This is a genomic window from Caldanaerobacter subterraneus, assembly GCF_004345675.1.
Taxonomy (GTDB): domain Bacteria; phylum Bacillota; class Thermoanaerobacteria; order Thermoanaerobacterales; family Thermoanaerobacteraceae; genus Thermoanaerobacter; species Thermoanaerobacter subterraneus.
This window is the reverse complement of record NZ_SLWU01000016.1, coordinates 1-57,671: the sequence shown is the minus strand read 5'-3', so window position 1 is coordinate 57,671 and position 57,671 is coordinate 1. Positions and strand designations below refer to the sequence as shown.

Sequence of the window (57,671 nt, the reverse complement as noted above, 5' to 3'; positions counted from 1 at the left end):
TATGGATGCCGATTGGATATCACATATCATGGAATTATTTTCAAGGTTACATATTCGGGTTTAATGTAAGTGGCAATGCTATAAGAGGTATTTACAATGCTTTTCCGAAAAACAATTTTCTCTCTGGTGGGGACTTTGGACTAGAAGGTGGAATAATTGCTACTCTTGTTATTTTAATTACTTTTTTAATACTGTACTATTATTTTGAAAGATACAGGAAAGTGCAAGAAGTAGAATTGGGATAAAAAGAAGGGATAGCAGTGAATATTGACGAAAGAGTTTTAGGTATAGACGGTGCTTGTGGCGGATGGGCTGTAGCTACTTGTAAAAATGGGAAGGCTTTTGTGCAATTTTTTAAAAAAATTGAGGATGTATGGTATTTTTACAGGGATAAATTAGAACTTGTTCTTATTGATATTCCCATTGGTCTTCCTCATTCGGAGAAAAGGTATAGAAGCTGTGATGAAGAAGCAAGGAAATTTCTTGGGCATCCTCGCTCTTCCAGTATATTTTCTCCTCCCTGTAGAGAAGTTTTTGAGGCCAGAGATTATAAAGAGGCACTAGCTATAAATAAAAAGATTTTGGGGAAAGGGTTGTCAAAACAGGCCTGGAATATTATTCCTAAAATAAAGGAAGTGGATGAATTTATAATTAAAAATCCAGAAGCAGTTAAATTTCTAAAAGAATCTCATCCAGAGGTGGCTTTTAAAGGATTAAAAGGTGAGGTAGCAAAATTTAGTAAAAGAGATGAGGAAGGGTATAAAGAGAGAATGGAGTTTTTAAGAATACTTTTTAGAAAGTTTGACTGTGAGATAGTTGAAGATAAAATTAAAGGCTTAAGAAGAGACGATATAGTGGATGCTTTGATTTTACTTGCAACAGGGCTTTTGGCTATTAAGAAAGAGGGAGATATATGCTCTTTCCCTACAAATTTTAAAGAAAAAGACCTTTTAGGGCTGCCAATGGAAATTTTCTTTGTAAAATTTAGCAGGTTAAATGAAATTTTTATAGAATAAATATTATGTAAAAGAAGTTTAAAGAGGGGGAGCAAGATGGCAGAGAATTTTGACGGTTTTTCTATAAAAGGGGAGGATGGGGCAGATATATATGTTCATTTGTGGGAGCCGGAAGAAATTTACAGAGGTATTATTCAGATATTTCATGGAATGGCTGAACACGGGGGAAGATACCAAAATTTTGCCCGTTATATGAATGAAAAAGGATTTGTAGTATGTGCCGATGACCATAGAGGTCACGGGAAAACAGCAGGGAGCCTGGATAATGTAGGTTACATAGGAAAAGATGGCTTTAATAAGATAGTAGAAGATGAATATCTGATAATGAAGTTTTTGAAAGAAAAATACGGAAATCTTCCCATTGTCATATTTGGACATAGTTTTGGATCTTTTGTGGCTCAAGAGTTTATGATAAGGTATGGCAAAGAAGTTAATGGCGTTATATTGAGCGGTTCCTCTGCAGTTAAGGAATTGCCTCTTAGATTTGGTTATGCTTTGGCTTTTATTGAGAAAACACTTTTTGGTGAGAAAAAGAGGAGTAAAGTTTTAGATAGACTTACATTTGGAAGCTATAATAAAAGGATAAAGGGCGATAGCTTGAGCAAATTTGAGTGGCTCTCAACAGATAAAGAAGAAGTTAAAAAATATGAAGAAGACCCTTACTGTGGGGGCGTCTTTACAGCGGGATTTTTTTATTATTTCTTTAAAGGGCTATTAAATATATATAAGCCTCAGAGGTTAGTTAAAATACCGAAGGATTTACCTTTATTTATTATTTCAGGAGAAGAAGACCCTGTCGGTGAATATGGTAAATTGGTAAAAAGGCTATATGACCTATATAAAGGTATAGGTTTAAAACAGGTTGATATGAAGCTTTATCCGGGGAAAAGGCATGAACTCCTCAATGAAGTTGGGAAAGAGGAGGTTTATAAAGATATTCTCACATGGATTGAAAAGAAAGTATTAAATTATTCTTAATAACACCATGTAAAAGGGCATTATGATAACGCTTAATATTGTTGTATATGTAATCATACTTGTGGCAAATTCATAATCTGCCCCGTAAACTCTCGCTATAATTGCTGAATTTACAAGTACAGGCATTGCTGACATTATGACAAATACATCCCTCATAAGCTTTGGCACAGGGATGAATATGTTTAGAAGCAATACAAATGCAGGAGTTATTAAAAACCGCCCAATGAAAACTAGAATGGCATCTTTGTCAAGTTTAAATTTATCAGAACCCATTTCATGAATGACTATGCCAATGTAGAATATTGATAAAGGAGTAGTGAGATTTCCAATCATTCTAAAGCTTTCAAAGAGAAATTTTGGAAGAGAAATATTTGCAAGCACAAAAATTACTCCTATTATAAAACCTAAAAGAGGAGGATTGAATATTCTCTTTGCAGTATCCCAATTTACTACATTTTTTTCTTTTTCATTCACATCTCGTATAACGCTATAAACTCCTAAAGTCCACAGTATTGTTGTATTTGCCATGTAGTATAAAAGGGTGTAAGGTGTTGCTATATCTCCAAAAAGAGCTTGAGCCATAGGAAGACCAACAAATATAGTATTTGAAAGGGAAAATATCACTACAAACACGCCTTTTCTTCCCTTTTTTATTTTAAAAATGCTAGCAAATATGTAGGCGACAGCATAGGATAGAAGGATAGATAAAAATGGAATCAAAAGCCCTCTTACTGAGTGTTCTAGTTGTTCTTTAGAAAAAGTTGTAGAAATGTTTACAATCATATTAAGAGGTAAAGATACATTAATTACAAGCTTTGCAAAAAGTTCTGATGTTGATTTGTCAAACCACCCTATTTTAGATAGATAATAACCAAGCACCAGTATGAATACGATTATAAGAACTCCCTGGACTGCAGAGAAGAAAGTTTCCATCAAAAGAGCCTCCTTGTAGGAGAATGAGAAGAACAGTCGGGCTTATTTATTAAGGATAACACAAAGTAGTGAAAATTTCAAATAACTTCAAATCTACCTGTGTAAAATGGGGAAACATATTTTAATATAAAGAAAAAATGAAAGCAATGTATGGGAATTAGTAAAAATTTAATAATTTGTAACCAATTTGTAGTATCTGATAAGCGAAATAAATGGTATAATGTTAGTAGGATTTATTATCTGGAGGTGTGAAGTTAATGAGAAAAACAAAAATATTTTTATTAATCACTCTTGCCATTGTTTTGTCACTTGGTGTGGCGGGATTTGCGTTGTCAGTTTCAAATGCAAACGACGATTCAAATAACTTGCAGTTTGATAAAGTTATTGAAAAGATAGGCAGCTTTTTAAAAGAGAATAAGAGCGTTTTAAAAATAAATGAGGGTGATGTAATTGCAAAAGTTAATGGAATACCAATATACAAAAATGAATTTGAACTGCGCAAAGGATTGACGTTAGCATCAGGGGAACAGATAAGCGATATAAATAATTTTGTCTTAAATAAATTGGTAAGAGAAAAAGTAGAAGAATATCTTGCTATGAAGTACAATTTAAAGGTATCCGAAGACGAAATAAATTCGTATATTGAAAAAGAAAAGCAGAAATTCAAAGAATATCCGGAAGCAGAGAGGAAGCTAAAGGAATTGATTTCTAAAAGCGGCATGACGCAAGAGGAATACTGGAATGTTTATGAGAAATACAATGCGGAAAGGATATTGCTTTTTGGTAAACTATATAATCTAATAGTAGACCAGGGAATTAAAAAAGGTGAGTTGAAAAAAGCAGATAAAATGACTGTAGAGGTGCAGAATGAATACAAAAAATATTTTGACAGTGTAATACACCAATATGTAAAAAATGCTGAAATATCATTTAGTGAAAAATATAGAGATGTGTTTAAAAACTTTAAGATAGATTGATTTTAATATTTTTGTGATGTCCACTAAATTGAATCTTAGTACAATATTTGGTACAAATGGGGTATTGAATGCTCGGCTGGAACATGAAAGATCTTTAAAAGTAGTAATTGGAGGTAAAATAAGGTGAAAATAAGATATTTTTTGTTTTTATACTTGGATTAATAATTGGTATACTGATATCCCGAGGATTTACAAAATATGAATCTAAGAAAGTAGTGTCTCAAAATACACAAAACATTGATTTGGCAAATCCAATTTCTCAAGTTGAAATTTTGAAACAATTAAAGAAAAGTCCATCTTTTGATATGTCACAAATACCAGTGTATGGTTCTGATATTTATGGAGGAATATGGAGAGATTATTGCGTTGATTCTGTTTTATTTGATGATTGGAAATTACCTAAAGTGTGGCAAAAATATATTTATTCTCAAGATGATAAAACAGACCCTACATCTATTAACAATGATTCCAAGGATAAGTTTTTATACATCACACTTCAAGGAGTTGTCTTTTTATATTTTCCACCTGACGGTAGATATTGGCCGCCTGTACCTATGTTTGGTGATATACCACCTAGTTCTGTAATAGTTGCGCAACATGTTCCTATAAAACCTGCTGTTGAGTCGGGTATAATACCTGTATATCATGGGCAAGCATTTATTGAGAGTTTTAATTTGCCTGAGGAAGGGAGAAAGGTATTAAAATAGGCTAAAAATATATTGAAAAAATTTAATGAAGATAACTATATTTAAGTCTTAAAAGGCAGGAGAGGAGAATGAAAAAATTTTTTATAATACTATTGCTCTCTGTGGCATTTTTGCTGGTATATGTTTTTATCCTCGGAATGGAACTTTTAACAATCTAATTCTTTCCCACTATTCTGGCATATCCTTTAGTGATGCTACTATAATAAAATATCAAGATAACGATTTTGAAATGAGAGTAATAAAAAATCCGAATAAAATAAAAGAAATACTAAGGTATTTTAAAAATTTTGATTTAAAAGAAGACAATGGGAAAAACTATGATTACTGGAAAAGTGGCTATTCAATTAGCTTTGAAGGGGAGAAAGATTACAAAATTTATACTCTCACTATAAGCATCGCAAAGGATACTCCTCGCATTTTAGATATTTCTCCTGACGTAATTGAGAGACGTTTATTTTTATATGTCAGCCATAATACGTATGAGATATTAAATGGGGAGGTAAATTTCGAGTATATAGAAGAACTGTGGAAATTGGGAGAATAAGAAAACCTCAAAAGGTTAAATTACCAAAAAAAGCGGTTTGCTTTATGGGAAAGTTTCCAAAGCAAACCACTAATATTTTTTATGCATTTAAAAATCAGACAAAAGGAACCGTCCCCTTTTGTTTGCTTTGTTTGTTAGGGGGACAGGTTTTTGTTCTATTACTGTCCCCTTAGGTTTTTAGGTAGCCTACGATTATTTGATTTAGACGAGGATATTCGCCTATATCTTCTTCGGTTTGTACTAAAACTTCGTTATTCATCACTGCAATTACTTTTGCCCCTTTTATGTTTTCGTTTAGACTAACTATTCTGTGCTTTTGTTTTGCCTCATCTATTGAGTCTGTATAGAGTATTTTCCCATCTTTTATTATAGCAAAACTTGTTGCGTATTCTTCTAATTCAAATATTTCATGGGATGAAAGAAGTATTGTGCCTTTTTTCTCATTGACATACTGCTTTATAATTTCAATTAGTTCAAATCTTGTAGCTGGGTCAAGGTGCTGTGTAGGTTCATCAAGTATTATGAGTTTTGCATTTGTTGAGAAAGCCAGAATTGCAAGTATTAGAGTTTTTTGACCTCTTGAAAATTTTTGCATTTCATCATTTAGATTGAATCCATATTTGGAAAGAAAATTTTTAAAAAAAGTATCGTCCCACAAAGGGTATAATGTTTTGTACATTTTGTAGTAATCTGCTAACTGTAAATTGCTAAAGACCTTTCTGTGTTCTGTGACGAAGGCTATATCCTTTTTTATGGAGGGGTGAAAAGGCTTTTCAAATATGAATATTTCACCAGAGTCTTTTTTCATAGCATTCATTATGCATTTTAATGTTGTAGTTTTTCCTGCGCCATTTGGACCCACAAGTGCCATTATTTCTCCTTCCTGTACTTTAAAGCTGACACTTGAGAGTATTTGTTTCCCATCTATTTGTTTGCTTAAATTTTTTACTTCTACTACATACATTAATTTTCACCACCTTTTATTACATATGACCAATAACCCAAAAAGGAGATTAGAGAAGAGTATATAAATGACAAAACCAAGTTTCCCTGTCTAGTAAAGCTTATTAAGCTGTAGGGATTAAATAGAGTGCTGTTTATATTCGGGCTGCCAATATATCCAAAAATCATGTCTAAAAGCACTATCAGTACGCTCCAGACAAGGCCGTCCATTTCAAATCCTGAAAAGGTCATTTGAAGCCCAAATATTGCAAAGAGAAGGATTAAACTTTGTAAAATTATTTTTAATTTGTCTATTAAAGTAATACCTACAAAGATAGCAGAAATACTGGATGTTGCAATTACAATTAGGCTCAAGAAAATGAGATTATAGAAAAACAATTCCTTTCTGGAAAAAGGCAGAAAATATAGAAGTTCTGCGTTCTGGTGCCTTATATCGTATACTATAAAGCTGGCAGAGAAAAATAGCAAAACTATCGTTTTTATGAATATCCCCGGTATAAGAAGAAGAAAAGTAAGGAGAAATATTCGTACAGCTTTTTCTTTTACTTCTTTTTGTATATACACGTCCATTTTACTTATCATTTCATTCATTTTTCCAGACCTCCTCAAAAATTAACATTGCTGTATAGTAGTCTATCCGGCCATTTTTGAGCTTTGACACACATTCTCTTATTATCTCTATCACTTCTTTGTTTACATCAATGTCTTTTTTTACAAAATAGCCGACTCCCTGCTCTGATTCTATATACCCTTCGTTTTTGAGTTTTTCCAGTGCTTTTAATACAGTGTTTATATTGACATCGAAAATTACCTGCAAATCTCTTACGGAAGGTAATTGAGCGCCTTTTTGGAGATTTCCCAATAAAATTTCGGATTTTATCATGTTTACTATTTGTAAATATGCAGGTACTCCACTGTGTTTATCAACTTTTCTTAACATCTTTTACCCTCACTCTTTTACAAGTTTTATAAAACCGTGAGTTTTTATTTCTACAGGAGCGTTATTTTTGTTAATAACTCTTGCTAAACCGCCATCGCTGTCAATTAATAAGTTTCCCCTCTCATTTGAGGAATTCAAAATTTCGATAATTCCATTGAAACCTGAAGAACTTATTTTAAAGTCCTTAAATTTTGCAGAGGTGTGAATATTTATTCCCGAAGAATTGATAGAAATTTTATCAAAATATAATTCTCCAGACATGTTAATGCCGTCTGCATCGATATTTAAATTTTCTCCGCGCAGTTTTCCGGTCAGGTTCAAGCCGCTACAGTGGATTGAAGTTTCTTTTTCTGAGGTTATGTCAGCATTCATTTTAGCGCCATTGCAATTCAGTGAGAAATCTTTTAAGTCAGCTTTTCCAGTGATTTTAATTCCTGAACAATTTATCTTAAGGTTTTTTGGGGAGAGGGTTCCCACTTTTATTACATAAGTTACGTTTTTTTGGCTTAGTTCTGATAAAATTAAGTTTTCTCCCTCTTTTTTCACGACAAAATCAGAAGGAATTTCAATAGTGTTAGTTTTTGTAAATTCTAATTCCATGCCTGAATATGTCGAAATTTGGATATTTTGTACGTCTTCTAGAGGTATTTCTGTATCAGGAAGTACTTTTTTATCTAAGCGATTAATAACGACGTCTCCTGAGGAGTTAGAAATATCTATTGGAGGTATGTTTATATTTATCTGCGGCAGGGTACCTGTGGCGATTTTTAAGATGTTAGAATAGGTCCAAAAACCTACAGGTATTGCTAAAAGTCCCAGAGCGATTATTATAAGAAAAAATATGAGAATAACTGTCCCAAGAGGAGAGAGAGTTTTTTTGAGAGGAAAAATGCTCAGAAGTAGCACAAAAGCCAAAGCGAGAAAAAGTACTTTCAGTGAAATCCAGGGTAAAAACCAGGCGATTAAGGCAAAAGCTCCTGATGCTGCTATTTTTGCGATAGAGCTCTCTTTTAGGGTTTTTAGCAAAGGTATATTTGAAGCCTTGTCTGAAAATAAAAATGCTAAGCCTCCTACTACAAGTGTAAAAGATGCTAAAAACGCGATTGTTTCAATTAGATTTTGATGCATATGAAATGACCTCCCAAGTTTTATACTGTTATATTATAATATAACAGTATAAAACTATTTTGTCAAGGGGGTAGAGTTGATTTTTTTAAAATATCTTTAGAAGACGAAAAATTGGAGAAGGATTTTAGAGATTTATGTAGAAATAATAAACTCAGGAAGGGCAAAAGCAGAATTTTACCACTTTGTTTAATAAAATTAGATGGGAAGGGGTAGAAAATGGATTATAAGGAGCTGTTAAAAAAGCTTAGTGAAAGTCACGGGGTCTCCGGACATGAAAGAGGAATTTATCAGCTTTTGAAAAAAGAATTTGAAGAGATTTCCGATGAAGTTCTAGAGGACAATTTTGGAAATTTAATTTTTAAAAAGAAGGGTTTAAAGGGCAAGTATAAGGTGATGCTGGCAGCCCATTTGGATGAAATAGGGCTTATGGTGAAAGATATTGATGAGAAAGGATTTATAAAATTTACACCGGTTGGAGGAGTGGACCAAAGAACCCTTCCTTCTCAAGAAGTCATAGTGCACGGTAAAAAAGAATTATTGGGAGTTATAGGGAGTAAACCGCCTCATCTCTTATCCTCCGAAGATATGGAGAAGGCAATAAAAATAGACGATATGTACGTAGACGTAGGGCTTCCGAAAGAGGAAGTAGAGAAGCTGGTAAGCATTGGAGATATTATAACTGTGAAAAGGGAGTTTAGAGAACTTTTGAATGATAATGTTTCAGGAAAGGCTTTAGACGATAGGGCAGGGGTTGTGGTGATGGCAGTATGCCTTGATGAACTAAGGAAGATGTACCATTATCACGACGTGTATGCTGTAGCTACTCTTCAGGAAGAGGTGGGGGTAAGAGGAGCTATAACTTCTTCTTACAATATTGAACCTGACATAGCTATAGCGATTGATGTGACTCATGCGAAAGCGAGGGGAGTTAGCCGCGACATAGAGATAGGGAAAGGGCCTGCGATTGGGAAGGGGCCTAATATTCATCCTGCTGTATATAAAGGGCTTGTAGATATAGCGAAAAAATACAATATAAATTATCAGATAGAGCCGCTTCCTGGGCATTCAGGCACTGATGCATGGGCAATCCAGGTGTCAAAAAAAGGAGTTCCTACAGGGCTTGTGTCAATACCTTTGAAGTACATGCATACTTCTGTGGAAACTGCTAATATGAAAGACATAATAGAAAGCGGCAGACTGCTGGCACACTATATTGCCAATCTGCCTGAGGAATTGGAGGGACATTTATGTTATTAAAGGAGTTAACTGAGCTTTTAGGTGCTTCTGGAGATGAAAAAGAGGTAAGAGAGAAGATAAAAGAGATAGTTAAACCTTATGTGGATGAGCTTTATGTGGATAGAATTGGGAATTTGATAGCCTGCAAAAAAGGGAAAAAGGAAAAGCCAAAGGTGATGCTGGCTGCTCACATGGATGAAGTTGCTTTAATGGTGAAGTCTGTAAATGAAGACGGGACATTAAGTTTTTCTCCTGTGGGCGGAGTTGACAACCGTATTCTGGTAGCCAAAGCAGTAAAGGTAGGGGAGAAGAAGATAAACGGGGTAATAGGTGCAAAACCTATACATCTTCAGAAAAAAGGAGAGCAGGAAAAACCTCTTGACTTTGATGAACTCTATATAGACATTGGAGCAGCATCTAAAGAAGAAGCTTTAAAGCACATTTCACCCGGTGACTATGTTTACTTTGAATCAAATTTCGAGATTTTAGGGGATGGCTATGTTAAGGCAAAGGCTTTGGACGATAGAATAGGCTGTAATGTATTAATAGAAATTTTGAAAAATACATATGAATATCCTGTTTGCGCGGCTTTTTCAGTGCAAGAAGAGGTTGGTTTAAGAGGAGCGGGTGTTGCGGCTTATAATGTAGAGCCTGATTTTGCGATAGTTGTGGAAGGGACTGTAGCTGCGGATGTTGTGGATTCAGAGCCTCATCTGGTTTCCACAGAGCTGGGGAAAGGACCTGCAATTTCACTTATGGATAGAACTACTTTGTATGACAGAAAGATTATTGATAAGGTTGTCAGGATAGCAGAAGAGAATAATGTACCTTATCAGTTTAGGAGAATAGCGAGCGGTGGAAATGATGCAGGTAAAATACACCTTACAAAAGGAGGAATAAAGACAGTAGCTATTTCTGTGCCTTGTAGATACATCCATTCTTTCAACTCTGTAGCTAAGCTGAGTGACTTTGAAAATACAGTTAAGCTTGTGGACTTAGTGATTAAAAATATTGAGGAGGTATTGAAATGAGTGTGAATGTGGAACTTATAAAAAAGCTAACACAGGCTTTTGGACCTTCGGGAAGTGAGGAGAAGGTTTTTGAGATTATAAGAGAGGAAGTCAAAGGTTTTTGCGATGAGGTTACTCATGATGCGATGGGAAACATGATATGTGTGAAAAAGGGAAAAGGGAAAAAGATAATGGTGGCTGCTCATGCTGATGAAATAGGCATTATGGTTACGCATATTGAAGAGGAAGGCTTCTTGAGGTTCACAACGATAGGTGGCGTTTATGTAGAGCACCTTGTAGGAAGAAGAGTTAAGTTTAAAAATGGTACAGTAGGAGTAATTGGAGTAGAGCATTTGGAGGATAAAAAGGATTTTAAACTGGAGAAGCTTTACATAGATATAGGTGCAAAAGATAAAAAAGAGGCAGAAGAGCTTGTCAAAATAGGGGAGAGTGGAAGCTTCGTAGGAGAGTTTGTAGAAGCTGGAGATAGGTTAATTTCCAAGGCTTTTGACGACAGGATAGGTTGTTATGTGGCGATTGAAGCGCTAAAAAACGTGAAGACAGAAAATGAGCTGTATTTTGTTTTCACAGTGCAAGAAGAGGTAGGCTTAAGAGGTGCTACTACAGCCGCTTACAGTATTAATCCTGATTTTGCTATTGCTGTGGATGTAACTGCAACGGGAGATACTCCTAAAGCGAAGAAAATGGCGGTAGCTCTCGGTAAAGGTGCAGCAATAAAGGTAATGGACAGATCGATAATTGTGAGCCCTTCTGTGAGAGATATGATGATTGAAGTGGCGAAAGAGAACAATATTCCGTATCAATTAGAAATACTGGAATTTGGCGGTACTGATGCAGGAGCGATTCACCTTTCAAGAGGGGGAGTACCCTCTGGAGTGATTTCTATTCCCACAAGGTATGTTCACAGCGTTTCAGAGATGGTGGATAAGAAGGACGTAGAGGCAAGTATTAACCTCCTGATAAAAATACTGGAAAAATAAAGCAAAAGACCCTGCTTTTTAAGCGGGGTCTTTTTATTTATAGGCTTATGCACTTTCACTGGAGGTGCTATTTTTTGAATTTATAAGCCAGTTGACTATAAAAAATACAGCCACTATGAGGAGGACAAGCCCTGCTATGGCCCAAATGAGATTTTTTATGTTGAATTTAAACATTTTCTCCCTCCTCGGGAAGAGGTTAAAATTTATTGTTCTTATCTTCATTGTACAAGATATTTATGATAATATCAACTTTTTTTAAAATCAGACAAAGGGGACGGTTCCTTTTGTCTGAATTCTAAGTTGTTCAGATGAAAGGAACCGTCCCCTTTGTCTGGAGTTTAGGCGGTTATTCCAAATACCTTTTGTACCAGTGTTCCAAAGAGGTAAGATAATGCTGCTGCTCCAAGGCCTGTGATGACCATTTCTGTTATCTTTCCTTTGATAGATAGGCTTTCTGATGCTACAGATACCACAGTTCCCACTATGGAAAGGGCTATAGCCGCAAATATCACAGAAAATGCTAAAGCCAATAGAGAAGAGGAAGAGATAAAGAAATAAGGGATTACAGGGAATACAAGCCCTACAAGATATGCGATGCCTGTGTACAATGCAGATTTTACCTCGTTTTCAGTTATTTCTTCTGTCAAGAGATTTGTCATGGCCTCCTCATTATTGTTTAATTTTTCGGCTATTTCTTCGCCAACTTCCATTGGTATTCCTGAATCCTGCAACTTATTTAGAAATTCTTCTTTTGCTCTTTCTTTTGAAACTTTGAATAGTAGCTCCATTTTCTTTTTTATCCCTTCATTTACCTGTCTTTGAGACCTTACAGAAGTATATGCTCCTATTGCCATAGAAAGTGCTCCCGCTACTCCTACCACAAGGCCTGCAGTGCCTACAGTAATAGGATTTTTCGGATAAACAGCAGAAAGACCTGTTACAGTTCCTAGGATTTCTACAAGGCCATCGTTCATACCCATTATGAAGTCTCTTATGTTTTCTATGCTGATTTTATCTTTTTGCTGGCTAAATAATTTTTCATGTTCGAGCTCTTCTTCGATTATTCTCGAAAGAATCGCTTTTTCTTTATCCGACAAAGCGGCTTCTTTTAAGAATTTGAAGTAATATTCTGTAGTTGAGGTCTCATTCATTTCTAAAACTGTAACAAAAAGTTTACTTCCAAGCACTCTGCGGAGTATTTTGTAAGAAAATAATTTAATAGGATGAGTTCTTTGTTTAGGTATGTAGGCTTTTCGATCTTTTAAAAATTTTTCCCAAAAAGCTGCGTGTTCCTTCTCCATTTTTGAAAGTTTTTCAAATTCTTTTTTGATTTGCAGATTTTTTTCTATTTTAGAAAGGTATGAATAAAGCATATGTGCCTCGATTTCTTCGCTATAGAATTTGATGGCTTGGTCTAGAAAATCCATTTTTTAAGTCACCTCTCTTTGATTGTACACATTAGATTATATCACAGAATAAAAGAGGAGGGGGAGTGACCCCCTCCAATTTTACTCTTCTTTTGCCATTCTTTCGTAGATTTTGTACCTCTCCATTGCGGCTTTTTCTGCTTCTTCGAAGAGTTCTTTTGCTCTTTCCGGGAAGGTTCTTTCCAAAGCTGTAAATCTTACTTCTCTCCTCAAGAATTCCTGGAAGGAGAGTTTTGGAGGCTTGGAATCCAGTATGAACGGATTCTTTCCTTCTTTCTTGAGGAGCGGGTTGTACCTGTAGAGTATCCAGTAGCCGGATTCTACTGCTCTCTTTTGCTCTATCTGGCTTTCGCTCATGTCAATTCCGTGAGCAATGCATGGAGCATAAGCTATGATAAGAGATGGACCTGGGTATTTTTCTGCTTCAACCAGTGCTTTTACCAGCTGTGTTTGGCTTGCTCCCATTGCGACCTGAGCTACATACACATATCCGTATGTCATTGCCATTCTACCTAAGTCTTTCTTTATAAGTGGTTTACCTGCTGCGGCAAATTGTGCAACTGCGCCTAATGGTGTTGCCTTTGAGGACTGTCCGCCTGTGTTGGAGTAAACTTCTGTATCAAGCACCAGTATGTTTACATCTTCTCCTGATGCTAGTACGTGGTCTAAACCGCCGTATCCGATGTCATATGCCCAACCGTCTCCACCTATTATCCACTGAGATTTTTTAACCAGATAGTCTTTTCTTTCAAGTATCTCATTTATTAATGTCTTTACTTTTTCATTTTCAGCTTTATAGTTTTCAAGTATTGGCAGCAACTTCTTGCTAGCTTCTTTGGATTTTTCGCCATCCATCATGTTGTCAAGCCAGAATTGCAGTGCTTCTTTTAACTCTGCTGTGATGTTTTGCTCTAGCAGTTCTTTTACTATATCAGCTAACTTCATTCTCTGCTGTTTTACAGCGAGTACCATGCCTAATCCAAATTCTGCATTGTCTTCAAATAGAGAGTTTGCCCAAGCAGGTCCTTTTCCTTCATGGTTTACTGTGTAAGGTGTAGATGGTGCACTTGCTCCCCATATTGAAGAACAACCTGTTGCGTTTGCTATCATCATTCTATCGCCGAATAGCTGTGTTATTAACTTCACATAAGGTGTTTCACCACAACCAGCACATGCTCCTGAGAATTCAAGCAACGGCTGTTCGAACTGGCTTCCTTTTACTGTCTCTTTGCTCATTGGATTGGGTTTTGGAGACAAGGTCATTGCATATTCCCAGTTCTTTGCTTCGTGCAATTGTGTCTCTAATGGTTTCATAACAAGTGCCTTTTCTTTTGCAGGACATTCATTTACGCACACTCCGCATCCTGTGCAGTCAAGGACGCTGACTTGTATTCTGTAATATAAGCCTTCAAAGCCTTTTCCAATGGCTTTCTTGACTTTAAATCCCTCTGGAGCATTTTTGACTTCTTCTTCAGTGAGCAGGAATGGCCTTATTGCAGCGTGTGGACATACAAAAGCGCACTGGTTACATTGGATACAATTATCTATTTGCCATTCAGGGACATCAACGGCAATTCCGCGCTTTTCATAAGCTGCAGTTCCTGGCGGGAAGGTTCCGTCTTCTCTTCCTAAAAAGGCACTTACAGGGAGATTGTCTCCTTCGAGCCTATTCATTACATCTGCGACATTTTTAATAAATTCAGGTACATTTCTTTCTTCTTCAGGTTCATCCTGTGCATCTGCCCAGTGAGGTGGTACTTCCACTTTTACGAGAGAATTGATGCCTCTTTCTACTGCTTCAAAGTTCATCTGGACTATCTTTTCGCCTTTGTGTCCGTATTCTTCTACTATTGCTTCTTTTAGGTGTTTTACTGCATCCTCAATTGGTATTATATTTGTGAGCTTGAAGAAAGCGGACTGCATTATCATGTTAATTCTTCCGCCCAAGCCTATTTCTTTTGCTATGTCAACTGCGTTTATAATGTAGAAGTTTATGTTGTGTCTTGCGAGGTATCTCTTTATTGATGCTGGAAGTTTTTCTTCCAGTTCTTCTGGTTTCCAGTTGCAGTTTAAGAGGAATGTGCCGCCATCTTTTAGTCCTTTCAAGATGTCATAACGGTACACATAGGACTGCTTATGGCATGCTATGAAATCAGCGGTATTTACCAGGTAGGTAGACCTTATTGGTTTTTTGCCAAACCTCAAGTGAGATACTGTTACGCCGCCAGATTTTTTACTGTCATACTGGAAGTAAGCCTGAACATAAAGGTCAGTGTTGTCGCCTATTATCTTTATAGCGCTCTTATTTGCGCCGACTGTACCGTCAGAACCAAATCCCCAGAATTTGCAGCTGGTGGTTCCTTCTGGTGCTGTATCTATTTCCTCTCCAACAGGCAGCGAAGTATTAGTTACGTCATCTACTATTCCTATTGTGAAGTGGTTCTTTGGCTCTTCTAATTTTAGGTTTTCGAATACTGCGATAATCTGCGCAGGAGTCGTGTCTTTTGAACCGAGTCCATAGCGGCCTCCGACAATTACAGGTTTCAGTTCGCTCTCATAAAAGGCAGTCTTTACATCTTCGTAGAGCGGTTCTCCAATAGAGCCAGGCTCTTTTGTTCTATCAAGCACAGCAATTTTCTTTACTGTCTTTGGTACTACTTCGAGGAAGTGCTTTACTGAGAATGGCCTGTAAAGGTGAACTTTTACTAATCCTACTTTTTCACCTTTTTTCATCAAATAGTCTATTGTTTCTTCAATCGTCTCAGTCACAGAACCCATTGCTACTATTATTCTTTCTGCGTCTGGTGCTCCATAGTAGTTAAAGAGCTTATAATTTCTGCCTGTGAGTTTATTTATTTCGTTCATGTAGTATTCTACAACTTCAGGGAGGGCGTTGTAGAACTTGTTAGCAGCTTCTCTTCCCTGGAAGAAGATGTCTGGATTTTGAGCTGTACCGCGTGTAACAGGTTTTTCTGGCCTTAAAGCTCTGTCTCTGAAAGCTTTTAATGCTTCATAGTCTACAAGTTTTGCAAGGTCGTCGTAATCTAGTACCTCAATCTTTTGAACTTCGTGTGAAGTTCTGAATCCATCAAAAAAGTGTAAAAATGGTACTCTTCCCTTTATTGCGGATAAGTGTGCTACTGCACCTAAGTCCATTACTTCCTGTACGCTGCCTGATGCAAGCAATGCAAAACCTGTCTGACGGCAAGCCATGACGTCAGAATGATCTCCAAAGATTGACAAAGCGTGAGTTGCTACTGCACGGGCACTTACATGGAAAACGCCAGGCAAAAGTTCACCTGCAATCTTGTACATGTTTGGTATCATTAAAAGAAGACCCTGTGATGCAGTAAAAGTAGTTGTGAGGGCACCTGCTGCCAGTGACCCATGAACAGATCCTGCTGCCCCTGCCTCTGATTGCATTTCAATGACTTTTACAGTTTGTCCAAATATGTTTTTCCTTCCATGGGCACTCCAGGCGTCTACCAGCTCTGCCATGGGTGATGAAGGGGTTATTGGGTAAATCGCTGCTACTTCTGTAAAGGCGTATGCGACGTGGGCAGCAGCCGTATTACCATCCATGGTTTTCATCACTTTAGCCATCTTATTACTCCTCTCCTTAATGTAATTTTTTTTATTGAGCATACCATTTTAAGAAAATTGTACCTGCTATAGTACAGTATACAGTGTAACAGCTATATTATATAACAGATGTTTATACACTGTATAACAGTACTGCTTTTTTGAGATTTTTAAAGCTTTCAAATTACTATAACAGGTACACCTTTATTATACCATATACGCGTAAAAATTAAAACTTTCTAGGTGAAATTAAAATAAACTGAGAGAGGAAAAACCCTCTCTCTTACTTGTGTTCAGGTTTTATTTTTGTAGAAACTTTAACTGGCGATTTTTCTTTTACGTGCTCATAACGATTGTACATGAGTAGAGCTACTAATGAGAAGAATACTGGACCTACAATCATCCAAATGGTAGAACTCAAATCTCCCTCAATTGCAGGCTGAATTATTGTAAAGAAGTTTGCAAATGCGACTGTTGCAGTTACTATAACTGTTGCTATGACTGCTGTTCCTCCTACAGATGTCACTTTTGAAATACTTTTTAGTCCATGAGATGCTATATACGTTACAGTGATTACCCATATTACGCCAAGAAGACCAAGAGTCTGTGTAGCCTTTAAGCCAAAAAGGCTCCATGTGGAGGTTGTATCTTTACCAAATATGGCATTTGAAAGAGGAATCCATATAGAGGAGCTTACATTTACCATCCATATGATGTAGGAAGCATACCACATAAAAGTTCCTATAAAAGCATACTTTGGATTTACTGATTTTTCCATCCACGAGTAAATTCCGCCTTTTTCCTCTTTAAAAGCCGAGCCGTACTCTGCCATCATAAAAGCGTAAGGTATAAAGAAAGTTATTCCTGAAAGCAGATACCATGGAATAGCTCCATATCCCATTAAGTAGAAGGAACGGGGGATGTTAGTAAAGCCAAATACAGAGGTAAAGATCATCAGAATAAGTGGAATTAGTGCCAGTTTTTTGCATCGTTTACACCCTTCTGCATAAACTTCCTCCTTTACATAAAAATTTTTATTACAAAAAAATTTTAATACATACAAAAATATTGCAAACGTATTATATAACTTTTTTAGGAATTTTGTCAAGGTCGCTAATTTACAGTATTTCCAGCGTGTAAAATTTAATACTTGAAAAAATTTAAAAAATTGACTTTCTAGAGGGGAATATGGTATAATTTTTCTTGTCAAATTATGTCGAAAAGAAGGGAAATAAGAGTTGCGAAGCTTACTTATTTGGTTTCTAAAAAATTAGGGCTTCCTAAGGAGGAGCAAATTTATAACTGCAAGGTGGGGATTACTTCACGTTGGGCTGGGGCTTATTCCTTTGAGCGCTCATATAATAGGAATTTGCGATTCTTTCGATGCCATGACTACAAAAAGGCCTTACAATCAAAAAAGGTTGAAGAACATGCATGAAGCTATGCTTGAGTTGAAGACAATGCCTTACAAATATAATTACAAGATTGTAGAGGCATTGGAGGAAGTGGTGAGGGAGATAAAGGGGGATCGGAGGTATTTCATATCAATATAGGGAGGGTAATTGAATGAGGAGTATCAGGACAAAACTTCTGGTTTTAATGGTACTTTTTATACTCATACCTCTTGTGATAGCAGGTTACTTTTCTACAAATATCGCAGAATCTGTTCTTAAATCTAAGATAAACGATTCCAATCAGACAGCTTTGTCTGTACTGAACAAATATGTAAATTCATTTAAGCGGGATACTGAAACAATAGTGCAAATGTTGTCAGAGTCTAATGAGATTTTAAATTACGATGGAAGTCAGGCCTCAGATGAAGCGGTGTTAAAGAAGCTAGAAGAGACAAAAAAGGCTATGCCTGATGCTATGAACGTGTATTTTGCAACTCCTTCAAAGAAAATGATTTTATATCCAATTCAAAAACTTGAAAATTACGACCCTACGGAAAGGCCCTGGTACAAAGAGGCGGTAAATGCAAATGGAAAGATTACCTGGACAGAACCCTATCAAGACTTTAACACAAAGGTTCCGGAAATTACTGTGACAAAAGCTGTTTTAGATTCTAGTGGAAAATTGATAGGTGTTTTAGGAATTGACATAAGTTTAGAGCAGCTTTCAAAAAATATTTCTGATGTAAAACTTGGCAAAACAGGGTACATATACGTCGTTACAAAGGACGGTATTACAATTTCTCATCCAGATTCTACTAAACTTTTTACTTCAATTAAGAAGTACGATTTTGGTGAGAGGTTGCTTGCTACAAAAAATTCTACGATTCAGTACGTATCAAATAATATATTAAAATTTGCTAGTGTGAGAGACCTTGACAGTTTCGGTTGGAAAGCTGTTGTTACGATGGATAACAGCGAATTGACAGGAGATGTAACAAAGATAAGGAATTTTATAATCACAGTAAGCATAGTAATACTTCTAATAGGTATTGTGATTGCATACTTCTTCTCCAACTCCATATCCTCAGGCATAAAGAAAGTAGTAACTGCTATGGAAGAAGCTTCACAAGGGAATATCACGGTAAGAGCCGATGTAAAGACAAAGGACGAAGTAGGAGTACTTGCAAATAGCTTTAACACAATGTTAGAAGGCATAAAGAAGCTAATATTTGACATAAAGAGCGTATCAGAATCTGTAAACCACTCTGCAGAAAACCTGGCAGTCGCTTCAGAGCAGGCAGCTCAGGCTACACAGGATGTAGCAAAGGCGATTGAAGAAATAGCTCAAGGGGCATCAAGTCAGGCGAAAGAGGCAGAAGAAAGCGCCAATGCAACTGTGGTCTTAGGGCAGCTTATAGATAGCTCTCTCAAAAACGCTGAGGAAATAAACCATGAAGTAGAAAATGTGAACATGGTTTCAAATGAAGGTCTTGTCACGATAAAAGAGCTAATAGAAAAGACAAAGCACACAATTGAGGCCAACAACAACGTAAAAGAGGCGACAAATTATCTGTTAGAGAAGTCGGCAGAGATAGAAAAGATAGTGGAGACAATAACAAATATAGCAGACCAGACGAACTTATTGTCTTTAAATGCAGCGATAGAGGCAGCGAGGGCAGGGGAAGCAGGAAGAGGCTTTGCAGTTGTAGCGGATGAAGTTAGGAAATTAGCGGAGCAGTCCTCCCAGGCAGCGAGGAACATAGCGAATTTGATAGCAGAGATACAGTCTACGATAAACAACACCCACAGGACAGTGGAGGATTCGACGAAGTCAATAGAGGAGCAGAGCGAAGTAGTAAATACGACAAAGGACGTATTTGAAGGGATACTAAATGCAGTGAAGTTCATAGTGGAGAAGATAGAGAATTTGACGAAATCTTTGAGGGAGATAGAGGAGCACAAGAACAGGATAGTAGATTCAATACAGAACATAGCGGCAGTATCAGAGGAAGCAGCAGCCTCTGCAGAGGAGGTCTCAGCGACATCAGAGGAACAGTCTGCGATAGTTGAAGAGATGGCATCGACAGCAAATGAACTGAAGAGCTATGCAAATACGTTAATTGAGGCGATTAAACAGTTTAAGGTAGAGTAAGCGGGGTTTTCCCCCGCTTTTTTAATGTTTTTTAAAATGTATAAATATTAGCAGGATTTTTGAGAGTCTAAATAGAATAATACTATAAAGCTTTATAGAAACAAGAACATGGGGGGATTTTAATGTCAAGAGTTGTAAGAGCACCTCGAGGGACAGAGCTTCACTGCAAAAACTGGCAGATAGAAGCTCCTTACAGAATGATTATGAACAACCTAGACCCTGAAGTGGCTGAAGATCCTGCAAACTTGATAGTGTACGGTGGGGCAGGAAAAGCCGCAAGAAATTGGGAAGCTTTTGACAAAATACTAGAAAGCCTTGAAAACCTGGAAGAGGATGAGACTTTGCTAGTTCAATCGGGAAAACCTGTAGGAATTTTCAAAACCCACGAGATGGCACCAAGAGTTTTGATTTCAAATGCCATGCTGGTTCCAAAATGGGCCAACTGGGAGACTTTTTGGGACCTTGAAGCAAAAGGGCTTACCATGTACGGCCAGATGACGGCAGGAAGCTGGATATATATAGGCTCACAGGGAATTGTAGAAGGGACTTTTGAAACTTTTGCTGCTTTAGCCAAAAAGCACTTTGACGGAAGCTTAAAGGGCAAGTTTGTCCTTTCAGCAGGGCTGGGAGGAATGGGCGGTGCTCAACCGCTGGCAATTACCATGTTAGATGGAGCCTGCCTTATAGTCGAAGTTGATAGAAACAGGATAAAAAGAAGACTGGAGACTAAATACTTAGATGTAATGGCGGAAGACCTGGATGAAGCCTTGGGAATGGTTATGAAGGCAAAAGAAGAAGGAAGGGCTTTATCTGTAGGATTGGTGGGCAATGCAGCAGATGTTCATCCAGAACTTGTGAGAAGAGGCATAATCCCAGATGTTGTAACAGACCAAACCTCAGCCCATGACCCCTTAAATGGATATGTGCCAAATGGAGTGACTTTAGATGAAGCTATAGCACTTAGAAAATCCAATCCTGAAGAATACATAAAGAGAGCTAAAAAGGCGATGGCAGAGCATGTTTTAGCTATGCTTGAAATGCAGAAAAGAGGGGCTATAGTTTTTGACTACGGTAACAACATAAGGAGAATGGCCTATGACGAAGGAGTAAAAGACGCCTTCAATATCCCAAGCTATGTTCCCGAGTATATAAGGGACCTGTTCTGCGAGGGCAAAGGGCCTTTCCGCTGGGTGGCGTTGTCTGGTGACCCTGAAGACATTTACAAGACAGACCAGAAAGTATTAGAACTTTTCCCTGATGACCCCATACTCAATAGGTGGATTAGGTTGGCTAGAGAAAAAGTGAAATTCCAGGGGCTTCCTGCGAGGATTTGCTGGCTGGGCTATGGTCAGAGAGCAGAATTTGGCCTTGCTATAAACGAGATGGTAAGAAAAGGAGAGCTTAAAGCGCCAATTGTAATAGGAAGAGACCACCATGACACAGGGTCTGTTGCATCACCTTATAGAGAGACAGAGGCTATGAAGGATGGAAGTGACGCTATAGCAGACTGGCCGATACTAAATGCGCTTTTAAACACTGCATCAGGAGCTACATGGGTTTCTGTACACCATGGAGGAGGAGTAGGAATAGGTTATTCCATCCACGCAGGAGTAGTTGTGTGTGCTGATGGGACAAAGGAGACAGATTTGAGAATTGAAAGGGTTCTGACAGGGGATCCAGGTCTTGGGATAGTAAGGCACGCCGATGCTGGATATGAAATAGCAATTAACACTGCAAAAGAAAAAGGAATAAAAATGCCTATGTTAAATGAATTTGAAAGGGTGCAAGAAAAATGAAGCAGATAATTGAATGTGTGCCCAATGTGAGCGAAGGAAGGGATCAGGAAAAGATTTCTGAGCTCATAAAAGAAGTGGTTTCAACAGAAGGAGTAAAACTTTTGGACTATTCTTCAGATAAAGACCACAATAGGACAGTTATAACCTTTGTTGGAGATAAAGAGGGGGTAAAAGAAGCGGCTTTTAAGCTCATAAAAAAAGCTTCAGAGATAATTGACATGAGGTATCACAAAGGAGAACACCCTAGAATTGGAGCTGTGGATGTGGTTCCTTTTGTTCCTGTGAAAAATGCTACAATGGAAGAATGTGTACAGATTGCAAGGGAACTAGGAGAAAGAGTAGGGAAAGAGCTTAACATACCTGTTTATTTGTATGAAGAAGCTGCTACAACTCCTGAAAGAAAAAATTTAGAGAATATAAGGCGAGGGGAATATGAAGGCTTTTTTGAAAAGATAAAACAGCCAGAGTGGAAGCCCGATTTTGGACCTTCCGAGATGAATCCAAAAAGTGGAGCAACAGTAATTGGAGCTAGAAATTTTTTGATTGCCTTCAATGTAAACCTTGGCACAAATGATATTGAAATAGCTAATAAGATTGCTAAAGCTGTCAGATTTTCAAGTGGTGGCTATAGATATGTAAAGGCAATGGGAGTTGAATTAAAAGAAAGAGGTATAGTGCAAGTTTCAATGAACCTTACGGATTTTAACAAAACGCCAATTTACAGAGTCTTTGAGACAATTAAAGCAGAAGCTTCAAGGTATGGTGTGAACGTAGTAGGAAGCGAAATAATAGGCCTTGTGCCTTCAAAAGCATTGCTAGATGTTGCCGATTATTACTTGAGATTGGAAAATTTCTCCATGGATATGGTTTTGGAAAATAGAATTTACGAATGAGGTGTTCATATGAGAGCAGATTTATTAATATACAATATAGGTAAAATTTATACGCCGATTGGGACGAAACCTCTTTGTGGAGAAAATATGGAAAAGATAGAAGAGATAGAGAATGCTTACATAGCAATAAAAGATGGGAAAATTTTGGCGGCAGGGAAATCTCCTGCCGCAATTTCTGCAGAGAGGGAAATTGACGCGAAAGGTATGATTGCGACCCCTGGATTTGTTGACCCTCACACCCATGTGATGCATTATGGATCCAGAGAAAATGAAATGGCTCTAAAGCTTAAAGGTTATTCCTATATTGACATTTTAAAACAAGGCGGAGGTATCCATTCTACAGTAAGAGCAACAAGAGAGGCCTCTGATGAGGTATTGCTTCAAAAGGCTTTAAAAAGCCTTGAAATCATGCTTTCTCATGGAGTGACTACTGTAGAGGTAAAAAGTGGGTATGGCCTTAATACAGAGCAAGAGATACGGCTTTTAAGACTTATGAACCAATTAAAAAGCCTTTCTGTTGTGGATATTGTGCCTACTTTTCTAGGAGCCCATGCTATTCCACAGGAGTTTGAAGAGAACCCTTGGGGGTATGTGGAGAAAGTAATAAATGAGATGCTTCCTAAGGTAAAAGAGGAAGACCTAGCAGAGTTTTGCGATGTATTCTGTGAAGAAGGGGCTTTTGATTATGAACAATCGAAGAAAATATTAGAGGAAGCTAAAAAACTGGGGTTTAGACTAAAAATTCATGCGGATGAACTTACCCACAGTAAGGGTGGAGAATTGGCTGGGATATTAGGGGCTATAAGTGCTGACCATTTAGAAGAAGTCTCTGACGAAGGAATAGAGCTCATGAAAAAAGCAGGCACAGTGGCAGTCCTTTTGCCAGGGGTTTCTTTCTTTTTGAATAGACCTTATGCTGATGCGAGGCGATTAATTGAGAGGGGATTGCCTGTTGCATTAGGTACAGATTACAATCCCGGTACAAGCCCTACAGAGAATTTACAGCTTATAATGTCATTTGCCTATATTAACATGAAAATGAGGGCAGAGGAAATCCTAACAGCTGTTACATTAAATGCTGCCTGTGCTATTGATAGAGGTGATGAAATAGGGACTATAGAGGAAGGGAAAAGAGCCGATATTGTCTTAATTGATGCTCCAAATCTGGACTATATGATGTATCACTTTGGAATTAACCATGTAAATACAGTGATAAAGGCAAAAGGAAATGATGTGGTTGTTATTGGAATAAAATAGTTTTTATGTTACAATGAAAATGGGTGAAGAAGAATGTTTGTTGTATCCCAGAAGTTATCAGAAATATGCGAAAAATATAAAATAGGTTTGGTGTACCTGTTTGGTTCACAAAAAGAAAATGCATTGAAATTACTCCAGGGGGAGAAAGTAGTCATAGATGACCCTTTGGCAGACATTGATGTGGGCGTGGTTTTTTTGGAGGATATAGAAAAAATAGAAAAGCGTTATTTGCTTTATGCGGATATTTACAATGAGCTAGAAGACCTCTTTAAACCTTATAAATTGGACTTGGTATTTCTTCAAGAAAATCATTCCATATTCCAGCTAGAAGCCTTGAAAGGGATATGCGTATATTCCTACTCTGAAGAGTTTAAAGATAGTTATGAAATGCAGATTTTAAGAAGAGCAGCAGACTTCAAATATATGTACGATAAATATATTGAAGAGGTGCTGGAAAAATATTAAAAGTTGTGGTGGGGAATATGATAAATCGCCAGTTAATTTTGGAAAGACTTATTCTTATTAGCGAGTATTTGGAGGAACTAAAAGTTTTGTCTTCAATGGATAAAGCAACTTTTTTAAGTGATAAAAGAAATTCTGCGGCTGCAGAAAGTTTTTTAAGGAGAACTTTGGAGGCAATTTTTGATATAGGAAGGCATATATTAGCAAAGGCAGGTAATATCGAATTATCAAAAGAATATAAATCAATTGCGAGAGGGTTAGGAGAATACGGATATATAGATGAGGAGTTGAGTAAAAAATTAGTGAAAATGGCAGGATATAGAAATAGAATGGTGCATCTTTACAATTTAGTGACAGATGAAGAATTATATGAGATTATTACATCTAACCTTAACGATATTGAAGAATTTGTAAAAGAGATAAAGAATAAAGTACTATCGGAATAGCGTAAAAAAGAAGGTGCCATTTGTATACAAAGATTTTACAAATGGCACCTCATTAGTTAAATTTAGCCTTACTATTTTTTTAAATAATGCTTTCTCATTTCTTTATTTTCTGGCAATGAGAGAATTTCTTCTATAACCTTTTCTACCTGTTCCTCACTTTGAGTTCTAGGGTCTCTGTACAGAAGTTCTTTTATTATGTCTATGTCCCCTGTTGACAACGCCAATATTAAAAAATGAAACAAAGTTAAGAATTGACAATTTTGTTACAAAGGTTCGCGTTTATTGGTATAATAAGTGGTGTGAAAACATTTGAGAAGGGAGATGGTGTTGTGCTAATCAATGATTCTTTAAAAGGGTATATTGAGAAGGTCGCCTCAGCTTCACCTACGCCGGGAGGTGGAAGTGTTTCGGCAGCAGCTGCAAGCCTTGGAATTGCTCTATCAAAAATGGTTTACGATTTGACTATTGGGAAGAAATTTTATGAAGAGTATTCAGAGGACATAAAAGAAGAGATTCAAGAAGGACTTAATATTTGCAATAGGCTTTTAGAGGAATACATGAAGCTTATAGATGAGGATACAGCTGCTTATGATGAAGTTATGAAAGCTTTAAAAATGCCAAAAAATACGGAGGAAGAAAAGAAGATAAGAAGTGAGGCTTTGCAGAAGGCATACATAAATGCAATGAATGTTCCTTTAAAACTTGCAAGACTTTGCGGCGAAGGATTTACTCCCACTGCTTTAATTGCTGAGTATGGCAATCCCAATGCTGTATCAGATGCAGCTGTTGGTGCAATACTATTATATGCAGCTATGGAAGGAGCAGTTTTGAATGTAAAGGTCAATCTACCTTATATCAAGGATAAAGAGTTTGCCGAAGAGGCTAAAAAAGAGTGCGATGAATTACTCAATAAATATAGAAGTGTGAGGGATGAGATTGTAAGTAAGGTAATTTCCAAAATTTCAAATGAAAGTTAAAATAACGAAAAATATTTATAAAAGATAAACAAAGAAAATAAACGTTTTAATAAGAAAAAATAAGATTTTACAGTGAAAATCTATACATTTAAAGATTGTTTCTAAAAATAAAATCTCATATACTATAGTTAGATGTCAGACGATTTTAATTTTTTTACAGAAGTATTATTGACAAAATTAAAAAAATTTTGTGGGAGGTTTAGAATTTATGAAACTGAAAAAATTAATTGCTTTGATAGTGGCAGTTAGTATGCTTTTGTTTGTGTTTGCAGGATGTGCGAAAAAGGAAATGCCACCTTCAGAAGGGACGACTCAGCAACAAGCAGAAAAACCCAAAAAAGTCAAAGTAGGTTTGGTATTTGATGTAGGTGGAAGAGGAGATTTGTCTTTTAATGATAGTGCGTATGCGGGTTTAGAAAGAGCTGAAAAAGAATTTGGTGATAGGATTGAAGTTAAATATCTAGAACCTTCTGCTGGTGGAGAAAATAGGGAACAATTGCTAAGGCTTTTGGCAGAAGATGGGTATGATTTGATATTTGGAGTAGGATTTATGTTCACTGACCACATTAGAAAAGTAGCCCAAGAATTTCCAGATACTAAATTTGGATTAATAGATGGCTATATTGAGGATCTAAACGAAAATTCTAATGTGGTATGTCTCCAGTTCAAAGAGGAAGAAGGTTCATTTTTAGTAGGTTCAGCCGCTGCTTTAAAGTCTAAAACAGGGAAAATAGGTTTTGTTGGTGGTATGAAAATTCCGTTAATAGAGAAATTTGAAGCTGGATACATGGCGGGGGCGAAATACATCAATCCTGATATAGAAATAATCTCAGATTACATTGGTACTACAGGTGATGCTTTCAAAGACCCGGTAAAAGGGAAAGAACTTGCTCTAAAACAGTTTAAGTCAGGTGCTGACATAGTATATCATGCTTCTGGTGCCTCGGGTATAGGTGTTATTGAAGCGGCCGCGGCTCAAAAGAAATTTGCGATAGGGGTAGATTCAGATCAGTCTCTGACTGCCAAAGAAGACCAGAGACCTTACATCCTTACAAGTATGTTAAAGAGGGTAGATGTAGCAGTTTACAGCACCATTAAAGATTTTATTGAGGGGAACTATAAAGGTGGATATAAGGTATTCGGTTTAGCAGAAGATGGAGTGGGCTATGCGGTTAATCAGTATAACAAAGATCTAATTTCTGATATCATTCCTAAACTAGATGAAATTAAGGAAAAGATTGTAAAAGGAGAAATAAAAGTTCCAGCTGATAAGAGCGAGTATGAGGAATTTTTAAAAGGATTAAAGAAATAGAGAAAGGGATAATTTCAGGGGGGGTGACTGTAAGATGTCGCCTCCCATTTACAACTCTGATAAAGTAAATAAATTTTGTAGGGATGTGCAAAATTAATAAAAATAATCATGGCAAAAAACCATAATATGTATGACATACAATATATAGTAATCAAAACTTGCAATAAAACATAAAGGAAATGGTAAAGGAAAAGAAAAGACAAAAAGAGGAGCTAAAAAAGGGCATAAATATCCTGTAGAAGTCAAATGTTAAAAAGTGGCATGAACTAGATTCAGTAAAAGTTAAGCCGATTGCATCAGAGCAACAAGAGACTTAAACTCATCAAATTTACCCAGTTTAATAGCTACAATAGCGACAGTAAGCAAAGTAATATGGCCAAAAGTATTAAGGTTGCTGACAGAATTAATATTTCTGACATAAGCCTTTTCAAAATCTAGGGCCTTAAAGCTAAATTTATCTTTCTGATTCAATTCTCAATCTATAGACGGCCTTAAAATATAGGGAGTTTCTATTAATAGAGGACCTATAATCAGAAGATATAATAGCATACTTAGTACAGCCTCTATGCTTTTTGCCATTAAAATATTTAGGATGCTGAATAGGGCAAGCAGAGTTATCTTTAGAATTACAGAACTTGCAAACAAATTTTTGCTTAATAAAACCATCAAAATATTGCTTGCCGTCTTTGAGCATTTTAATACCTGCTTCACAAACGATATAACCATCATCAGTCAGTGGGGGATTTTTAGAATTACGCTTGTTAAGAGGAATAAAACAATGACCATGGAGAGTATCTCTAACATAATTATAAAGTTTCTTAACATCATAACCCTTAATCGCCAATAAAATTAGTACCAGTCAGTTTAAACCAATTATTAGTATCAGCAAGTAAAGACAAACCGACATCAAAATCAGGAACATCAGCGGGAGTAGTAGTTTCAGCGATAGGTAAACCAGAGATAGCATCAACAATAATATGATTTTTATAGCCCCAATAAAACTTATATCGTTTATTAGAAGAATCATTAGAAGCAGAATAAACACCTAATTTACAATCCTTATCAGACTTAGGCTGATTATCTTTAGAGAATTTATTTTTAGAAAAAGACTTAGGGTTATTTAACTTAGTGTTAGCTTTAATAGGGGTAGAGTCCATGGAAATAAACTCACCGGAGATGATGCCCATATTTTTGAGGATATTGACCTGATTTTGAAAGATAGAGGTCAAATAATCATGAGAGAACTCATTAATAAAACGGCGGAAAGTCCAATAAGAAGGAAGAGGTTTAAAAATGTTGAAGCCACAAAGATGAGCAATGATAAGATTATTGCGGAGATAATCTAGGAGGTCAGAAATTGTACCGAATCTTTCAGCTTTCATAACAATAAAAGTTCTAAACATTGCATGATGAGAATAACCCTTACGGCTAGGACTAGAGGAAGGGAATTCAGGTATTGAAGACAAGCCTAGATTTTTAAACATAGAAGAATAGAAATCAATTTTAGACTGAGAAGTAAAGATTTCAGGTATAGTTAAAAGTAATTGAAGCTGGTACATGTAGGATTTCCTCCTCCTTAAAAAATATTTTCATGCTGTATATATAATAATTCGACAAATGGGAGGGGAAATCCTACATAAAAGATAAAAAATTCAAGAGTGATAGGAAAAAAGTATGACTGCAGAATCGCTTAAATGAAGGCTTTTGAATTTTGCACAAGTCTAAAATAAATTTTGTAGAAATGGGGTGGCTTTATTGGAAAAAGCAATAGTTCTCAAAAATATTACAAAGCGATTTCCTGGTATAGTTGCGAATGATAACATAAATCTGGAAATTAATAAAGGAGAAATTCATGCTATTGTGGGCGAGAATGGAGCTGGGAAAAGCACACTTATGAAAATTTTAGCAGGATTGTATCAGCCTGATGAGGGAGAAATTTATGTTTTCGGAAAAAAGGAAAAAATAAATAGTCCCAACAGAGCAATAGAGTTGGGGATTGGGATGGTTCATCAGCATTTTATGCTGGTAGGAAGATTTTCTGTCTTAGAAAACATTATTCTGGGGTCAGAAAAGAAAAAAGGAATTACTATAGACTGGGAAAATGCACGACAGGTCATAAAAGAATTATGCGATTTATACAATTTTTCTGTAGATATAGACGCGAAGGTAGAAGACATTTCGGTAGGAATGGCTCAGCGAGTGGAAATACTAAAAGTTTTATATAGAGGTGCAGACATACTGGTTTTTGATGAACCAACAGCTACTTTGGCACCACAAGAAGTTAAAGAACTGTTTGTTAATCTCAGAAAATTAAAAGAAGAGGGTAAAACCATCATTTTTATAAGTCACAAACTTGATGAAGTTTTAGAAATTGCAGATAGGGTTACAGTACTAAGGAGAGGGAAAGTGATAGGTACTGTATTTGCAAATGAAACCACTAAGGAAGAACTTGCTAGAATGATGGTGGGAAAACCTGTTCTGTTAAAATTGGATAAAGAGGAAGTAAAAAAAGGAGATATCATTCTCACAGTAGAAAATTTGTATTTGAGGAGTGAAAGCGGGCAAATTCTTTTGGAAGGCATAAATTTTAATATCCGTAGCGGAGAAATATATGGGATTGCTGGAGTAGAAGGGAACGGGCAGAGAGAATTAGCTGAAGCAATAATGGGATTAAGAGCGATATCAGAAGGAGAAATAAAGCTGGTGGGAGAGAGCATAAAAAACCTTTCTATTAGGGAAAGGCGGTCAAAAGGAATTGCTTTTATTCCAGAAGATAGACACAAGCAGGGCTTAGTGCTCCCAATGAAAGTCTGGGAAAATGTTATTCTTGGGCTCCACAGAAAAAGGGAATTTATTAGGTATCCGTTTTTGAATGTAGAAAAAATTCAAAAATTTGCAAGGGGTATAGTGGACAAATATAATGTAATGCTAAGTTCAATTAACCAACCAGTAGAAGGACTTTCTGGAGGAAATCAACAAAAAGTAATACTTGGTCGCGAGCTTTCTCAAGATCCAATCCTTGTAATTGCTGCTCAACCTACTAGGGGACTGGATATAGGAGCTTCTGAATTTGTATACACTCGATTACTAAGTCTTAGAGAGCAAGGGAAGGCAATTTTGCTTATTTCTGCGGATTTAGATGAGGTCCTTTCTCTTTCTGATAGGATAGGAGTAATGTATAAAGGGAAAATAGTAGCAGAATTCAAACCAGAAGAAACTACATTAGAGCAAATCGGATTATATATGTTGGGAGTTTACACTGATAAGGATGGTGAAACTGCGTGAAGAAAAATTATAAAATACTGACACTCAAAATCCTAGCTCCTTTTATTGCGATTTTTTTGGCTGCGTTTTTTAGTTCTTTTGTAATTCTAACTATTAACAAAAGTCCATTAGAAGTTTTTTACACAATGTTTAAATTTTCTTTCCGACGACTGGATAGTATAGCTATTATCCTCTATAATTCTACCCCTTTAATATTTTCTGGATTGGCTGTGGCTATAGCCTTTAGGATGGGGCTTTTTAATATAGGAGTGGAAGGACAGTATTTAATCGGTACTTTTCTTGCCGCGTTTGTAGGTTTTTCATTGGAAGGTTTACCACCCTTTATCCACATTCCATTATTGATTTTATCCGGAATGTTAGGAGGAATGATATGGGCGTATTTGCCTATTTATCTAAAAATAAGAAAAGGAGTACACGAAGTTATAAGTACTATTATGTTAAATTATATAGCTTATTCTCTCATACACTACTTGATTTCAGAGATATTTATTGACAGAAGTCAGAAATTACTAATAAGAACTCCGAAATTAGCCCCTAGTGCATTGATGCCTAAGCTCCACGGAGTTTTAGCTTTATTTGGTATAGAGCTTCCTAAACATGTGTATTTGAATTGGTTTTTCGTTATAGCTGTTTTGCTTGCAATAGCAATATACTATATCGTTTATTATACTCCATTTGGTTTTGAATTAAGAGCTGTGGGACAAAATCCAGAAGCTTCTCGAACCGCAGGTATAGATAAAGAAAAGGTGTTTTACAAAGGTTTCCTGCTAAGTGGAGCAATTGCAGGGCTCGTTGGATTATCGGATCTGATGAGCTACTTTGGCTATATGGATCTGGATTTTCCAAGGGGATATGGGTTTGATGGGATTGCAGTGGCTTTGATAGGGCAGAATGATCCTTTTGGAATAATTTTAGCTTCAATCCTTTTTGGTTTTCTTAGGAGAGGTGCAGAAGGTATTCAGACATTGCTTAATGTGCCTATGGATACAATTGTAATCCTACAGGCTTTGATGATAATCACCATAGTAATCATAAACAAAATAGTTGGCGACTATATCAAGCGTTTGGAAAAGAAGGGAGCGAGGTAAAATGGATTTTATAGTAGAATTAATAGCTTCATCACTGCGAATGACTGTTCCCATTCTTCTTACGGGTATTGGTGCAGTTTATACAGAAAGAGCGGGAGTGGTAAATATTGGACTCGAAGGCATGATGATTGTGGGGTCTTTTTGGGGTGCATTGGGTTCATTCTACTTTGGGCCCTACGTAGGTTTTTTAATGGGAATGTCAGCAGGAATGGCACTTGCTTTAATTCACGCTGTAGCGAGTGTTACATTTAGAGTGAATCAAATTGTAAGTGGTGTTGCGTTAAATATTTTAGCCTTTGGGAGTTCTCGCTTTTTGAGTCAAGTATTTTTTAAAATGGCTACGACTTCTCCCCATGTAAAAGGACTGAGGCCTGTTAAAATTCCTGTATTAGGCGATACTTCACCAATTATAGTTTTAGCATTTATACTGGTACCCTTTACAGCGTTTATTCTTGAGAAGACGGTTTTTGGCCTTAGGCTCAAATCTGTAGGGGAAAATCCTTTAGCTGCTGATACTTTAGGGGTAAACGTGTTTAAGTTTAAATATGCTGGTGTTTTATTGAGTGGGTTATTAGCAGGGCTTGCGGGGACATATCTATCGTTAGAACATACAGGCATGTACGTTGAGGGTATGACCCAGGGGAAAGGATTTATTGCCCTTGCGGCTATGATTTTTGGTAACTGGACTCCCTATGGAACAATGTGGGCTTCTTTGCTTTTCGGTTTTGCTGAAAGTTTGAGTTTTAGGGTAGTCGAGAGCAATGTCATTCCTTATCAATTTATAAAAATGATTCCTTACTTACTTACTTTAGCAGTATTGGCAGGAGTTGTAAGAAAATCCACTCCTCCAGCTGCAGATGGGATACCCTACGAGAGGGAAATGCATTAGAAAAAGTGTATTAATAATAAAGGGGGAAAATTGAGATGTGTAGGTTAAATGTTATTCAGATGATGTCTCCTCTTCACGGTGAAGAGAAAGTGAGAATGAGTCTTTCTAGTACTTATGAATTTTTTAACAACCATTTCAAAGTGAATTACCTTACTTATGAAGATATTACTCCTGAGTGGAAACCTGTAGAAGGAGAATTAACAGTTGTTTGGGTTATGACAGGCGGAGTGGAAGGAAAATTTAAAAGAATTTACAACTGGCTTCCAAAGCCTATAGTTTTGCTTGCCGAGGATATAAACAACTCCTTAGCGGCTTCGTTGGAAATCATATCTTTTGTGAATGAGGCTAAAAAGGATAAAGTTTATCTCCTTTATGGAGAGAAAAACTCTGTACTCAAAAAAATAACTATACTTTGTAAAATTGTAAATCTTTTAAATGGACTCAAAGAATCAAGAATTGGGAGCATTGGGGGGCCTTCAGAGTGGCTTATTGCGAGTACAATTGACTACTTTGAAGTAAAGAGTTTTTGGGGTGTTGATATTGTTGATATTAAATTGGAGGAACTTTACGATTTACTAACAAATAACAAGTTAGAAGGATATGATGGATATTTCGAAAGAGCAATAAAAAAAATAGAACCAACGGAAGAAGATATAAGTAAAGCCCATGGCATATACGCAGCCCTCAAGATTTTGGTAGAAAGATATAAATTAAATGCTTTAAGTTTAAAATGTTTTGATTTACTAATGAAGTTCAATACAACCGGCTGCTTAGCACTTTCTAGATTGACAGATGAAGGTATTATTGCAGGATGTGAAGGCGATCTTCCTTCTACTTTTAGTATGTTGTTAAGTTATTTGCTAACTGGGAAGATACCTTTTATGGCTAATCCTTCCTCGATAAACGAAGAGAAAAATAGTATAATTTTTGCTCATTGTACTGTACCAACAAAAGCTGTTAGGAACTATATTTTAAGATCTCATTTTGAATCTGGAATAGGGGTAGGGGTTCAAGGCGAATTTGAAAAAGGACCTATTACTATAATTAAAGTTGGAGGAAAGAATCTTTCAAAAATTTTCTTTGCAGCAGGCGAAGTAATAGATAATCCACGGAGCGAAGAGCGGTGCAGAACTCAGATAGAAGTGGTATTGAAAGATAAAATAGAATATTTTACATCTAATCCTTTGGGCAATCACCAGATAATTATTCCAGGAGACCACACAGAAATTTTAAAAGAGTTAGTGTCTTTTAAAGGTTTATCTAAAGTATGACCACAGTATTAAAAATAAAAGGGGCGTTTGTCATGTTATTGCCTGAGAAAAAGCCGCTGTATGAGCTTGCTTTAAAAAAGATGGAGGAACTTATAAAGACGGGACAATGGAAGGAAGGCACCAAACTTCCTTCTGAGTCTCAGCTTGCGAAGCAGTTTGGCATAAGCAGAGCCACTTTAAGGGAAGCTATGAGGATTCTGGAAGAGGAAGGATTAATTGTAAAGCAGCAAGGGGTCGGTACTTTTGTGAGAAGAAAACCGCTCATAAAAAGCGGTTTGGAGGAGTTGTTCAGCGTTACTGCTTTAATTGAAAGGCAGGGAATGGTGCCTGGTACCAAAGATTTTACTGTGTATAAATTGCCTGCAACTGAGAATGAAGCAAAGCATTTGAGGATAAAGCCGGGGGATATAATATACAAAGTAGAGAGAATTAGGACGGCTGACAATGTTCCTGTTGTTTACTGCATAGATAGATTGCCAGAGAACATCGTAGGAGAGTCTTTTACCGGATTTGAACAGTCAATTTTTGCTTATCTTGAGGCAGAGCATTCTATAAGAATTACTTATGCTATTTCCCACATCAGAGTTATAAAGCACGACCCTGTAGTTGAGAAAAAGCTCATGATGGACAAAAACGATTCAATATTGCTTCTAGAACAAGTTCATTATGATGAAAATAACACGCCAATTTTGTTTTCGTCAAATTATTTTAATGCCTCTAAATTTGACTTTTACATTGTCAGAAAAAGAACATTGTGAAAGTAGGTGTGTAAATGGAGTACAGGGACTATGAAAAACTAATAGAAATTGCAAAAGAAGCGAGGGAAAATGCTTACGCTCCTTACTCTAATTTTAAAGTAGGGGCTTGTGTGCTTACGGAAGATGGAAATATATACAAAGGATGTAACATTGAAAATGCATCTTTTGGTCTTACTGTGTGCGCAGAAAGGGTTGCCATGTTTAACGCCTATAGCGGAGGGAAAAGGAAGCTTAAAGCTATTGCCGTTGTAGCCGATACTGATGAACCTGTTTCGCCTTGTGGTGCTTGCAGGCAAGTTATGATGGAACTGGGCGGAGAAGATATGGTCGTTATATTGAGCAATATGAAGGGTGACCATGCGATAATGAGTGTAAGAGATTTATTGCCAGGAGCTTTCACATCTAAAGATATGGAAAAGTAGTAATTCTATACTAACAAAAGAGGTGGTAAAATGCTGCAAAGAGTTATACTTATAGTCCTGGATAGCGTCGGAGTAGGGGAACTTCCAGACGCGTACAAGTTTGGCGATGAAGGGACTAATACTTTGGGGCACGTGGTAGAAAAGACTGGGATTAAGCTTCCTACAATGGAGAAGCTGGGGTTAGGGAATATCATACCTTTGAAGACAGTGGCTCCAAATCCAAATGCCATTGGTGCTTATGGCAAGATGGCAGAGAAATCCGCTGGTAAAGACACTACGACAGGGCACTGGGAAATAGCAGGGCTCATTGTAGAAAAACCTTTTCCTACTTATCCCGAGGGCTTTCCAAAGGAGATTATTGAAGAATTTGAAAAAAGAATTGGAAGAAAGGTCCTAGGCAATAAACCTGCCTCAGGTACTGAGATAATAAAAGAGCTGGGAGAAGAGCATATAAAAACAGGCTATCCCATTGTATACACTTCTGCTGACAGCGTGTTTCAAATTGCAGCCCATGAAGAAGTCATCCCTTTGGAAGAGCTTTATAGAATGTGTGAAATTGCCAGGGAAATATTGAAAGGGGACCATGCCGTAGGGCGTGTTATTGCAAGGCCTTTTATAGGTTCACCGGGCAATTTTGTAAGGACAGCTAATAGAAAAGACTTTTCTCTCAAGCCTTTTGGACCTACTGTACTTGACATGTTGAAAGAAGCAGGTTATCAGGTATATGCAGTTGGGAAGATAGAGGACATATTTGCAGGGCAGGGCATTACAGACAGCATTCATACTGGAAATAATGACGAGGGCATTACGGCTACCATAGAGGCAATGGATGCGGTAAAGAAAGGGATTATTTTTACTAATTTGGTAGACTTTGACATGGTGTACGGGCACAGGAATGATGTTAACGGGTATGCAAAAGCTTTAAAGCATTTTGATGAAAGGCTTCCTGAGATAATGTTAAGGCTTAAAGAGGAAGATTTATTGATTATAACAGCTGACCATGGCTGTGATCCCACAACTCCAGGAACAGACCATACAAGAGAATACGTGCCTCTTTTGGTTTACAGTCCTTCTATGAAAGAAGGTAGAAATCTTGGGCTGAGAAGAACATATGCTGATGTGGCAGCTACAATTGCTGAAATTTTCAACGTGGGTCCTATACACACAGGCACTTCTTTTTTAAGGGAATTACCTTTGAAAGTGGGGGTATAATTTATGAGAATGTATGACCTTATACTAAAAAAGAGGGATGGCGGTATACTCACCAAAGAAGAAATAGATTTTATAATCTCAGGCTACACAAAAGACTACATTCCTGATTATCAGATAAGCGCTCTTTTAATGGCCATATATTTTAGAGGAATGACTCCTGAGGAGACTGTCCACCTTACAATGGCAATGGCTTACTCTGGCGATGTACTTGATCTATCTAGAATAAAAGGAATAAAAGTGGATAAACATTCAACTGGCGGGGTAGCTGATACTACCACATTAGTACTTGCTCCTATGGTAGCTGCTTGTGGTGCACCTGTTGCCAAGATGTCGGGAAGAGGTTTAGGGCATACTGGGGGAACGATAGATAAGCTAGAATCTATACCTGGGATGAGAGTAGAGCTTTCTGAAGAAGAGTTTATTGATAATGTCAATAAATACGGAATTGCAATTATCGGTCAGACAAAAAATTTGACTCCTGCCGACAAAAAATTGTACGCTTTAAGAGATGTTACTGCAACTGTAGATTCTATTCCTCTTATAGCAAGTTCTATCATGAGTAAAAAAATTGCTGCAGGAGCTGATGGAATAGTCTTAGATGTAAAAGTTGGAAGAGGAGCTTTCATGAAAGATTTGGAAAACGCAAAGGCTCTTGCAAAGTTAATGGTAGACATAGGCAACTCAGTTGGCAGAAAGACAGTAGCTCATGTAACCAATATGGATTATCCTCTAGGGCTTGCAATAGGAAATGCTCTTGAGGTTTTAGAAGCGATACAGGTATTGAAAGGGCATGGGTCAAGAGACCTCCTGGAGGTTTGCATGTTATTAGGTTCAGATATGCTGCAGATTGCAGGTATTGCCAAAGATGATAATGAGGCAAGAGCCAAATTAAAAGACGCTTTAGAGAGTGGCAAAGCACTTCAGAAATTCAAGGAGTTCATAAGAGCACAGGGAGGAGACGACAGAGTAGTAGATGATCCAACCCTTTTGCCTCAGGCTAAATATGTAAGGCCGTGGATTGCTGACAGGGATGTGTATATAAAGGATTTAATGGCACTAGATTTAGGGCTTTTGGCAATGAAGTTGGGAGCAGGCAGGGAAAGAAAAGAAGATAAAATTGATTTGGCAGTTGGAATAATGCTGGGGGGAAAGGTAGGAGAAGTAATAAAGAAAGGTGAACCCATTGCTACTATATATGCTAATGACGAAAGCAAAGCTGACTGGGCATTTGAAGAGATTAAGAAATACATCCTGCTTTCAGATGAACCAGTGGAAAGACCTGTTTTAATATACGAATAAGCTGAGGGGGTTTTTATAACCTCCAAAAAATTGCCAACATAGCTTTGCAGCTTTAAAGTTGACAATTAGGAATATATAGTATAAAATTTTGTTAAACAGCGTGTAACCTAAAAGGGCACAAGCTGGTAAGGGACATTCCTTGCCAGCTTTTAATTTAATAAAAGGGAGTGAAGGGTTATGAAGAGAATTTTTGAGCTCACATTAAAGGATATTGAGGGTATGGACAAAAACATGCTAATTGAGACTATTAAAAATTCAGAAGGCAGGACGGTAATGGCCGAAACTGTAATAACGGTCCCGCCACTAATTTACGGAGTTTCTAATTTAGAATTAGCTGCAGCTTTTGGAAGTGACATGATTACATTAAATCTTTTTGATTTCCAAAGACCTTTTATCTTCGGCATAGATGATGTTGGAGTAAATCTCTCGGATGGAGCTGGGGCTTTAAGTATGATGGAAGAAATTGCATTAAAGAATGCTAAAGATCCAGAATATGTAAAAAGGATAAAGAAAATTGTGGGAAGATTTATAGGAGTTAATTTAGAACCAGTACCTGAAGGAGTAAAGTACGTTGAAGGTAGGAAGCTTACAGAAGAAAATTTGAAGAGGGCAAGAGAATACGGTTTTGACTATATAGTAATTACAGGGAATCCTAATACAGGTGTCAATGAGACAACTATAATACAGGGAATAGAGCTAGCCAAAAAAATTTTAGGAGACAAATTGATGATTGTGGCGGGGAAAATGCACGGGGCAGGTTCAGGCAATATATACGATGACAGGGTTTTAAGGGATTTTGTAAAGGCCGGAGCAGATTGCGTACTAATTCCAGCTCCTGGTACTGTTCCTGGTATTGATTTAGATCTCGCTAAAAAGCAGATTGATGCCATCCATGAAGAAGGTGCACTGGCAATGACTGCCATAGGTACTTCTCAGGAAGGAGCTCAAAAAAGCGTAATAGAGTATATAGCTATTCAATCTAAAATGGCAGGGGCAGATATACAGCACATAGGCGATGCAGGGTATTCAGGTATTGCGTTTCCAGAAAACATAATGGTTCTTTCCATAGCGATAAGAGGTGTAAGGCATACTTACAGGAGAATGGCTTATTCTTTGAACAAGTGAAGACCTTTTTACCTCCTTTTAAAAAGGTCTTTTAAATACAAAAAACGGTTATTGACAAAGTTTAATACAAAGTATATAATAAAAGCGAAAACGAATACTATGCGGCGTGTTACTGCATAAGCAGGCATGAGCCGGTAAAGGTCGAGAAGACCTTGCCGGCTCTTTTGTTTTAATGCCTGAAAATAAATTAAAAGGAGGGTATTATATGAAATGGCTGGGAAGCCTTCAAAAACTAGGTAAAGCATTAATGCTTCCAGTAGCTGTATTGCCTGCAGCAGCATTACTTTTAAGGCTTGGTGCGCCTGATGTTTTCAATATCCCATTTATTATGCAGGCAGGTGCAGCAGTATTTGATAATTTGCCTTTAATATTTGCTGTTGGTATCGCTATAGGCTTTGCCGAAGGGGATGGAGTAGCAGCTTTAGCAGCAGCTGTAGGGTATTTCGTGCTAACAAAAGGTGCTACTACAATAAACAAAGATATAAACATGGGAGTTTTAGGCGGTATCTTAATGGGTATAATAGCTGGATACCTTTATAATAAGTACCATGACACAAAACTTCCCGATTTCCTGGGATTTTTTGGCGGCAAGAGGTTTGTACCTATTGTGACGGCATTTGCAGCGATTGTATTAGCTCTCATAATGGGATATGTATGGCCGCCTATACAGAATGGCATCTATGCCGTAGGTGAATGGATTATAGGAGCAGGAGCTTTGGGAGTATTCGTGTATGGAGTATTGAACAGATTGCTCATTCCTTTTGGACTGCACCACGTTATAAACAGCCTTGTGTGGTTTGTGTTTGGAACTTTTAAGACGCCTGCTGGTAAAATTGTGACAGGAGACTTAAACAGGTTTTTTGCGGGAGACCCGACGGCAGGAATTTTTATGGCAGGCTTTTACCCAATAATGATGTTCGGACTTCCAGCAGCAGCATTGGCTATGTGGGCAGCAGCTAAGCCAGAGCAGAGAAAAGTTGTATCTGGTGTGTTTATAAGCGCTGCTTTGACATCTTTCTTGACAGGGATTACAGAACCCATTGAATTTTCCTTCATGTTTTTAGCGCCGGTGCTTTATGTAATACATGCCCTTTTGACAGGTCTTTCACTCGCTGTAACTTACGTGCTCGGGATAAAGAATGGATTTGGCTTTTCAGCAGGACTCATTGACTACATTTTAAGCTATGGAATTGCCACAAAGCCTCTATTGTTATTAGTAATAGGAGTAATTTACGGAGTTGTGTACTATGTAATTTTCTACTATGTTATAACTAAGTTCAACCTACCTACACCTGGAAGATTAGAGGAAGAAGCTCAAGACCAGTACAGAGATATGTCTAAATCAGAAATAAGCGATGTAGCAGCACAATACGTGGAGATATTGGGAGGTTCTGACAATATTGAATCTTTAGAAGCCTGCATTACCAGGTTGCGTCTCACTGTAAAAGACGATACAATAGTAGATGATGAGAAATTGAAAAAGTTAGGTGCAACTGGTGTAATGAGGATGGGCAAAAATGCTCTTCAAGTGATTGTGGGTACTAAAGCGGATTTGATTGCTCAAGAGATGAAAAAGCATATGAAGAAAAAATCTTAATGACAATTCTGGCGGCCGATGGGGGCCGCCATCAAAGTTTTAGAAAATGGAGAAAGGGATGGTAGTGATGTTTGGACTCTTTAAAAGGAAAAAATACGTAGACGTGTATTCGCCTATGGATGGGATATTGGTAAAAATCGAAGAAGTTCCGGATCCTGTTTTTGCACAAAAGATGGTAGGAGATGGGATTGCGGTAGAACCAGCAAAAGGACTGGTTGTTTCACCGGTTGACGGTACTGTAATACAGCTTTTCCCTACAAAACATGCACTAGGCATCAGGACGAAGGAAGGATTGGAGATACTCATCCACATAGGTATGGACACGGTAGAGATGAAGGGGGATGGTTTTGAAAGTTTTGTGTCAGAAGGAGATAGGGTAAAAATAGGTGATAAATTAATAACTTTTGACATAGAAAAGGTAAAGGAAAAACATCCGTTGACTTCACCTGTTATAATTACTAACGGCGATATAGTTGATAAAATTGAAAAAGTAGAAGACTCAAAAGAGGTGAAAGCGGGAGAAAGCAGAGTGATGAGAGTGTACCTTAAATAGAAAAAAGAGGGGTATGGGGATGTACAGGGTAGTTAAGGTACTTAATAATAATGTGTGCATGGCCCATGACAAAAATGGTGTTGAGTGCATACTGGTCGGAAAGGGAATTGGATTTGGGAAAAGGCAAGGGGATTTAATAAAGGAAGAAAGCGTAGAAAAAGTGTTTTATGTGAAAGACACAGAAAATAAAATTAAATTTTCTGACTTGATGGAAAAGGTAAGAACTGATGTTGTCGGTATTTCTGAAGAAATAATTGCGATGGCAGAAAAAATAAAGGGGAAAAAATTAAACGAACATGTTCACATCGCTTTAGCTGATCACCTTGCCTTTGCTATTGAGAGGATAAGCATGGGTATAGACATTAAGAATCCTTTTATAGCCGAAATAAAAGCTTTGTATAAGGAAGACTTTGCTATCGCTGAAAAAGCTTTAGAGATGGTAAAAGAAAGGTTAGGGATTTACCTTCCAGAGGATGAGGCAGGCTTTATAGCGTTGCACCTCCATGCCGCTGTAGAAAATGCAGGACTTTCTGTGACATTAAAAAACACTAGATTGGTTTCTTTGTTGGTTTCAATAATAGAAAAAAATCTCTCAAGGAAAATAGACAGAGATTCTCTGGATTACCTGAGGCTGGTTACTCACTTGAGGTTTGCTGTGGATAGAGTAGCCAAAGGGATGGAGGTTGCAAATGAACTTCTTCCCACAATAAAGAGGAAATTCAAGAAAGCTTATAGGATTGCTGAAGAAGTGGCTAATGAAATTGAAAAGGAACTGGGCAAAAAAGTTCCGGAAGAAGAAAAAGGTTATCTTGCAATTCATATTCAACGTTTGCTCCCAAACTAAAAAAATAGTTTGGGAGCTGCAATTTTTTATAATAAAAATTGCAAAATGCTATTGACTTTGATAAAGCTTCTGTGTAAAATAGGATGTAAAAGAGTATTTGAAGGGGGATCATATATGGCTTTCAAAAAAGACAAACCTGTTTACATTGTTGACACTACTTTAAGGGATGGTGAGCAAACTGCAGGTGTTGTATTTGCAAATAACGAAAAAATCAGAATTGCGCAAATGTTAGATGAGATTGGCATAGACCAGCTGGAAGTTGGCATCCCCACAATGGGAGGAGATGAAAAGGAGACGGTAGCTAAAATTGCAAAATTAGGATTGAAGGCTAGTATAATGGCATGGAACAGAGCGGTTGTAAAAGATGTTCAGGAATCTCTTGAGTGCGGTGTAGATGCAGTGGCCATTTCTATTTCTACATCAGACATTCACATAGAGCACAAGTTGAAAAAGACAAGGCAATGGGTATTGGACAGCATGACAGAAGCGGTGAGATTTGCTAAAAAAGAAGGCGTTTATGTTTCTGTTAACGCGGAGGATGCCTCCAGGACTGATATGAATTTTTTGATTGAGTTTGCAAGGTGTGCAAAACAAGCAGGGGCAGATAGATTGAGATTTTGCGACACTGTAGGTTTTTTGGATCCTTTCAAAACCTATGAGATGGTAAAAGCCATTAAAGATGCAGTAGATATTGAGATTGAAATGCATACCCATAATGATTTTGGTATGGCTACGGCAAACGCTCTTGCAGGAGTTAAGGCTGGGGCTAAATTTGTGGGGGTTACAGTTAATGGACTAGGAGAGAGAGCTGGCAATGCGGCTTTAGAAGAGGTAGTCATGGCGTTAAAGTACGTGTACAAAATGGATTTAGGTATTGACACCAGCCGCTTTAGAGAGATATCCGAGTATGTAGCTTTAGCATCAGGTAGACCACTTCCTCCTTCTAAGGCTATTGTAGGTAAAAACGTGTTTGCCCATGAGTCAGGAATTCACGTGGATGGAGCTCTTAAGAATCCGTATACTTATGAAGTGTTTGACCCTCAAGAAGTAGGACTTGAGAGGCAGATAGTGATAGGAAAGCATTCTGGCACTGCGGCTTTAATAAACAAGTTTAAAGAGTACGGGAGAGTTTTAACTGAAGAGGAGGCTAATTTGCTGCTCCCTCATGTTAGGAAGATGGCCATTCAATTAAAGAGGCCTTTATTTGATAAGGAGCTAATGTACCTTTATGAAGATGTGATTGTGAAAGGAAAAGCTAAAGCAATCTAAAAATAGGAGTGAAGAGGATGAATTTGACGCAGAAAATACTTCTGGCGCACCTTGTGGAAGGGAAAATGGCAAAAGGAGAAGAAATAGCGATAAAAATAGACCAGACTCTTACACAGGACTCTACTGGAACAATGGCTTATCTTCAGCTGGAGGCTTTGGGAATAGATAGAGTAAAGACAGAGCTTTCTGTCTCTTACGTTGACCACAATACTTTGCAGCAGGGACCGGAAAATGCTGACGACCACAAATACCTACAGACAGTCGCTGCAAGGTACGGAATATACTTTTCAAGGCCGGGAAATGGAATATGTCACCAGGTCCACCTTGAAAGATTTGGAGTGCCAGGGAAAACCCTTTTGGGTTCAGACAGCCATACGCCCACTGCTGGTGGGTTGGGGATGTTGGCGATAGGAGCAGGAGGACTCGATGTGGCTTTGGCAATGGCAGGAGAGCCTTATAGAATTATAATGCCTGCTATTGTAAATGTGAGGCTTAAAGGTGAATTGAATCCATGGGTTTCGGCGAAAGATGTGATACTAGAGCTTTTAAGAAGACTTACTGTAAAAGGAGGCATAGGTAAAATCTTCGAATATTCGGGGGATGGAGTAAAGACTCTGTCAGTGCCAGAAAGGACTACAATAGCGAATATGGGTGCGGAATTGGGGGCGACTACCTCCATTTTTCCTTCTGATGAAAGGACTTACGAATTTTTAAAAGCTCAGGGTAGAGAAGATGTATTTGTGCCTTTGAGTGCGGATGAAGATGCGGAATATGATGAAGTCATAGAGATAGACCTTTCTGAATTGGAGCCCATGGTGGCACTTCCTCACAGCCCGGACAATGTGGTCAAAGTGAAAGATGCTGGAAGGCCCAGGGTAGATCAGGTGGCGATAGGGTCCTGCACCAATTCTTCTTATATGGATTTGATGAAAGTCGCTTCTATTTTAAAGGGGAAAACTATACCGGAGCATGTGAGCCTTGTAATTGCACCAGGTTCTAGGCAGGTTTTGACTATGCTTGCGAAAAATGGTGCTTTAGCAGACCTTATAGCGGCTGGAGCGAGAATACTTGAAAGTGCTTGTGGGCCCTGCATAGGAATGGGGCAAGCTCCTGCTACAGGCGCCGTTTCTGTGAGAACTTTTAATAGAAATTTCTATGGGAGAAGTGGGACAAAATCTGCATATGTGTATTTGGCAAGTCCGGAAGTAGCGGCGGCAGCCGCGCTTACAGGGTATCTTATTGACCCTAGAGAACTGGGAGAACCACCTCAAGTGCCACTTGTTGAGAGATTTGAAGTAAATGACAATATGATTGTAAAGCCGCCAGAGGATGGGAAAAACGTAGAAGTGATAAAGGGGCCAAATATAAAGCCATTTCCATTGAATACACCCCTTTCCGATATAGAAAAGAAGGTGTTGATAAAGGTAGGAGATGACATTACAACAGACCACATAATGCCTTCAAATGCTAGACTTCTTCCTTTGAGGTCTAATATACCAGAGCTTTCGAAACATTGCTTTGAAATAATAGACGAAAATTTCTCAAAAAGAGCGGTTGAATGGGGTGGAGGGATAATTGTAGGAGGACATAACTATGGTCAGGGTTCAAGCCGCGAACATGCAGCTTTGGTGCCTCTTTACTTGGGGGTTAAGGCGGTTATAGCTAAATCTTTTGCAAGAATACACAAGGCAAACCTCATAAACAGCGGAATTCTTCCTCTTACTTTTGTAAAAGAAGAGGACTATGAAGATATTGATATGGGAGATGTGCTAAAGATAGAGAATACAGTGGAGCAGGTGAGAAGTGGAAAAAACATTATTGTAAAGAATTTGACTAAAGGAAAAAGCTTTGAGGTAAGACTGGAAGTTTCTGATAGAAATCGGGAAATCCTCATTGCAGGTGGAATGATAAATTATGTAAAAAGTAAAAATAAAACAAATTGAGGCACCTCACCAAAGAGGTGCCTATTTTTAAATCGGATGAGAGGAACCGTCCCCTCTGTCTGATATTTTTCTTGCGAAGATTAAATATCCTGTGTGCCCTATCATGAGGTCTTCTGGCCTTAGCCTTTCAGGGTTTATTTTGTACTTTCTAAGGAGGATTTCACTGACTTCAATGGTATAAAATCCGCTTTTTTCTAATGCCACAAGCGCTTCTGAAACTTGATTTGTGGTCGGAACTAATATTCCTAAATGCCCGCCAAGCTTTAAAGCTCCACTTACTTGTTCTAGCACTTCCCAGGGTTTTCTAACGTCTAAGAAAAAAGCGTCTAACTCTTTTTCTTCAATTCCATCGGAGATGGATTTATTGTACATAATGACGTTGTCGTATTCGCAAAACTCATCAAGATTTTTTCGGGCAAGTTTGAAAAATTCCTCTCTTTGTTCATAAGTATATACTCTTCCATGAGGACCTACCAATCTAGATAAGTAAACGGTAAAGGCGCCGGACCCAGTTCCGGCTTCCCCAACTCTTTTGCCCGGGAAAATGTCTAACCTCATGGCAATGTAACTTCCCTCTTTTGGGTATACAATTTGTGTCTGCCTTTTTAGAGAGTACATGATGTAATCAAAGGTGTCGCACTCAAGGAGATAATATTTCTCTCCCTGAATCTCAAAGCTTGTGCCGGGCGCAAGCTTAGCTAAAAATTGGACATCTACCTGCCCTTTTGGAAGTCCTACTTTGCCAGATGAAGTTATATCTACTACTTTTTTAAAATTGTCAGGTCCAACTATAATGCGCTTATTATGTATTGACTTCACCCTTTCATTCCCCCTTTTTCTTTAAAGGGTACACATGTCTATATTATAACACAAATTTTAAAATATGTTTTCAAAAGTGGGTTTTTCATTTTCAGGCACGTATTTAAGAAGCATTTTTACAGTTTTAAGCTGTGCCATGCTCTGGTCCCTATTCTTTGACTCCACAAAACTTTTCAATTTCTCCATATTTATTTCAATCTCATCTATTTCCCTGTGCTCTACTAAAAGAGCCCATTTCCTATCTATTTTTTTCCATTCACTTTCGGCTTTTTCCACCCAGTCCTTCGCTTTTTCCCAATCACCGCTTTTTATGTGATCTTCGACTTTTGAAAGAAGACTGTCAATTTTCTGAGAAGTGCTGTCTAAATATTTAATTGATGCAAAGTCTAGAAAAAATATAAAAACTAGGAGGAAAACCACTAAGGGGGTGACATATCTCATTTTATCCCTCCTTCTTATACACTGTCAGCACTTTGTTAGAGTCAAGGGAGGCAAATAATACTTCTTTCACACTTTTTATGTTCCAAATTTTAAGCTGCTCATCAAGCCATGCAAGGTCAATGCCTGCTTTTTGCATATTCTGATGCATAATTCTTCCGTCGATTATTATAGGAAGGGGCAACCCTTCGTACTCAGGTGTTATATTCAAATCTTTTGGAGTAACAGGTCTTTTATCACTTTTAGGGATGACACTCAGACTCCCGTTTGTTTCTAAAATAGCATATTCCACATCTGCTATATTGGGATAGCCTTTCACTCTAAGCTCTTCTAACAGGTCGTTTATATTATACCTTTCTTTTTGAAGCTGTGAAGTTAAGATCTTACCCTTTTCAATTAAAATTGTAGGGGTGCCGCAGATTATAACTCTGGCTCTTAGGCTTTTCATTGAGAGGTACGAAAGGACGAGCTGGGATATTAAAAGAGTGAGGACAGGTATAATACCTGCGACAAGAGGTATTCCCTTGTTCTGCATTGGTATTGCTACCAGGTCTGCTATCATTATTGCTACTACCAGTTCATAGGGCTGAAGCTGTCCTATTTGCTGTTTTCCAGAAATTCTCATAAATACTACCACTAGGGCATATAAGATTAGTGTGCGGAAAAAAAGTATTAGCATGTTTTCACCCTTTCCTCCTTTTCATATATAGTATTTATGGCATTTTTCAGAAATATTCACTTACATTTAATTCATTTTATGGAAAGAAAATTCGTTAAAATTTTTTTCGCAATGTAAAATTTTCAGTGGTAACGTTTTATAACAAATTATGATATAGAATGTAAATTTACAAGCTGTTATAATATAGATGAGGGATAATAAAAATAGGGGTTGAAGAGGGATGTATAAACTTCTTGTCAGTGATGCAGATGGGAGCTTGTTAAATAGCAATTCGGCGATTTCTGATCGAACTAAAGAGGCTGTGAGAGAGGTGATATCGAGGGGAGTCATTTTTACAATAGCGACAGGCCGGATGTTCTCCTCTATCTTGCCCTATGCTGAAGAGTTGAAAATAAATGCTCCTGTTATTTCCTATAACGGCGCTCTTATAAAAGACATATACACCAAAAAAGTGTACTATTACAATCCCATTCCTTCCGAAGATGCCCTGTTTGCCATAAAGCTTCTGAAAGAAAATGGATACCATATAAATTTATACATTGATGATGAACTTTATGTGGAAGAAATAACTGATAGAGTAGAGTGGTACCTTTCTTTTAACAACAATGTGAAGGTAAATCCTGTGGGAGACCTCATGGAGTTTTTGATGGACACAGGCAGTGTTACGGCTAAGATTTACGCTCTAAATGACTTAAAAAATCCCGTCTCCATAGATGCGAGAGTGTATGATGAAATATCCAAGAAGTTGACCATTTCATCTTCCGGCGGAGGTCATTTAGAGATAAATGCTAAAGGTGTGAGCAAAGGAAATGCTCTTAAAACCCTTGCCAATATGTACAACATAAAAAGGGAACAGGTAGTGGCAATTGGCGACAATTTGAATGATCTTTCTATGATAGAATATGCAGGGTTGGGGGTTGCAATGGGTAATGCCCCGGATATCGTAAAGATTAAGGCTTCCTATACAACTTTATCAAATGATGAAGATGGCGTTGCTCACGTCATAGATAAATTCTTTTTGAACAGAAAAACCATAGCTGTGTAGTGACAAAAAAATAAAACAGGGAATATGATATATTACCGCAGTGCGGTAATATATTTTTTTATTCCCAGGTGATAAAATATGGAAGGGACGGTTATAAAATTTATTTATTTGGTTATCCTATTTATTGGGGCACTTTACTGTTTGTTTTCTTTTCTTCCCCTTTTTGTAGAATTAGATTCCATCTTTCATCAGAAGTCTTCAAAAAAATTCATGAAAATGAATGAAAAAAATTGAAAAGTCTATTGACAAAAGTTTTAAGAACAAGTAAAATAACATAAAGGCGAAAACGATTAAGTCTGGGAGTGATAGGAATGGGTGCAACTATAAAAGATGTAGCGAGAGAGGCGAAAGTTTCCATTGCCACAGTTTCAAGAGTTTTAAACAACAGCGCTGTTGTGACAGAAGAGACAAGACAGAGGGTTTTAGAGGCAATAAAAAAGACGGGTTACAAACCCAATGCTCTTGCAAGAAGCTTAAAGATTCAAAAAACTCACACTATTGGTCTTATCATACCGGACATTTCAAGCACCTTTTACCCTGAAGTGGTAAGAGGTATAGAGGACATTGCTGCAATGTATAATTATAATATCTTCTTGTGCAACACAGACCAGAAAGAAGATAAAGAAATAAAATATATAGAAATTCTGGGAGAAAAGCAGGTAGACGGAATTATATTCATGGGGGATGTAGTAAGAGACAGCGTAATTCAAGCTTTTAACGAGTTTAAAGTGCCGGTAGTGCTTGCAGGCACACAGGACAAAGAGAAAAGGTATCCGAGTGTAATGATTGACAATGAAAAAGCTGCTTATGATGCAGTGAAGTACCTCATTTCCCTGGGGCACAAGAAGATAGGAATGATTGCAGGTTCAATGCAAGACCCAATAGCAGGTCTTCAAAGAATAGAAGGTTATAAAAGGGCTTTGGAAGAACACGGCATAAAATATGACCCTGAGCTCGTAGTAGAAGGCGAATTTAAGACGAGGAAGGCATATCTTGCAATGCTTAAACTTCTCGAGCACAAAGTTACAGCTGTTTTTGCGGCTTCAGATGACATGGCTGCAGCAGCTATAAACGCTATATTTGACTCAAACTTAAGGGTTCCTGATGACATACATGTGGTGGGCTTTGATAATACCTATATTTCCACGATTTTCAGGCCTACTATAACTACAATACTGCAGCCTGCCTATGACATAGGAGCTGTTGCTATGAGACTTTTGACAAAGCTTCTGGGCAAAGAGCCAATAGAAGAGATGCATGTCATTTTGCCTCATCAGCTGATTGTTAGAGAATCTACGGGATTTAAAGAAGGAAGTAGCCGATGAGGCTATTTTTTTTATTCGCCTTTATGATATACTAGATTTTGGGAGGTGAAATTGGTGGAGAGATTGCTTATCATAGATGACGAAGAAATGTTTGTTAAGGGATTGAAACTTTCTTTAGAAGAGGAAGGATTTGAAGTGGATGCGGCTTACGATGGGGAGGAGGGGCTTGAAAAGGTCAGAATAGGAAATTACGACCTGGTTATTCTTGATATAATGCTTCCTAAAATGGATGGTTTTTCAGTTTGTAGAGAAATAAGGACTTTTTCAAACATTCCAATAATAATGCTTACTGCAAGGGGAGACGATGTGGATAGAATTGTCGGGATAGAAATAGGAGCAGATGACTATCTAGCAAAGCCTTTCAATACTCGAGAGTTGATTGCAAGAATTAGGGCTCTTTTAAGAAGAGCGTCAAATCCCTATGTGAAGAAAAAAGAAGAGATAAGAAGGGGAGATTTGTATATTAACATTCCTGAGAGGGCAGTTTACAAAAGAGGTAAAAAGATTGAGCTCACAAATAAGGAGTTTGAAATACTAGTGCTTTTAGCTTCTAATCCCGGCAAAGTGTACACAAAGGATAAGCTTTTAGATCTCATATGGGGTGTTGATTTTTATGGCGATGCGAACACAGTGACAGTGCATGTGAGGAAGCTCAGGGAAAAATTAGAGGATGACCCTGCTAATCCCCAGTACATTTTTACCAAATGGGGAGCGGGATATTACATGAAATAGGTGATAAAATGAGTTTGCGGTGGAAAATTTTTTATTTGTATTTGACGATAATGATAATATCTTTGGCTGTCACAGGACTTTATCTTTACAACTACATTGAAAAAAGCTATTTGGACAATTTAAAAATAAACAATTCGATGCAGGCAAACATGGTGTCTAATTTTGTGTCTCGCTTTGTGGGGACCCCCTCCTCTTATCTCATTGAACCTACTATAGTTGAATATGCCAAGCAGATAAACGCCCGCATTCTTTTTACTAACATAGACGGAAGGGTGATAGTGGATTCTGCCCCTTCTAAAGAGTTTGAAGGGAAAAGCATAAAAATGTATCCAGATATAAAAGAGGCGCTAAGCGGAAAAAGTTCCACCAGCATTCACAACATAAGCGGTGTAGGGTGGGCGATGTACACAGCTGTTCCTGTCATTTCAAAAAACAATGTGGTAGGTGCTATATTGATTTCTTCCTCTATTGACAATGTGATTGACCTTTTAAATTCTATAAAATACAGGATGATATACACTTTTTCAGGAATTGGGGTGTTAGTAGGTTTTTTAAGCCTTTTGGTGGCGTCTTTCATCACAAATCCTCTGAAGAGGCTTACAGAGGCTGCAAATATTTTATCTCAAGGTAAGCTTGATTACAAGGTAGATGTAAAGAGTAAAGATGAAATTGGCAAGCTGGCAAATGCTTTTAACAAGATGAGCTACAGTTTAATGAAAATAGATGAAGAGAGGAAAAGATTTGTGTCCGATGCCTCCCATGAATTAAAAACGCCCCTTGCTTCTGTAAAGGCCTTGATAGAATCCTTGATAAACAGCAGAAGTCAGGATATAGCCTTTTATAAAGAAATACTTCATGATGTAAACGGTGAAATAGACAGAATGACAAGGCTTGTCAACGATCTGCTGGAATTGGCACGACTTGACAAGATAAAATCGCCTCGAATAAAGAGGGTAGAGGTTTCAGAAGTAATATCTGATGTAATAGATAGCCTTGCACCTCTTGCAGAATCGAAGAATGTGAACCTTACATTTAACGGTAAAGAAAAGGTTTTTGCAGAAGTAGATCCGGACAGATTTTATAGGATGGCGTACAATATTGTAGAAAATGGCATTAAGTACACTTATGAAGGTGGAAATGTATTAGTGGGCCTTGACGAAGATGAAGATAATATCTACCTTGCGATAAGTGACAATGGAATTGGCATAAGCGAAGAGGTGCTTCCCAAGATTTTTGACCGCTTTGCCAGAGGAGATACAGCAAGGTCTAAAAAGAACGGGGGCTTTGGTTTGGGGCTTGCTATTGCCAAGGAAATTATTGATATGCATGAGGGAAAAGTCACTGTTGAAAGCAAGGTAGGGGAAGGGACGACTTTTAAAATTGTGCTGCCCAAAAGGAAGAATAAGGAATATTAATTTTTCTTAATAATTTCTTTATATTTTTTTAATCATTGGAAAAGAGAAAAATGGTATTATTGAGTTAGAAACAAAAAAGATGAGGTGGGGAAGGGTGAAAAAATTTTCTTTAGCTGTTTTTGTTTTGCTTGCTGTCATTCTGATGGGAGGGTGTATGGGGAATTTAAACGCAAAAGATGATAATCCTCCCATAAATCCCAAGCCTTTAGCTCAGGAGGTTTTAGAAAATCAGACAAAAGAAGTTTCGCTTTACTTTTTAAATGACAAATCAAACAGCCTTACGATGGAAAAAAGATTCATACCAAAAGATGCGGATGTGCTCAAACAGGTTGTGCTGGAACTCATAAAAGGACCCAATGAAGAGTATTCAAGACCTATATTTCCAGCAGGTACCAAGCTTTTGTCAATTGATATGCAGGAGGGCACAGTTTTTGTCAATTTTTCTAAGGAATTTTTGCAGGAAGGCGATGATGAGAAAATTGATAAATTAAGAGTGGCAGCTTTGGTCAATGCTCTGACGGATATACCGGGGGTAAACAGTGTGCAGATTTTAGTAGAGGGAAACAAAGTAGAGCAGGTAGGAAAGTGTAAAATTGGTCTAGAACCATTAAAAAGGATCATGGTGGTAGGAGATGTGTACTACAATCCGGAGAAAATAAAAAGGTTGCAAGAGAGGGCTAATTTTGGCAAAGAAGCTTGGAGATTTGACCCGCTTCAAGTTTTGAGAAAAGAAGGTGGAATTATAGGGCTTGGAGAGCAGGACGAGATAGCTTTGAAAGAGGAATTTAGCGGAAAAGCTGTAGCAGAAGTTGTACACGACGGGAAAGTGTACAAAGTAGAGCTTATACAGCCTTTTGGAAAGGGCAGCAACTATATATGGCTTATACACAAAGTTACCCCTTTATTTACTCCAATTCCAGATACAGACCCTACAAAGGGCGAGACCTTCATATACGGTAAAGTTAAAGCCATAGATTATGAAGCGAGAGTAATCACTATTGAAAGAGAGTATCAGGACGCTCGAGATTTAAAAAACGAAGTGGGACCAGAGATAAAAGTACTTCCAAACGCTATAATCCACTTTTTAGCAAAAGTAAGCTATACCCCTGATTCAGGGGTTAAATATGCGGAGAAAGATATAAGTTTAAATAGGATTAAAGTGGGGGATGAGCTTGGCATAATACTGACCAAAGACAAAGAAGCCAGGGCGATAATAGTTTCTGACCCCAGCTTAATTCCTTATGAACCTAATATAAAGGTATTATCTCCTGCTAGAAATGAAGCGGTGTCAAGTCCTTTTAAAGTGATAGGAAAGGCGAGGGTTTTTGAAGGCGGAGTCAACATAAGGCTTATTGACAACAGCGGCAATGTATTGAATGAAACTTTTGTTCAGGCTAGTAATTCTGCCCCATCATGGGGAGATTTTGAAGCCATAGTTTCCTATAAGCCTTTAAAAGAGCCTAGAAATGGCCTTCTACAGGTATTTTCTATAAGCCCTCAGGATGGGTCTATCCAAAACCTTGTATCTATTCCTTTGAGATTAAAATGATAGGCTTTTTGAATATGAAGCAATCAGTATTCCATTGGCTATTGTTTCTGCAATTTCGTAAATAAATCCGAGCCTTATTGAATTTAAATCTTTTGCGTGGAAACTATCTACTATTCCTACTATTGAGAGGTCTCCGACCGGAGGTAGGATTTTCCCTACGCCTTTGCCAGGATGTATTGGAGATTTCTTTATAGATATTTTGCCTATGTTTTCTTCTTCTCCTAAAGAGGCATCCACAGCAATTATTTTGCTGTAAGGATGCTTCTTTTTTATGTACCTTAAATTTTCTTCTAAATTTATAGCGTGTACAGGATTTTTCAAGGTCCCGTACACGTAGTAAATAGGCGGTAAGGACCCAGAGATGAGGTTTCCCACTATAGGGCCCAGGGAGTCAGTTATAAATCTGTCTGTTCCAATGCACAAAAAGACTGTTTCGGGGAGCAGATGACGGCTTAAAAAATTAGCTATTTGAAAGGAAGCTTTTTCTTCATTATACTTTAATCTCAGCTCTTCCATTAAGATCCCCCTTTGCCCGATAATCTGAATTAAAACTAATTTTCAAAGGAATAATAGAAATGTGGCTATCAAACTTTAGGAGGTATTTCTGATGAAAGGATACAAAAAGTTTTTGACAGCAATTTCTGTGGCGGTTTTAATTGCTGCTACTACAATATTTATGTTTAAAACTTCTTTGAAAGAACAAAATACCATAATTCCTGAAAAGACGGGGATTTTATCGCAAAGTGAAGTTAAATTTTTAGTGCCCCAAGAGGACAGGGAAAAAGAAGAAATAGAACTCATGAAAAAAGAGATTAGAGAGAAAAACAAAAGGCTAAAAGTCAATGAAAAAATAGCAGAAGTTGAAAAAATGTTAGATGATGGGCAGAGGGAGAGAGTAGAAGAAATTTTAAAAAAGTTAGGAAATGATAGGGTGGAAGAGATAATAAAGCTAGTTGAAAAAGGGATAGATGGAAAAGGGAATGAAAAGATACTGGCAATTTTAAGAGAAAGGCTGACGCCTGAAGAAATAAAGTACATATTGGAACTGGTAGATAAGTACTTTGCAGTAAAATGACATTTTATCAAAATCCCCCTTCTAATTTGAAGGGGGATTTACTACTCTTTTAAATTGGTATTTTATATCTTTTCCGTTCACCATCACTGAAACGAATCCAAAATCATTGTATATGTCGTTGTTATTGCCCGATACATTTGTTCCATAGGTTTCCACGTACCTTATTCCCTCCTCTAAAGAAGTGTAAAATTTCTTGCTGCTGTTTGATATGACCCAAACATTTTTCCCAGTTTTTTTGTGAAATTCTTTTAATGTTTCTTCAAACAAGGACGCTTCTTTATTATCCTTCAAGCCCTCATTTCCCCAAATTGGTTTAGACAAAAGTATAAAGAGGTTGTCTCCTTGTATGTTATTAAGCTGGTCTTTAAACCATGTCCACTGGTTTGGATCTGGCTTTACAAAAGTGCCGTTTCTATTGTTTAATACTATAAAGGTGGAGTTTCCGTATTCATATCTTTGATATTTATCTCCTACGGCGATGTACCTTGTTTTCAAATTAGCAAGAGCCCTTTCATTTATATCTCCTACAAAAATTGCCAATGGATATTCCTTATTAGCGGTATCTACGGCTTTTAAGGAGATTTGAAGCTTTAGAAGAGTGTTGTACTTCGTGTCTCCAAAAATCATAAATTTAAATGAATCTGAAGTATTATTGACAGCAACTTCTTTATTGTCTGGGTCAAATTGAGTGAAGTCAGTCTGAGGGACTAGGTTAGAATAATCAAACTCCGACCCTTTTCCTACTTTAACAGGAAGCAGCGCAGTTTTATCAAAGACTTTTGCTACGATTGCACCACTTGAGTCAAAATTAGCAGATGTAAATGTTCCGTTATTGTCTATAGTACCTACGTTATTGTAAATTTGCCATTCAATATCAATTGGGTCTATTAAAGCTCTATATCCTTTTACATCTTTTCCAAAAAGTTTTATACCAATTTTTTTGTTTTTGTCTAACACTATCTCAGAAGGCTTAAATTCTAATACTGCAGGATTTTCTAAAACGGCAATTTTAATGGTTGAGGTTACCTCACCTACTCTTGCCACAATAGTGCCTTCACCTGTGCTTAAAGGAATGAAATAATTTCCCTCGAACCTTCCTTCAACTCCAGTTACAGAAAATTCGACCTCATGAAGTTCTACCGGAATAGGGTTGTAGTTTTCATCGTATCCTTTTACCTTTATACTTCTGTGCAATCCTTTAAACACTTTATTATCTTCGACTTCTAATTTAAGTCCATATAGATTTCCCTTAGGAGCAGTGCTAAAGACGGCTACCCCGTTGGGCACTTTTCTTTCATAAGAATTAGGAGAATAATTGTAAAGTACAGCTTCTGTTTCCCCCAAAGGTCTTACTGCCATCTGAGTGGAACCGCCCCCATCGAGGTTTAGAGCATCGTAGGCTCCTAATGAAAGCATAAGACTTGCTAGCTCTTCTTGAGTCATTCCTCTGTAAGGAGGACCGTCCACTGTCACCATAAGCACATACCTTTTATCTTTTGTATACCCAATAGCTGTTCTGGCAGCATATCCTTTTATTTCATGGGTGAATGGGTATATTTTCCCGCCTTTTACCAGTATTGTCCCTCCGCTTACAGCCATTTTTATATCTTCAAAAGGAGGATTGGTAGTTATATCCTTCTGAATTTTATCCCCTGGGCTTAGCCTAAGAAGGAGATTGCCTATATCCCCTGATGCAGCCAGAACATATCCTCCTTCAGGTATTTCAGTGGAAGGCTGTCCCTGTCGAACTTCTATTACGGTATCATTTTGGTCTACTACTACCTCTACAAGTTGCGGCACATTTTCATTAGCACCAGGAGAAAATCTATACCAGTCTCTTGTGTACATTACCGTGTACTGAAAAGTACTGCTTATTTTATTTATCGCAGCGAGGAATATAGTGGTTCCATCAGGTAAAGTTATTGACATTTTCTTTGTCCAGTAATCTATATAGGGTGTGCCTGTTTTGTCAATATAGAAAGTCGCCATTTTACCGTTTGAAGCAGGGTCTGTTATTAAATTTCCGTCTTTGACTGTTGCACCTATCACAAATCCCGTTTTTGTATCAAAGAAGTCACCATTTATGGCTGCTACAGCTCCATAAGAATTTGCCATTTCTCTTATAGGCATCCTTTCCTTTATGCCGGAGGGGCTAAAAATGACAGAAAGGTCCAGATAAGGGTCTTTTAAGTCAATTTTTAAAATGTTTATATTGATAAATCCTTCAGGGGTAAAATAAAGGAGGTTTGTGTGAGTGACTCCTTTAGTCACTATTTGTGTCTGTTCCTTTGATTCTAAGACAGTATAAGCTGCCTTTACATTTTCCACTGAAAATGCGATTACCAGCAGTATGATGAGGATAGAAATTAGCTTTTTTGAGAATATTTTCAATTTTCTTCCTCCTTTGTTGAATATATTTTCTTCTACAGGTGGATTATACCACAGGTATATTACAGCCGTGTTACACAAATATTAAAATTTAATTAAATTTGGTGCATTCTTTAAAAAGAGGGAGAATAAAAGAGTATAAGCGAGGAAAATGGCTGTTTTTAAGGTTTTATACCTGTTGTTTAATTTCAATTTTTTTATTATAATTTATCTTGCTACTGCGGTCGGGATGTAGCGCAGCTGGTAGCGCACGTGCTTTGGGAGCATGGGGTCGGGGGTTCAAGTCCCCCCATCCCGACCAGTGTGGTCGTGTAGCTCAGCTGGGAGAGCACCTGCCTTACAAGCAGGGGGTCATAGGTTCGAGTCCTATCGCGACCACCATTTCAAACTAAATAAAAGCGTGGAGGGATACCCAAGCGGCCAAAGGGGGCAGACTGTAAATCTGCTGGCGTATGCCTTCGATGGTTCAAATCCATCTCCCTCCACCATTTTTTATTTTATGAGACCTTTTAAGGTCTTTTTTATTTTACCTTATTGACTTCAAAAATGAGAGTAGTATAATATTTTCTAGAAACTGATTTTCTCATGATAAATTTTTGCAAGGGGGAATTTTTATGAGAGAGATGACAAAGAAAAACTTACTGGATGCTTACGCAGGAGAAAGCCAGGCTCACATGAGGTATCAGATTTTTGCTGATGTGGCAGAAAAAGAAGGTAAGCCTAATATTGCCAAACTTTTCAGGGCTATTTCCTATGCAGAACTGGTGCATGCCACAAATCACTATAAAACCCTGGGCGAAGTAGGGGATACAGTAAAAAATTTAGAAAAAGCAATTGAAGGGGAGACTTTTGAGGTAGAGGAGATGTATCCTGCGTATAACGCTGTTGCAGAACTTCAGCAGGAGTCAGGAGCCAAAAAAAGCATTCATTATGCTATTGAGGCAGAAAAGATACATGCAAAACTTTACGCGGAGGCAAAAGAAGCAGCATTAAAAGGGGAAGACTTAAAAATTTCTAAAGTGTACATATGCCCTGTATGTGGATATACATCAGTAGACGTGCTTCCAGAAAAATGTCCTATCTGCGGAGTGCCAAAAGAAAAATTTGTAGCCTTTTAAAGTGCGCTTTTTAGCGCGCTTTTTTGTTTTTACAAAAATATTTGACATACCTTGCAAAGTGTGATATAGTAGACAGCAGAAAATTTAATAACACGCTCTTATCAAGAGAGGTGAAGGTATCAGCAGTTGAAATAAAAAGTAAAAAAATGGTATAGTTTTAATTAAGTGATGATAAGTGCTATTAAACATAAAAAAGATTAAAATGCTATACGATATAAACAAAACTACATTGATGAACTGAGGAAAAAGGAAGATTGATAATGCCCGTTAGAACATCAAAGAGGCAAAGGGGCAAAAAACATGATAATGATACAGGCTAAACTCATTTTTCTAAATCAAGAAGACAAACAAATAGTATTAGACTTAATGAGAAGATGGTCATCATGTATGAGATTTGCATAC

Annotated in this window: 56 protein-coding genes, 3 tRNA genes and 2 pseudogenes (1 of these 61 running past the window's edge); 45 read left to right on the top strand and 16 right to left on the bottom strand. The window is 37.5% G+C overall.

Going from position 1 to position 57,671, the window contains the following annotated elements; genetic code table 11:
- The 3 genes in view from EV203_RS08360 to EV203_RS08350 are tightly spaced (at most 36 nt apart) and all read left to right on the top strand, a layout consistent with a single transcriptional unit that may run on beyond the window.
- Window positions 1–245, top strand: the 3' portion of a protein-coding gene (locus EV203_RS08360) for a CPBP family intramembrane glutamic endopeptidase (protein ID WP_243700634.1). Its footprint begins 655 nt before the window's first position; only the last 245 of its 900 coding nucleotides appear in the window; its start codon lies beyond the left edge, outside the window; it ends in the stop codon at window positions 243–245.
- A gap of 15 nt (window positions 246–260) precedes the next feature.
- Window positions 261–1,016 (top strand): DUF429 domain-containing protein, encoded by a 756-nt coding sequence (locus tag EV203_RS08355; RefSeq protein ID WP_132040027.1) that lies wholly within the window; start codon window positions 261–263, stop codon window positions 1,014–1,016.
- Window positions 1,017–1,052: 36 nt separating this feature from the next.
- Window positions 1,053–1,994: an alpha/beta hydrolase gene (locus EV203_RS08350; RefSeq protein ID WP_132040025.1), complete on the top strand. Its 942-nt coding sequence runs from the start codon at window positions 1,053–1,055 to the stop codon at window positions 1,992–1,994.
- On the opposite strand, the gene EV203_RS08345 is transcribed toward EV203_RS08350, so the two are convergent.
- Complete coding sequence (locus tag EV203_RS08345; protein ID WP_132040023.1) at window positions 1,980–2,927, bottom strand: AEC family transporter; 948 nt, start codon at window positions 2,925–2,927, stop codon at window positions 1,980–1,982. The two genes, EV203_RS08350 and EV203_RS08345, sit on opposite strands and share 15 nt — an antisense overlap.
- A gap of 257 nt (window positions 2,928–3,184) precedes the next feature.
- Here EV203_RS08345 and EV203_RS08340 point away from each other — a divergent pair, with 257 nt between their 5' ends.
- The 3 genes from EV203_RS08340 (at window position 3,185) to EV203_RS08330 (ending at window position 5,155) form a co-directional block, all read left to right on the top strand.
- Window positions 3,185–3,904, top strand: coding sequence for a SurA N-terminal domain-containing protein (locus EV203_RS08340; RefSeq protein WP_132040021.1), 720 nt, complete (start codon window positions 3,185–3,187; stop codon window positions 3,902–3,904).
- A 242-nt stretch (window positions 3,905–4,146) separates the two neighbouring features.
- Window positions 4,147–4,611, top strand: coding sequence for a hypothetical protein (locus EV203_RS08335; RefSeq protein WP_243700633.1), 465 nt, complete (start codon window positions 4,147–4,149; stop codon window positions 4,609–4,611).
- A 229-nt stretch (window positions 4,612–4,840) separates the two neighbouring features.
- A complete protein-coding gene (locus EV203_RS08330) occupies window positions 4,841–5,155 on the top strand; it encodes a hypothetical protein (protein WP_132040017.1) in 315 nt (104 codons plus the stop codon).
- Window positions 5,156–5,324: 169 nt separating this feature from the next.
- Here the strand turns inward: EV203_RS08330 and EV203_RS08325 are convergent, their stop codons facing one another.
- From EV203_RS08325 to EV203_RS13840, 4 genes are read right to left on the bottom strand one after another with little or no spacing between them, the layout of a single operon-like run.
- Window positions 5,325–6,119 carry an ABC transporter ATP-binding protein gene (locus EV203_RS08325; protein ID WP_132040015.1) on the bottom strand — a complete coding sequence of 265 codons (795 nt, stop codon included), beginning with the start codon at window positions 6,117–6,119 and terminating at the stop codon, window positions 5,325–5,327.
- Window positions 6,119–6,709: a hypothetical protein gene (locus tag EV203_RS08320; protein WP_043884077.1), complete on the bottom strand. Its 591-nt coding sequence runs from the start codon at window positions 6,707–6,709 to the stop codon at window positions 6,119–6,121. The genes EV203_RS08325 and EV203_RS08320 overlap by 1 nt, the downstream gene beginning before the upstream one ends.
- On the bottom strand, window positions 6,702–7,058 hold the full coding sequence (locus tag EV203_RS08315; protein ID WP_011024876.1) for a GntR family transcriptional regulator: 357 nt from the start codon (window positions 7,056–7,058) through the stop codon (window positions 6,702–6,704). Before EV203_RS08315 ends, EV203_RS08320 begins: the two co-directional genes overlap by 8 nt.
- Before the next feature lie 9 nt (window positions 7,059–7,067).
- Entirely contained in the window at window positions 7,068–7,658 is a 591-nt protein-coding gene (locus tag EV203_RS13840) for a hypothetical protein (protein WP_243700632.1), read from the bottom strand.
- On the opposite strand from EV203_RS13840, the gene EV203_RS13835 reads away from it, so the two are divergent.
- The 5 genes from EV203_RS13835 to EV203_RS08295 all read left to right on the top strand — a co-directional run bounded on the left by EV203_RS13835 (window position 7,657) and on the right by EV203_RS08295 (window position 11,433).
- Complete coding sequence (locus EV203_RS13835; protein ID WP_243700631.1) at window positions 7,657–7,842, top strand: hypothetical protein; 186 nt, start codon at window positions 7,657–7,659, stop codon at window positions 7,840–7,842. The genes EV203_RS13840 and EV203_RS13835 overlap by 2 nt on opposite strands.
- A 105-nt stretch (window positions 7,843–7,947) precedes the next feature.
- Window positions 7,948–8,181: a hypothetical protein gene (locus EV203_RS13830; RefSeq protein WP_243700630.1), complete on the top strand. Its 234-nt coding sequence runs from the start codon at window positions 7,948–7,950 to the stop codon at window positions 8,179–8,181.
- Between the two features lie 221 nt (window positions 8,182–8,402).
- A complete protein-coding gene (locus EV203_RS08305) occupies window positions 8,403–9,443 on the top strand; it encodes a M42 family metallopeptidase (RefSeq protein ID WP_011024879.1) in 1,041 nt (346 codons plus the stop codon).
- Window positions 9,434–10,453 (top strand): M42 family metallopeptidase, encoded by a 1,020-nt coding sequence (locus EV203_RS08300; protein ID WP_132040011.1) that lies wholly within the window; start codon window positions 9,434–9,436, stop codon window positions 10,451–10,453. The genes EV203_RS08305 and EV203_RS08300 overlap by 10 nt, the downstream gene beginning before the upstream one ends.
- The gene (locus EV203_RS08295; RefSeq protein WP_022587137.1) at window positions 10,450–11,433 is read left to right on the top strand and encodes a M42 family metallopeptidase; all 984 of its coding nucleotides are present in this window, start codon (window positions 10,450–10,452) and stop codon (window positions 11,431–11,433) included. Before EV203_RS08300 ends, EV203_RS08295 begins: the two co-directional genes overlap by 4 nt.
- 45 nt (window positions 11,434–11,478) lie before the next feature.
- Here the strand turns inward: EV203_RS08295 and EV203_RS14105 are convergent, their stop codons facing one another.
- From EV203_RS14105 to EV203_RS08280, 4 genes are all read right to left on the bottom strand, one after another.
- Window positions 11,479–11,607, bottom strand: coding sequence for a hypothetical protein (locus EV203_RS14105; protein ID WP_022587136.1), 129 nt, complete (start codon window positions 11,605–11,607; stop codon window positions 11,479–11,481).
- A 164-nt stretch (window positions 11,608–11,771) separates the two neighbouring features.
- Window positions 11,772–12,860, bottom strand: coding sequence for a VIT1/CCC1 transporter family protein (locus tag EV203_RS08290; protein ID WP_132040009.1), 1,089 nt, complete (start codon window positions 12,858–12,860; stop codon window positions 11,772–11,774).
- An 81-nt stretch (window positions 12,861–12,941) separates the two neighbouring features.
- Window positions 12,942–16,463 (bottom strand): pyruvate:ferredoxin (flavodoxin) oxidoreductase, encoded by a 3,522-nt coding sequence (nifJ, locus tag EV203_RS08285; RefSeq protein ID WP_132040007.1) that lies wholly within the window; start codon window positions 16,461–16,463, stop codon window positions 12,942–12,944.
- Window positions 16,464–16,725: 262 nt separating this feature from the next.
- Window positions 16,726–17,397, bottom strand: a complete 672-nt coding sequence (locus tag EV203_RS08280) for an amino acid permease (protein ID WP_243700629.1) — start codon at window positions 17,395–17,397, stop codon at window positions 16,726–16,728.
- 391 nt (window positions 17,398–17,788) lie between these two features.
- On the opposite strand from EV203_RS08280, the gene EV203_RS14305 reads away from it, so the two are divergent.
- The 7 genes from EV203_RS14305 (at window position 17,789) to hepT (ending at window position 24,842) form a co-directional block, all read left to right on the top strand.
- Window positions 17,789–17,995, top strand: a complete 207-nt coding sequence (locus EV203_RS14305) for a hypothetical protein (protein ID WP_240951558.1) — start codon at window positions 17,789–17,791, stop codon at window positions 17,993–17,995.
- Window positions 17,996–18,008: 13 nt separating this feature from the next.
- A complete protein-coding gene (locus EV203_RS08270; RefSeq protein WP_132040005.1) occupies window positions 18,009–19,988 on the top strand; it encodes a methyl-accepting chemotaxis protein in 1,980 nt (659 codons plus the stop codon).
- Between the two features lie 122 nt (window positions 19,989–20,110).
- A complete protein-coding gene (gene hutU, locus EV203_RS08265) occupies window positions 20,111–21,784 on the top strand; it encodes a urocanate hydratase (protein WP_132040003.1) in 1,674 nt (557 codons plus the stop codon).
- Window positions 21,781–22,677: a glutamate formimidoyltransferase gene (gene ftcD / locus EV203_RS08260; protein ID WP_132040001.1), complete on the top strand. Its 897-nt coding sequence runs from the start codon at window positions 21,781–21,783 to the stop codon at window positions 22,675–22,677. The genes hutU and ftcD overlap by 4 nt, the downstream gene beginning before the upstream one ends.
- A gap of 9 nt (window positions 22,678–22,686) precedes the next feature.
- Entirely contained in the window at window positions 22,687–23,934 is a 1,248-nt protein-coding gene (gene hutI, locus EV203_RS08255) for an imidazolonepropionase (RefSeq protein WP_132039999.1), read from the top strand.
- A gap of 33 nt (window positions 23,935–23,967) precedes the next feature.
- Window positions 23,968–24,399, top strand: coding sequence for a nucleotidyltransferase domain-containing protein (locus EV203_RS08250; RefSeq protein WP_132039997.1), 432 nt, complete (start codon window positions 23,968–23,970; stop codon window positions 24,397–24,399).
- Window positions 24,400–24,416: 17 nt separating this feature from the next.
- The gene (gene hepT / locus EV203_RS08245; protein ID WP_132040037.1) at window positions 24,417–24,842 is read left to right on the top strand and encodes a type VII toxin-antitoxin system HepT family RNase toxin; all 426 of its coding nucleotides are present in this window, start codon (window positions 24,417–24,419) and stop codon (window positions 24,840–24,842) included.
- Window positions 24,843–24,913: 71 nt separating this feature from the next.
- Here the strand turns inward: hepT and EV203_RS13420 are convergent, their stop codons facing one another.
- A complete protein-coding gene (locus EV203_RS13420) occupies window positions 24,914–25,066 on the bottom strand; it encodes a hypothetical protein (protein ID WP_165911593.1) in 153 nt (50 codons plus the stop codon).
- Between the two features lie 105 nt (window positions 25,067–25,171).
- Here EV203_RS13420 and EV203_RS08240 point away from each other — a divergent pair, with 105 nt between their 5' ends.
- A complete protein-coding gene (locus tag EV203_RS08240) occupies window positions 25,172–25,819 on the top strand; it encodes a cyclodeaminase/cyclohydrolase family protein (protein WP_132039995.1) in 648 nt (215 codons plus the stop codon).
- 208 nt (window positions 25,820–26,027) lie between these two features.
- Window positions 26,028–27,131, top strand: coding sequence for a BMP family lipoprotein (locus tag EV203_RS08235; RefSeq protein ID WP_132039993.1), 1,104 nt, complete (start codon window positions 26,028–26,030; stop codon window positions 27,129–27,131).
- 282 nt (window positions 27,132–27,413) lie between these two features.
- Here the strand turns inward: EV203_RS08235 and EV203_RS08230 are convergent.
- Window positions 27,414–28,690: pseudogene (locus tag EV203_RS08230) on the bottom strand (transposase).
- Between the two features lie 196 nt (window positions 28,691–28,886).
- On the opposite strand from EV203_RS08230, the gene EV203_RS08225 reads away from it, so the two are divergent.
- The 14 genes from EV203_RS08225 (at window position 28,887) to EV203_RS08160 (ending at window position 44,686) form a co-directional block, all read left to right on the top strand.
- The gene (locus EV203_RS08225) at window positions 28,887–30,416 is read left to right on the top strand and encodes an ABC transporter ATP-binding protein (protein ID WP_132039991.1); all 1,530 of its coding nucleotides are present in this window, start codon (window positions 28,887–28,889) and stop codon (window positions 30,414–30,416) included.
- A gap of 125 nt (window positions 30,417–30,541) precedes the next feature.
- A complete protein-coding gene (locus EV203_RS08220) occupies window positions 30,542–31,504 on the top strand; it encodes an ABC transporter permease (protein ID WP_243700627.1) in 963 nt (320 codons plus the stop codon).
- Between the two features lies 1 nt (window position 31,505).
- Window positions 31,506–32,393 (top strand): ABC transporter permease, encoded by an 888-nt coding sequence (locus tag EV203_RS08215; protein WP_132039987.1) that lies wholly within the window; start codon window positions 31,506–31,508, stop codon window positions 32,391–32,393.
- Between the two features lie 35 nt (window positions 32,394–32,428).
- Entirely contained in the window at window positions 32,429–33,664 is a 1,236-nt protein-coding gene (locus EV203_RS08210; protein ID WP_132039985.1) for a fucose isomerase, read from the top strand.
- A 32-nt stretch (window positions 33,665–33,696) separates the two neighbouring features.
- The gene (locus EV203_RS08205) at window positions 33,697–34,422 is read left to right on the top strand and encodes a GntR family transcriptional regulator (protein ID WP_132039983.1); all 726 of its coding nucleotides are present in this window, start codon (window positions 33,697–33,699) and stop codon (window positions 34,420–34,422) included.
- A gap of 14 nt (window positions 34,423–34,436) precedes the next feature.
- Complete coding sequence (locus EV203_RS08200; RefSeq protein WP_132039981.1) at window positions 34,437–34,844, top strand: cytidine deaminase; 408 nt, start codon at window positions 34,437–34,439, stop codon at window positions 34,842–34,844.
- 30 nt (window positions 34,845–34,874) lie between these two features.
- Window positions 34,875–36,056, top strand: a complete 1,182-nt coding sequence (locus EV203_RS08195; protein WP_132039980.1) for a phosphopentomutase — start codon at window positions 34,875–34,877, stop codon at window positions 36,054–36,056.
- Window positions 36,057–36,059: 3 nt separating this feature from the next.
- Window positions 36,060–37,355 (top strand): pyrimidine-nucleoside phosphorylase, encoded by a 1,296-nt coding sequence (locus EV203_RS08190; RefSeq protein ID WP_132039978.1) that lies wholly within the window; start codon window positions 36,060–36,062, stop codon window positions 37,353–37,355.
- A 177-nt stretch (window positions 37,356–37,532) separates the two neighbouring features.
- Entirely contained in the window at window positions 37,533–38,480 is a 948-nt protein-coding gene (locus tag EV203_RS08185; RefSeq protein WP_132039976.1) for a DUF7916 family protein, read from the top strand.
- 205 nt (window positions 38,481–38,685) lie between these two features.
- On the top strand, window positions 38,686–40,077 hold the full coding sequence (nagE, locus tag EV203_RS08180; protein WP_022587114.1) for an N-acetylglucosamine-specific PTS transporter subunit IIBC: 1,392 nt from the start codon (window positions 38,686–38,688) through the stop codon (window positions 40,075–40,077).
- 67 nt (window positions 40,078–40,144) lie between these two features.
- The gene (locus EV203_RS08175) at window positions 40,145–40,630 is read left to right on the top strand and encodes a PTS sugar transporter subunit IIA (RefSeq protein WP_031313884.1); all 486 of its coding nucleotides are present in this window, start codon (window positions 40,145–40,147) and stop codon (window positions 40,628–40,630) included.
- 19 nt (window positions 40,631–40,649) lie between these two features.
- On the top strand, window positions 40,650–41,474 hold the full coding sequence (glcT, locus tag EV203_RS08170) for a glucose PTS transporter transcription antiterminator GlcT (RefSeq protein WP_022587112.1): 825 nt from the start codon (window positions 40,650–40,652) through the stop codon (window positions 41,472–41,474).
- A gap of 114 nt (window positions 41,475–41,588) precedes the next feature.
- The gene (nifV, locus tag EV203_RS08165) at window positions 41,589–42,743 is read left to right on the top strand and encodes a homocitrate synthase (RefSeq protein ID WP_011024905.1); all 1,155 of its coding nucleotides are present in this window, start codon (window positions 41,589–41,591) and stop codon (window positions 42,741–42,743) included.
- A gap of 17 nt (window positions 42,744–42,760) precedes the next feature.
- Window positions 42,761–44,686: an aconitate hydratase gene (locus EV203_RS08160; RefSeq protein ID WP_132039974.1), complete on the top strand. Its 1,926-nt coding sequence runs from the start codon at window positions 42,761–42,763 to the stop codon at window positions 44,684–44,686.
- 27 nt (window positions 44,687–44,713) lie between these two features.
- On the opposite strand, the gene EV203_RS08155 is transcribed toward EV203_RS08160, so the two are convergent.
- Genes EV203_RS08155 through EV203_RS08145 form a run of 3 tightly spaced genes read right to left on the bottom strand, consistent with a single transcriptional unit; the run spans window position 44,714 to window position 46,622 of the window.
- Window positions 44,714–45,505: a tRNA (adenine-N1)-methyltransferase gene (locus EV203_RS08155; protein WP_011024907.1), complete on the bottom strand. Its 792-nt coding sequence runs from the start codon at window positions 45,503–45,505 to the stop codon at window positions 44,714–44,716.
- Window positions 45,506–45,562: 57 nt separating this feature from the next.
- Window positions 45,563–45,946 carry a DUF4363 family protein gene (locus EV203_RS08150; RefSeq protein WP_011024908.1) on the bottom strand — a complete coding sequence of 128 codons (384 nt, stop codon included), beginning with the start codon at window positions 45,944–45,946 and terminating at the stop codon, window positions 45,563–45,565.
- Window position 45,947: 1 nt separating this feature from the next.
- Window positions 45,948–46,622 carry a YetF domain-containing protein gene (locus EV203_RS08145; protein ID WP_009611278.1) on the bottom strand — a complete coding sequence of 225 codons (675 nt, stop codon included), beginning with the start codon at window positions 46,620–46,622 and terminating at the stop codon, window positions 45,948–45,950.
- 220 nt (window positions 46,623–46,842) lie between these two features.
- Between EV203_RS08145 and EV203_RS08140 the strand changes: the two genes are divergently transcribed.
- From EV203_RS08140 to EV203_RS08120, 5 genes are all read left to right on the top strand, one after another.
- Window positions 46,843–47,667, top strand: coding sequence for a Cof-type HAD-IIB family hydrolase (locus tag EV203_RS08140; protein ID WP_011024909.1), 825 nt, complete (start codon window positions 46,843–46,845; stop codon window positions 47,665–47,667).
- A 311-nt stretch (window positions 47,668–47,978) separates the two neighbouring features.
- Window positions 47,979–48,992: a LacI family DNA-binding transcriptional regulator gene (locus tag EV203_RS08135; RefSeq protein ID WP_011024911.1), complete on the top strand. Its 1,014-nt coding sequence runs from the start codon at window positions 47,979–47,981 to the stop codon at window positions 48,990–48,992.
- Between the two features lie 54 nt (window positions 48,993–49,046).
- Window positions 49,047–49,724, top strand: coding sequence for a response regulator transcription factor (locus EV203_RS08130; protein WP_011024912.1), 678 nt, complete (start codon window positions 49,047–49,049; stop codon window positions 49,722–49,724).
- 8 nt (window positions 49,725–49,732) lie between these two features.
- On the top strand, window positions 49,733–51,139 hold the full coding sequence (locus EV203_RS08125; protein WP_132039972.1) for a sensor histidine kinase: 1,407 nt from the start codon (window positions 49,733–49,735) through the stop codon (window positions 51,137–51,139).
- Window positions 51,140–51,233: 94 nt separating this feature from the next.
- Window positions 51,234–52,688 carry a Gmad2 immunoglobulin-like domain-containing protein gene (locus EV203_RS08120; RefSeq protein WP_132039970.1) on the top strand — a complete coding sequence of 485 codons (1,455 nt, stop codon included), beginning with the start codon at window positions 51,234–51,236 and terminating at the stop codon, window positions 52,686–52,688.
- Here the strand turns inward: EV203_RS08120 and yyaC are convergent.
- A complete protein-coding gene (gene yyaC / locus EV203_RS08115) occupies window positions 52,680–53,204 on the bottom strand; it encodes a spore protease YyaC (protein ID WP_022587108.1) in 525 nt (174 codons plus the stop codon). The two genes, EV203_RS08120 and yyaC, sit on opposite strands and share 9 nt — an antisense overlap.
- A 91-nt stretch (window positions 53,205–53,295) precedes the next feature.
- Here yyaC and EV203_RS08110 point away from each other — a divergent pair, with 91 nt between their 5' ends.
- Window positions 53,296–53,763 carry a hypothetical protein gene (locus tag EV203_RS08110; protein WP_132039968.1) on the top strand — a complete coding sequence of 156 codons (468 nt, stop codon included), beginning with the start codon at window positions 53,296–53,298 and terminating at the stop codon, window positions 53,761–53,763.
- Window positions 53,764–53,784: 21 nt separating this feature from the next.
- Here the strand turns inward: EV203_RS08110 and EV203_RS08105 are convergent, their stop codons facing one another.
- Complete coding sequence (locus tag EV203_RS08105; protein WP_165911595.1) at window positions 53,785–56,148, bottom strand: phosphodiester glycosidase family protein; 2,364 nt, start codon at window positions 56,146–56,148, stop codon at window positions 53,785–53,787.
- Window positions 56,149–56,376: 228 nt separating this feature from the next.
- Between EV203_RS08105 and EV203_RS08100 the strand changes: the two genes are divergently transcribed.
- The 5 genes and pseudogenes from EV203_RS08100 to EV203_RS13820 all read left to right on the top strand — a co-directional run.
- A tRNA-Pro gene (locus EV203_RS08100) sits at window positions 56,377–56,452 on the top strand.
- Window positions 56,453–56,456: 4 nt separating this feature from the next.
- Window positions 56,457–56,532: transfer RNA gene (locus EV203_RS08095), tRNA-Val, on the top strand.
- A 21-nt stretch (window positions 56,533–56,553) separates the two neighbouring features.
- Window positions 56,554–56,639: transfer RNA gene (locus EV203_RS08090), tRNA-Tyr, on the top strand.
- A 126-nt stretch (window positions 56,640–56,765) separates the two neighbouring features.
- Window positions 56,766–57,269 (top strand): rubrerythrin family protein, encoded by a 504-nt coding sequence (locus EV203_RS08085; RefSeq protein ID WP_041587102.1) that lies wholly within the window; start codon window positions 56,766–56,768, stop codon window positions 57,267–57,269.
- 300 nt (window positions 57,270–57,569) lie between these two features.
- Window positions 57,570–57,671, top strand: a pseudogene (locus tag EV203_RS13820) (transposase); the annotation flags it as partial.

What these genes read in the sequence shown, in the direction of transcription:
- EV203_RS08350 (WP_132040025.1), top strand. Translation starts at nt 1,053, where the DNA reads ATGGCAGAGAATTTTGACGGTTTTTCTATAAAAGGGGAGGATGGGGCA.
- EV203_RS08345 (WP_132040023.1), bottom strand. Translation starts at nt 2,927, where the DNA reads ATGGAAACTTTCTTCTCTGCAGTCCAGGGAGTTCTTATAATCGTATTC.
- EV203_RS08340 (WP_132040021.1), top strand. Translation starts at nt 3,185, where the DNA reads ATGAGAAAAACAAAAATATTTTTATTAATCACTCTTGCCATTGTTTTG.
- EV203_RS08330 (WP_132040017.1), top strand. Translation starts at nt 4,841, where the DNA reads ATGAGAGTAATAAAAAATCCGAATAAAATAAAAGAAATACTAAGGTAT.
- EV203_RS08325 (WP_132040015.1), bottom strand. Translation starts at nt 6,119, where the DNA reads ATGTATGTAGTAGAAGTAAAAAATTTAAGCAAACAAATAGATGGGAAA.
- EV203_RS08320 (WP_043884077.1), bottom strand. Translation starts at nt 6,709, where the DNA reads ATGAATGAAATGATAAGTAAAATGGACGTGTATATACAAAAAGAAGTA.
- EV203_RS08315 (WP_011024876.1), bottom strand. Translation starts at nt 7,058, where the DNA reads ATGTTAAGAAAAGTTGATAAACACAGTGGAGTACCTGCATATTTACAA.
- EV203_RS13835 (WP_243700631.1), top strand. Translation starts at nt 7,657, where the DNA reads ATGCCTGAATATGTCGAAATTTGGATATTTTGTACGTCTTCTAGAGGT.
- EV203_RS13840 (WP_243700632.1), bottom strand. Translation starts at nt 7,658, where the DNA reads ATGGAATTAGAATTTACAAAAACTAACACTATTGAAATTCCTTCTGAT.
- EV203_RS13830 (WP_243700630.1), top strand. Translation starts at nt 7,948, where the DNA reads ATGCTCAGAAGTAGCACAAAAGCCAAAGCGAGAAAAAGTACTTTCAGT.
- EV203_RS08305 (WP_011024879.1), top strand. Translation starts at nt 8,403, where the DNA reads ATGGATTATAAGGAGCTGTTAAAAAAGCTTAGTGAAAGTCACGGGGTC.
- EV203_RS08300 (WP_132040011.1), top strand. Translation starts at nt 9,434, where the DNA reads ATGTTATTAAAGGAGTTAACTGAGCTTTTAGGTGCTTCTGGAGATGAA.
- EV203_RS08295 (WP_022587137.1), top strand. Translation starts at nt 10,450, where the DNA reads ATGAGTGTGAATGTGGAACTTATAAAAAAGCTAACACAGGCTTTTGGA.
- EV203_RS14105 (WP_022587136.1), bottom strand. Translation starts at nt 11,607, where the DNA reads ATGTTTAAATTCAACATAAAAAATCTCATTTGGGCCATAGCAGGGCTT.
- EV203_RS08290 (WP_132040009.1), bottom strand. Translation starts at nt 12,860, where the DNA reads ATGGATTTTCTAGACCAAGCCATCAAATTCTATAGCGAAGAAATCGAG.
- nifJ (WP_132040007.1), bottom strand. Translation starts at nt 16,463, where the DNA reads ATGGCTAAAGTGATGAAAACCATGGATGGTAATACGGCTGCTGCCCAC.
- EV203_RS08280 (WP_243700629.1), bottom strand. Translation starts at nt 17,397, where the DNA reads ATGATCTTTACCTCTGTATTTGGCTTTACTAACATCCCCCGTTCCTTC.
- EV203_RS08270 (WP_132040005.1), top strand. Translation starts at nt 18,009, where the DNA reads ATGAGGAGTATCAGGACAAAACTTCTGGTTTTAATGGTACTTTTTATA.
- hutU (WP_132040003.1), top strand. Translation starts at nt 20,111, where the DNA reads ATGTCAAGAGTTGTAAGAGCACCTCGAGGGACAGAGCTTCACTGCAAA.
- ftcD (WP_132040001.1), top strand. Translation starts at nt 21,781, where the DNA reads ATGAAGCAGATAATTGAATGTGTGCCCAATGTGAGCGAAGGAAGGGAT.
- hutI (WP_132039999.1), top strand. Translation starts at nt 22,687, where the DNA reads ATGAGAGCAGATTTATTAATATACAATATAGGTAAAATTTATACGCCG.
- EV203_RS08250 (WP_132039997.1), top strand. Translation starts at nt 23,968, where the DNA reads ATGTTTGTTGTATCCCAGAAGTTATCAGAAATATGCGAAAAATATAAA.
- hepT (WP_132040037.1), top strand. Translation starts at nt 24,417, where the DNA reads ATGATAAATCGCCAGTTAATTTTGGAAAGACTTATTCTTATTAGCGAG.
- EV203_RS08235 (WP_132039993.1), top strand. Translation starts at nt 26,028, where the DNA reads ATGAAACTGAAAAAATTAATTGCTTTGATAGTGGCAGTTAGTATGCTT.
- EV203_RS08220 (WP_243700627.1), top strand. Translation starts at nt 30,542, where the DNA reads ATGTTTAAATTTTCTTTCCGACGACTGGATAGTATAGCTATTATCCTC.
- EV203_RS08215 (WP_132039987.1), top strand. Translation starts at nt 31,506, where the DNA reads ATGGATTTTATAGTAGAATTAATAGCTTCATCACTGCGAATGACTGTT.
- EV203_RS08210 (WP_132039985.1), top strand. Translation starts at nt 32,429, where the DNA reads ATGTGTAGGTTAAATGTTATTCAGATGATGTCTCCTCTTCACGGTGAA.
- EV203_RS08205 (WP_132039983.1), top strand. Translation starts at nt 33,697, where the DNA reads ATGTTATTGCCTGAGAAAAAGCCGCTGTATGAGCTTGCTTTAAAAAAG.
- EV203_RS08200 (WP_132039981.1), top strand. Translation starts at nt 34,437, where the DNA reads ATGGAGTACAGGGACTATGAAAAACTAATAGAAATTGCAAAAGAAGCG.
- EV203_RS08195 (WP_132039980.1), top strand. Translation starts at nt 34,875, where the DNA reads ATGCTGCAAAGAGTTATACTTATAGTCCTGGATAGCGTCGGAGTAGGG.
- EV203_RS08190 (WP_132039978.1), top strand. Translation starts at nt 36,060, where the DNA reads ATGAGAATGTATGACCTTATACTAAAAAAGAGGGATGGCGGTATACTC.
- EV203_RS08185 (WP_132039976.1), top strand. Translation starts at nt 37,533, where the DNA reads ATGAAGAGAATTTTTGAGCTCACATTAAAGGATATTGAGGGTATGGAC.
- nagE (WP_022587114.1), top strand. Translation starts at nt 38,686, where the DNA reads ATGAAATGGCTGGGAAGCCTTCAAAAACTAGGTAAAGCATTAATGCTT.
- EV203_RS08175 (WP_031313884.1), top strand. Translation starts at nt 40,145, where the DNA reads ATGTTTGGACTCTTTAAAAGGAAAAAATACGTAGACGTGTATTCGCCT.
- glcT (WP_022587112.1), top strand. Translation starts at nt 40,650, where the DNA reads ATGTACAGGGTAGTTAAGGTACTTAATAATAATGTGTGCATGGCCCAT.
- nifV (WP_011024905.1), top strand. Translation starts at nt 41,589, where the DNA reads ATGGCTTTCAAAAAAGACAAACCTGTTTACATTGTTGACACTACTTTA.
- EV203_RS08160 (WP_132039974.1), top strand. Translation starts at nt 42,761, where the DNA reads ATGAATTTGACGCAGAAAATACTTCTGGCGCACCTTGTGGAAGGGAAA.
- EV203_RS08150 (WP_011024908.1), bottom strand. Translation starts at nt 45,946, where the DNA reads ATGAGATATGTCACCCCCTTAGTGGTTTTCCTCCTAGTTTTTATATTT.
- EV203_RS08145 (WP_009611278.1), bottom strand. Translation starts at nt 46,622, where the DNA reads ATGCTAATACTTTTTTTCCGCACACTAATCTTATATGCCCTAGTGGTA.
- EV203_RS08140 (WP_011024909.1), top strand. Translation starts at nt 46,843, where the DNA reads ATGTATAAACTTCTTGTCAGTGATGCAGATGGGAGCTTGTTAAATAGC.
- EV203_RS08135 (WP_011024911.1), top strand. Translation starts at nt 47,979, where the DNA reads ATGGGTGCAACTATAAAAGATGTAGCGAGAGAGGCGAAAGTTTCCATT.
- EV203_RS08125 (WP_132039972.1), top strand. Translation starts at nt 49,733, where the DNA reads ATGAGTTTGCGGTGGAAAATTTTTTATTTGTATTTGACGATAATGATA.
- yyaC (WP_022587108.1), bottom strand. Translation starts at nt 53,204, where the DNA reads ATGGAAGAGCTGAGATTAAAGTATAATGAAGAAAAAGCTTCCTTTCAA.
- EV203_RS08110 (WP_132039968.1), top strand. Translation starts at nt 53,296, where the DNA reads ATGAAAGGATACAAAAAGTTTTTGACAGCAATTTCTGTGGCGGTTTTA.
- EV203_RS08085 (WP_041587102.1), top strand. Translation starts at nt 56,766, where the DNA reads ATGAGAGAGATGACAAAGAAAAACTTACTGGATGCTTACGCAGGAGAA.